General features: G+C 42.1%; 58 protein-coding genes (2 of these 58 cut by a window edge). 30 read left to right on the top strand and 28 right to left on the bottom strand.

Going from position 1 to position 57,050, the window contains the following annotated elements; all coding sequences use genetic code 11:
- Positions 1-246, bottom strand: partial view of a biopolymer transporter ExbD gene (locus WKK05_RS18760; protein WP_341524622.1) — the start only. The gene continues 465 nt to the left of window position 1, outside the view; only the first 246 of its 711 coding nucleotides appear in the window; the start codon lies at positions 244-246; the stop codon falls past the left edge of the window.
- A 59-nt stretch (positions 247-305) separates the two neighbouring features.
- Complete coding sequence (locus WKK05_RS18755) at positions 306-1,052, bottom strand: MotA/TolQ/ExbB proton channel family protein (protein ID WP_341524621.1); 747 nt, start codon at positions 1,050-1,052, stop codon at positions 306-308.
- Positions 1,053-1,322: 270 nt separating this feature from the next.
- Here WKK05_RS18755 and WKK05_RS18750 point away from each other — a divergent pair, with 270 nt between their 5' ends.
- Positions 1,323-1,637 carry a YkvA family protein gene (locus WKK05_RS18750; RefSeq protein WP_341524620.1) on the top strand — a complete coding sequence of 105 codons (315 nt, stop codon included), beginning with the start codon at positions 1,323-1,325 and terminating at the stop codon, positions 1,635-1,637.
- A gap of 341 nt (positions 1,638-1,978) precedes the next feature.
- Here the strand turns inward: WKK05_RS18750 and WKK05_RS18745 are convergent, their stop codons facing one another.
- The 3 genes from WKK05_RS18745 to glyA form a co-directional block, all read right to left on the bottom strand.
- Entirely contained in the window at positions 1,979-3,229 is a 1,251-nt protein-coding gene (locus WKK05_RS18745; RefSeq protein WP_341524619.1) for a competence/damage-inducible protein A, read from the bottom strand.
- 207 nt (positions 3,230-3,436) lie between these two features.
- Positions 3,437-4,483, bottom strand: coding sequence for an MraY family glycosyltransferase (locus tag WKK05_RS18740; protein WP_341524618.1), 1,047 nt, complete (start codon positions 4,481-4,483; stop codon positions 3,437-3,439).
- Between the two features lie 97 nt (positions 4,484-4,580).
- Entirely contained in the window at positions 4,581-5,864 is a 1,284-nt protein-coding gene (gene glyA, locus WKK05_RS18735; RefSeq protein WP_341524617.1) for a serine hydroxymethyltransferase, read from the bottom strand.
- A 567-nt stretch (positions 5,865-6,431) separates the two neighbouring features.
- Here glyA and WKK05_RS18730 point away from each other — a divergent pair.
- A complete protein-coding gene (locus WKK05_RS18730; RefSeq protein WP_341524616.1) occupies positions 6,432-6,629 on the top strand; it encodes a hypothetical protein in 198 nt (65 codons plus the stop codon).
- Between the two features lie 81 nt (positions 6,630-6,710).
- Complete coding sequence (locus tag WKK05_RS18725; protein ID WP_341524615.1) at positions 6,711-7,193, top strand: Tic20 family protein; 483 nt, start codon at positions 6,711-6,713, stop codon at positions 7,191-7,193.
- Between the two features lie 3 nt (positions 7,194-7,196).
- Here WKK05_RS18725 and WKK05_RS18720 read toward each other — a convergent pair whose 3' ends face one another.
- Entirely contained in the window at positions 7,197-7,970 is a 774-nt protein-coding gene (locus tag WKK05_RS18720; RefSeq protein WP_341524614.1) for a fumarylacetoacetate hydrolase family protein, read from the bottom strand.
- Between the two features lie 75 nt (positions 7,971-8,045).
- Positions 8,046-8,240: a hypothetical protein gene (locus WKK05_RS18715; protein WP_341524613.1), complete on the bottom strand. Its 195-nt coding sequence runs from the start codon at positions 8,238-8,240 to the stop codon at positions 8,046-8,048.
- 165 nt (positions 8,241-8,405) lie between these two features.
- Here WKK05_RS18715 and rpsF point away from each other — a divergent pair, with 165 nt between their 5' ends.
- Together rpsF and WKK05_RS18705 are read left to right on the top strand one after the other, a co-directional pair.
- On the top strand, positions 8,406-8,735 hold the full coding sequence (gene rpsF, locus WKK05_RS18710) for a 30S ribosomal protein S6 (RefSeq protein ID WP_341524612.1): 330 nt from the start codon (positions 8,406-8,408) through the stop codon (positions 8,733-8,735).
- Positions 8,736-9,069: 334 nt separating this feature from the next.
- Positions 9,070-9,630, top strand: coding sequence for an Npun_F5560 family protein (locus WKK05_RS18705; protein WP_341524611.1), 561 nt, complete (start codon positions 9,070-9,072; stop codon positions 9,628-9,630).
- Between the two features lie 448 nt (positions 9,631-10,078).
- On the opposite strand, the gene WKK05_RS18700 is transcribed toward WKK05_RS18705, so the two are convergent.
- The gene (locus WKK05_RS18700) at positions 10,079-10,432 is read right to left on the bottom strand and encodes an STAS domain-containing protein (protein ID WP_341524610.1); all 354 of its coding nucleotides are present in this window, start codon (positions 10,430-10,432) and stop codon (positions 10,079-10,081) included.
- Positions 10,433-10,913: 481 nt separating this feature from the next.
- Between WKK05_RS18700 and WKK05_RS18695 the strand changes: the two genes are divergently transcribed.
- Complete coding sequence (locus tag WKK05_RS18695) at positions 10,914-11,546, top strand: DedA family protein (protein ID WP_341524609.1); 633 nt, start codon at positions 10,914-10,916, stop codon at positions 11,544-11,546.
- Between the two features lie 253 nt (positions 11,547-11,799).
- Here WKK05_RS18695 and WKK05_RS18690 read toward each other — a convergent pair whose 3' ends face one another.
- Positions 11,800-13,002 (bottom strand): argininosuccinate synthase, encoded by a 1,203-nt coding sequence (locus tag WKK05_RS18690; RefSeq protein WP_341524608.1) that lies wholly within the window; start codon positions 13,000-13,002, stop codon positions 11,800-11,802.
- A 391-nt stretch (positions 13,003-13,393) separates the two neighbouring features.
- Between WKK05_RS18690 and WKK05_RS18685 the strand changes: the two genes are divergently transcribed.
- Positions 13,394-13,939 carry a PEP-CTERM sorting domain-containing protein gene (locus WKK05_RS18685; RefSeq protein WP_341524607.1) on the top strand — a complete coding sequence of 182 codons (546 nt, stop codon included), beginning with the start codon at positions 13,394-13,396 and terminating at the stop codon, positions 13,937-13,939.
- Positions 13,940-14,080: 141 nt separating this feature from the next.
- Here WKK05_RS18685 and WKK05_RS18680 read toward each other — a convergent pair whose 3' ends face one another.
- Positions 14,081-16,435: a PhoX family phosphatase gene (locus tag WKK05_RS18680; protein WP_341524606.1), complete on the bottom strand. Its 2,355-nt coding sequence runs from the start codon at positions 16,433-16,435 to the stop codon at positions 14,081-14,083.
- Positions 16,436-16,900: 465 nt separating this feature from the next.
- Here WKK05_RS18680 and WKK05_RS18675 point away from each other — a divergent pair, with 465 nt between their 5' ends.
- The 5 genes from WKK05_RS18675 (at position 16,901) to recG (ending at position 23,754) form a co-directional block, all read left to right on the top strand.
- Positions 16,901-17,863 (top strand): glycosyltransferase, encoded by a 963-nt coding sequence (locus WKK05_RS18675; RefSeq protein ID WP_341524605.1) that lies wholly within the window; start codon positions 16,901-16,903, stop codon positions 17,861-17,863.
- 159 nt (positions 17,864-18,022) lie between these two features.
- Positions 18,023-18,820, top strand: coding sequence for a 30S ribosomal protein S2 (gene rpsB, locus WKK05_RS18670; protein WP_341524604.1), 798 nt, complete (start codon positions 18,023-18,025; stop codon positions 18,818-18,820).
- A 307-nt stretch (positions 18,821-19,127) separates the two neighbouring features.
- Positions 19,128-20,072 (top strand): translation elongation factor Ts, encoded by a 945-nt coding sequence (gene tsf / locus WKK05_RS18665; protein WP_341524603.1) that lies wholly within the window; start codon positions 19,128-19,130, stop codon positions 20,070-20,072.
- A gap of 227 nt (positions 20,073-20,299) precedes the next feature.
- A complete protein-coding gene (locus tag WKK05_RS18660) occupies positions 20,300-21,154 on the top strand; it encodes a hypothetical protein (protein WP_341524602.1) in 855 nt (284 codons plus the stop codon).
- Positions 21,155-21,246: 92 nt separating this feature from the next.
- Positions 21,247-23,754, top strand: coding sequence for an ATP-dependent DNA helicase RecG (recG, locus tag WKK05_RS18655; protein ID WP_341524601.1), 2,508 nt, complete (start codon positions 21,247-21,249; stop codon positions 23,752-23,754).
- Positions 23,755-23,924: 170 nt separating this feature from the next.
- On the opposite strand, the gene WKK05_RS18650 is transcribed toward recG, so the two are convergent.
- Complete coding sequence (locus tag WKK05_RS18650) at positions 23,925-24,977, bottom strand: tellurite resistance TerB family protein (RefSeq protein WP_341524600.1); 1,053 nt, start codon at positions 24,975-24,977, stop codon at positions 23,925-23,927.
- 1,325 nt (positions 24,978-26,302) lie between these two features.
- On the opposite strand from WKK05_RS18650, the gene WKK05_RS18645 reads away from it, so the two are divergent.
- Together WKK05_RS18645 and WKK05_RS18640 are read left to right on the top strand one after the other, a co-directional pair.
- A complete protein-coding gene (locus tag WKK05_RS18645; protein ID WP_341524599.1) occupies positions 26,303-28,231 on the top strand; it encodes an alpha-amylase family glycosyl hydrolase in 1,929 nt (642 codons plus the stop codon).
- Positions 28,232-28,435: 204 nt separating this feature from the next.
- Positions 28,436-28,879: a DUF29 domain-containing protein gene (locus WKK05_RS18640; protein WP_341524598.1), complete on the top strand. Its 444-nt coding sequence runs from the start codon at positions 28,436-28,438 to the stop codon at positions 28,877-28,879.
- 194 nt (positions 28,880-29,073) lie between these two features.
- Here the strand turns inward: WKK05_RS18640 and WKK05_RS18635 are convergent, their stop codons facing one another.
- Complete coding sequence (locus WKK05_RS18635; protein WP_341524597.1) at positions 29,074-29,358, bottom strand: DUF2470 domain-containing protein; 285 nt, start codon at positions 29,356-29,358, stop codon at positions 29,074-29,076.
- Between the two features lie 601 nt (positions 29,359-29,959).
- Positions 29,960-30,286, bottom strand: a complete 327-nt coding sequence (sugE, locus tag WKK05_RS18630; protein ID WP_341524596.1) for a quaternary ammonium compound efflux SMR transporter SugE — start codon at positions 30,284-30,286, stop codon at positions 29,960-29,962.
- Between the two features lie 108 nt (positions 30,287-30,394).
- Between sugE and WKK05_RS18625 the strand changes: the two genes are divergently transcribed.
- The 3 genes from WKK05_RS18625 to WKK05_RS18615 all read left to right on the top strand — a co-directional run bounded on the left by WKK05_RS18625 (position 30,395) and on the right by WKK05_RS18615 (position 33,355).
- Entirely contained in the window at positions 30,395-31,234 is an 840-nt protein-coding gene (locus WKK05_RS18625) for an FAD-binding domain-containing protein (protein WP_341524595.1), read from the top strand.
- Positions 31,235-31,291: 57 nt separating this feature from the next.
- Positions 31,292-31,708 (top strand): hypothetical protein, encoded by a 417-nt coding sequence (locus WKK05_RS18620; RefSeq protein WP_341524594.1) that lies wholly within the window; start codon positions 31,292-31,294, stop codon positions 31,706-31,708.
- A 252-nt stretch (positions 31,709-31,960) separates the two neighbouring features.
- Positions 31,961-33,355, top strand: a complete 1,395-nt coding sequence (locus WKK05_RS18615; RefSeq protein WP_341524593.1) for a TldD/PmbA family protein — start codon at positions 31,961-31,963, stop codon at positions 33,353-33,355.
- 103 nt (positions 33,356-33,458) lie between these two features.
- Here WKK05_RS18615 and WKK05_RS18610 read toward each other — a convergent pair whose 3' ends face one another.
- Together WKK05_RS18610 and WKK05_RS18605 are read right to left on the bottom strand one after the other, a co-directional pair.
- On the bottom strand, positions 33,459-33,905 hold the full coding sequence (locus tag WKK05_RS18610; RefSeq protein WP_341524592.1) for a hypothetical protein: 447 nt from the start codon (positions 33,903-33,905) through the stop codon (positions 33,459-33,461).
- Positions 33,902-34,036 (bottom strand): hypothetical protein, encoded by a 135-nt coding sequence (locus WKK05_RS18605; RefSeq protein WP_341524591.1) that lies wholly within the window; start codon positions 34,034-34,036, stop codon positions 33,902-33,904. Before WKK05_RS18605 ends, WKK05_RS18610 begins: the two co-directional genes overlap by 4 nt.
- Before the next feature lie 590 nt (positions 34,037-34,626).
- Here WKK05_RS18605 and WKK05_RS18600 point away from each other — a divergent pair.
- The 3 genes from WKK05_RS18600 (at position 34,627) to WKK05_RS18590 (ending at position 37,168) form a co-directional block, all read left to right on the top strand.
- Entirely contained in the window at positions 34,627-35,331 is a 705-nt protein-coding gene (locus WKK05_RS18600; RefSeq protein WP_341524590.1) for a CAP domain-containing protein, read from the top strand.
- A 155-nt stretch (positions 35,332-35,486) separates the two neighbouring features.
- Positions 35,487-36,113 (top strand): CAP domain-containing protein, encoded by a 627-nt coding sequence (locus WKK05_RS18595; RefSeq protein WP_341524589.1) that lies wholly within the window; start codon positions 35,487-35,489, stop codon positions 36,111-36,113.
- Positions 36,114-36,313: 200 nt separating this feature from the next.
- Entirely contained in the window at positions 36,314-37,168 is an 855-nt protein-coding gene (locus WKK05_RS18590) for an alpha/beta hydrolase (protein ID WP_341524588.1), read from the top strand.
- A gap of 139 nt (positions 37,169-37,307) precedes the next feature.
- On the opposite strand, the gene WKK05_RS18585 is transcribed toward WKK05_RS18590, so the two are convergent.
- From WKK05_RS18585 to carA, 5 genes are all read right to left on the bottom strand, one after another.
- Complete coding sequence (locus WKK05_RS18585) at positions 37,308-37,610, bottom strand: DUF1816 domain-containing protein (RefSeq protein ID WP_341524587.1); 303 nt, start codon at positions 37,608-37,610, stop codon at positions 37,308-37,310.
- A gap of 84 nt (positions 37,611-37,694) precedes the next feature.
- Positions 37,695-38,675: a 23S rRNA (guanosine(2251)-2'-O)-methyltransferase RlmB gene (rlmB, locus tag WKK05_RS18580; protein ID WP_341524586.1), complete on the bottom strand. Its 981-nt coding sequence runs from the start codon at positions 38,673-38,675 to the stop codon at positions 37,695-37,697.
- 92 nt (positions 38,676-38,767) lie between these two features.
- On the bottom strand, positions 38,768-39,250 hold the full coding sequence (locus WKK05_RS18575) for a ribonuclease III domain-containing protein (RefSeq protein WP_341524585.1): 483 nt from the start codon (positions 39,248-39,250) through the stop codon (positions 38,768-38,770).
- Positions 39,251-39,787: 537 nt separating this feature from the next.
- Positions 39,788-40,159, bottom strand: coding sequence for an STAS domain-containing protein (locus WKK05_RS18570; protein WP_341531121.1), 372 nt, complete (start codon positions 40,157-40,159; stop codon positions 39,788-39,790).
- Positions 40,160-40,344: 185 nt separating this feature from the next.
- Entirely contained in the window at positions 40,345-41,511 is a 1,167-nt protein-coding gene (carA, locus tag WKK05_RS18565) for a glutamine-hydrolyzing carbamoyl-phosphate synthase small subunit (protein ID WP_341524584.1), read from the bottom strand.
- A 289-nt stretch (positions 41,512-41,800) separates the two neighbouring features.
- Here carA and WKK05_RS18560 point away from each other — a divergent pair, with 289 nt between their 5' ends.
- Positions 41,801-42,850, top strand: a complete 1,050-nt coding sequence (locus WKK05_RS18560) for a retropepsin-like aspartic protease (protein WP_341524583.1) — start codon at positions 41,801-41,803, stop codon at positions 42,848-42,850.
- Here the strand turns inward: WKK05_RS18560 and trpD are convergent.
- The 3 genes from trpD to WKK05_RS18545 form a co-directional block, all read right to left on the bottom strand.
- Positions 42,780-43,904, bottom strand: a complete 1,125-nt coding sequence (gene trpD / locus WKK05_RS18555; protein WP_341524582.1) for an anthranilate phosphoribosyltransferase — start codon at positions 43,902-43,904, stop codon at positions 42,780-42,782. The two genes, WKK05_RS18560 and trpD, sit on opposite strands and share 71 nt — an antisense overlap.
- A gap of 86 nt (positions 43,905-43,990) precedes the next feature.
- Positions 43,991-44,875 (bottom strand): DNA adenine methylase, encoded by an 885-nt coding sequence (locus WKK05_RS18550; protein ID WP_341524581.1) that lies wholly within the window; start codon positions 44,873-44,875, stop codon positions 43,991-43,993.
- 76 nt (positions 44,876-44,951) lie between these two features.
- Positions 44,952-45,599, bottom strand: coding sequence for a M23 family metallopeptidase (locus tag WKK05_RS18545; RefSeq protein ID WP_341531120.1), 648 nt, complete (start codon positions 45,597-45,599; stop codon positions 44,952-44,954).
- Positions 45,600-46,271: 672 nt separating this feature from the next.
- Between WKK05_RS18545 and WKK05_RS18540 the strand changes: the two genes are divergently transcribed.
- Positions 46,272-46,658 carry a hypothetical protein gene (locus tag WKK05_RS18540; RefSeq protein ID WP_341524580.1) on the top strand — a complete coding sequence of 129 codons (387 nt, stop codon included), beginning with the start codon at positions 46,272-46,274 and terminating at the stop codon, positions 46,656-46,658.
- A 25-nt stretch (positions 46,659-46,683) separates the two neighbouring features.
- Here the strand turns inward: WKK05_RS18540 and WKK05_RS18535 are convergent, their stop codons facing one another.
- On the bottom strand, positions 46,684-47,961 hold the full coding sequence (locus WKK05_RS18535) for a lipid-A-disaccharide synthase (protein ID WP_341524579.1): 1,278 nt from the start codon (positions 47,959-47,961) through the stop codon (positions 46,684-46,686).
- Between the two features lie 420 nt (positions 47,962-48,381).
- Here WKK05_RS18535 and WKK05_RS18530 point away from each other — a divergent pair, with 420 nt between their 5' ends.
- The 3 genes from WKK05_RS18530 (at position 48,382) to WKK05_RS18520 (ending at position 53,932) form a co-directional block, all read left to right on the top strand.
- Positions 48,382-52,368, top strand: coding sequence for a magnesium chelatase subunit H (locus tag WKK05_RS18530; RefSeq protein WP_341524578.1), 3,987 nt, complete (start codon positions 48,382-48,384; stop codon positions 52,366-52,368).
- 51 nt (positions 52,369-52,419) lie between these two features.
- Positions 52,420-52,731: a HigA family addiction module antitoxin gene (locus tag WKK05_RS18525; RefSeq protein ID WP_341524577.1), complete on the top strand. Its 312-nt coding sequence runs from the start codon at positions 52,420-52,422 to the stop codon at positions 52,729-52,731.
- 286 nt (positions 52,732-53,017) lie between these two features.
- Entirely contained in the window at positions 53,018-53,932 is a 915-nt protein-coding gene (locus tag WKK05_RS18520) for an HNH endonuclease signature motif containing protein (protein WP_341524576.1), read from the top strand.
- Positions 53,933-54,010: 78 nt separating this feature from the next.
- Here the strand turns inward: WKK05_RS18520 and WKK05_RS18515 are convergent, their stop codons facing one another.
- The gene (locus tag WKK05_RS18515; RefSeq protein ID WP_341524575.1) at positions 54,011-54,292 is read right to left on the bottom strand and encodes a hypothetical protein; all 282 of its coding nucleotides are present in this window, start codon (positions 54,290-54,292) and stop codon (positions 54,011-54,013) included.
- A gap of 169 nt (positions 54,293-54,461) precedes the next feature.
- On the opposite strand from WKK05_RS18515, the gene WKK05_RS18510 reads away from it, so the two are divergent.
- The 3 genes from WKK05_RS18510 (at position 54,462) to WKK05_RS18500 (ending at position 55,375) form a co-directional block, all read left to right on the top strand.
- Entirely contained in the window at positions 54,462-54,680 is a 219-nt protein-coding gene (locus tag WKK05_RS18510) for a hypothetical protein (RefSeq protein ID WP_242054986.1), read from the top strand.
- Positions 54,664-54,996 (top strand): type II toxin-antitoxin system PemK/MazF family toxin, encoded by a 333-nt coding sequence (locus WKK05_RS18505; RefSeq protein ID WP_341524574.1) that lies wholly within the window; start codon positions 54,664-54,666, stop codon positions 54,994-54,996. The genes WKK05_RS18510 and WKK05_RS18505 overlap by 17 nt, the downstream gene beginning before the upstream one ends.
- Positions 54,997-55,090: 94 nt before the next feature.
- A complete protein-coding gene (locus tag WKK05_RS18500; protein ID WP_341524573.1) occupies positions 55,091-55,375 on the top strand; it encodes a hypothetical protein in 285 nt (94 codons plus the stop codon).
- Here the strand turns inward: WKK05_RS18500 and WKK05_RS18495 are convergent.
- The 3 genes from WKK05_RS18495 to WKK05_RS18485 form a co-directional block, all read right to left on the bottom strand.
- Positions 55,339-55,722 carry a PIN domain-containing protein gene (locus WKK05_RS18495; RefSeq protein ID WP_341524572.1) on the bottom strand — a complete coding sequence of 128 codons (384 nt, stop codon included), beginning with the start codon at positions 55,720-55,722 and terminating at the stop codon, positions 55,339-55,341. The genes WKK05_RS18500 and WKK05_RS18495 overlap by 37 nt on opposite strands.
- Complete coding sequence (locus WKK05_RS18490; RefSeq protein WP_179063863.1) at positions 55,710-55,931, bottom strand: hypothetical protein; 222 nt, start codon at positions 55,929-55,931, stop codon at positions 55,710-55,712. The genes WKK05_RS18495 and WKK05_RS18490 overlap by 13 nt, the downstream gene beginning before the upstream one ends.
- 388 nt (positions 55,932-56,319) lie before the next feature.
- On the bottom strand, positions 56,320-56,481 hold the full coding sequence (locus WKK05_RS18485) for a hypothetical protein (protein ID WP_341524571.1): 162 nt from the start codon (positions 56,479-56,481) through the stop codon (positions 56,320-56,322).
- 15 nt (positions 56,482-56,496) lie between these two features.
- Here WKK05_RS18485 and WKK05_RS18480 point away from each other — a divergent pair, with 15 nt between their 5' ends.
- Complete coding sequence (locus WKK05_RS18480; RefSeq protein ID WP_341524570.1) at positions 56,497-56,721, top strand: addiction module protein; 225 nt, start codon at positions 56,497-56,499, stop codon at positions 56,719-56,721.
- A gap of 43 nt (positions 56,722-56,764) precedes the next feature.
- Positions 56,765-57,050: the 5' portion of a Uma2 family endonuclease gene (locus WKK05_RS18475; protein ID WP_341524569.1), read on the top strand. It continues 293 nt past the right edge of the window; the window shows 286 of its 579 coding nt (coding positions 1-286); the start codon lies at positions 56,765-56,767; its stop codon lies beyond the right edge, outside the window.

Raw genomic sequence — 57,050 nt, 5'->3', positions numbered from 1 at the left:
TATCGGCTGTTTTTCTATGTAAGTGTTGCCAAGAGCATCAATGGTGACAATTAGACTTCCACCTTGTGATGTTATCCCAGATGTCGTACTTGGACTGGCTTTGGGCAAATCAACATTAATCGCTTGTTGTCGCGTAAATTGCAAAGCCGCCAACAGAAAAAATGTCAGGATACAAAAAACAACATCAATTAAAGGAATAATTTGAACTTGAATTTCTTCAATTGGAGTATGTAAATTAACTTTCATCGTCTGACTCTAATGCCTAGTTCGAGGATTAATTTTTTGACTATTGCTGAGAATCTAAGTTAATTAGGTACATTAGGCGGTTGTGGAGGTTCAGGAAATCTGTTTTTCCCTGGCTTGCGAGGTGGAGGTGGAGTGATATTCTCTGGCAAAGATTCCCGCGCGATCGCTGATGTCCTATTGCTAAAGTCAGGTGGAGATTGGCGGTAGAGTAACTCCATTTCATTTCCTGCTTTACGGAAAATTTTAACTTGGTTGACAACAAAACCTTGAAATAAGCGGTAGAATGCCAAACTAATAATCGCAACTATTAGTCCCGTAGCTGTACTAATCAGAGATTCACCAATACCAGTGGTTACCCCAGCTGTAGATTCAGTTCCCAAATCGCCAATTCGAATTGAGCGTAGAGAATGAATTAAACCCAAAACTGTACCTAACAATCCCAGCAACGGCGCAAGGGCAATTACAGCTTCTAAAAGTTTTTCCCCTCGCCGCATCCCTGCCAATTCATCTTCGGCTGTAGACTCCAGCGCTAATCGAAAGGTTTCTGCATCGCTTTTTGGGAAGCTGAGAGGCGCATAGAGAAACCTTCCTATAGGCTGATCTGTTGCTCGTTTAGCAACTTCCGCAGCTACTTCCCAATTATCACGAGCAGCATCTAGAATGCGATTAACTATTTCCTTTTCTTGAGACAAAATTCGCAACCAGAACCACAGGCGCTCAAAAATTACACTCAAAGACAAAATCGACAGAACCAGCAGAGGCCACATTGCTGGCCCGCCCTTTTTAAATAAATCTAAAATATCCACTGTTTAAATTTCCTCCCTCCATGATTAGAGCAACTATGTCAAAGCATTTTAATTTTAGAGATTAATGCACAACCACCATACTCGTGTTACCAAATCGTAGGGTGATTATATTGTGCATTAGGTTTCCAGATAGCAGCAGACAGGATGCTTGCCATAACTTTTAATTTTTAATTTTTTGGTAGCGTCTTCCCGACTAACTAGGACGGTTATTCCCACCGGAAATTATTAGCATAATTTGTCAAAATTAAAGATAACTGGAGGTTCAAAAGTATGAAATTCTCAATCCAATCACTTTATAGTTGGTATCGCAATGTACTTCGTAATCCAAAGTACCGTTGGTGGGTGATTCTAGGAACCCTAGTATATTTGGTCAGCCCATTTGATATTCTTCCAGACTTTATACCCATTGTCGGGGAAGTTGATGACGTTTTTCTTTTGACTTTACTAGTTACTGAGGTATCTGGGTTAGTCATTGAAGGCTGGAAAGCTCGTAAGGGTAATCTGGACACTGAAGCCCCAAACACCAGCAAGAATTCTACCTCCACAGCCGATACAATCGATGTTGATGCCGTGTCTGTCAAGTAGGCTTTTAAATAAAATACAATTTAATAAACCCCCTGCCTTTGGTATCTGCTAACAACTTGCTTCCAAGGTAGGGGATATTTTTTTAGTCAAAAAAAATGATCAGTATCCTAGTCAGACAGGTTGTAGCAAATTTTTAAAATAAAGCTACAGAAAAATCGGCGTTGCTGAATTTCAGTATGAAAAGTCAAAAATTCAATCCTCAAACTCTAATTCTCTGTGTCTCTGCGCCCACCGTTCGCGCTCAGACTTTTCTGTGCATGATCCAAATTCATACTTTTACTCAGCAAAGCCGAAAAATCTGACAGATAAAATTTTTACCAACAGCTATTGATTGTTACTTGCTACCTCGTTAACAACTTGCGCCGCAAACTATCCAGGGCTGCATTTGCGCTCACATGACGAATTAGAGCGCGTCCCCGCGCTGTACCAAACTGATATTCAAAACTTTTCACTTCATCTTTTGGCCCAGCCAAACCAATGTAAACTAAACCCACAGGTTTAGTTTCCGTCCCCCCAGTTGGGCCAGCAATACCAGTGATACTCAACCCCCATGTAGTTGCAAGACGCGTTTTTACCCCTACTGCCATTTGCTCTGCTACAGTAGCACTCACCGCTCCAAATTTATCTAAATCTTCTGGGTTTACCCCTAGTAACCTAACTTTCACCGAGTTGTCATAAGAAATGACCCCACCCCAAAAGTAATCAGAACTCCCAGAAATTTCAGTTAACATTTGCCCTAGTCCGCCACCAGTGCAAGATTCTGCTACTGAAAGCGTTTCTTTCGATGCATGCAATAACTGACCGACAACAGAAGCAAGTGTGTCGTCATTGACACCATAATAATCTAGCCCAGCAATTTCTTTAATTTGTTTCTCAATAGGTAAAATCAAAGACTCTGCTGCTGCTTCTGAATTTGCTTTAGCAGAAACGCGCAATCTTACTTCTCCCTTACCTGCATAAGGCGCTACTGTGGGGTTGGGCAATTTCAAATAAGAGGAGACCTTTTCTGCCAAAGCAGATTCACCAATGCCCCAAAATCTTAAACTGCGGCTGTAAATAATTTCTTTGCCCCAACCTTGGTTTTTAAGAAAGGGGACAGCTGTTTCTTCCCACATTGGGTACATTTCACTCGGAACCCCAGGAAAAGTAAAAATCGTGATCTCAGGACGGGGTTGCCAGATGATACCGGGTGCTGTTCCAGTGGGGTTGGGTAAAATTTCTGCACCTTGGGGAATCAAGGCTTGCTTGCGGTTACTGGGAGTCATCACCCGACCACGTTGGGAGAATTTATCAGCTATATCTTCGATGATATCTGGGCGTTCTACCAAAGGGACACCGAAAAAATCGGCGATCGTTTCGCAGGTGAGGTCATCTGGTGTCGGGCCAAGACCACCAGTGAAAATAAGAATTTGCGCTCTTGAAATAGCGATTTCTATAACTTGCTTCAACCGTTCTGGATTATCCCCAACTACAGTTTGATAGTAGTGAGGAATACCTAGCTGCGCTAATTGCTTCGCCAAAAACTGAGCATTACCATTAAGAATATCTCCCAACAGCAATTCTGTACCAACACAAATAATTTCTGCACTCATGGGATTAGGGATTGGGGATTAGGGGCTGGGCATTGGGCATGGATAAGAGATAAAGGGACAAGGAGAGAAGTTTGAGCGGAGGAAGCCTTCGGTCAAACTTCTCCTGACGGAGACAAAGGCGTAGCTTGCTTCCCCATAGGGGTACGGTGGGACAAGGGAAAATAACTAATACCCAGTCCCTAGTTCCCAGTCCCCAGTACCCGATACCTAAGATTGCCGAGACAATTTCCAGACACGCCATGTAGCATAACTTAGCAACGAAGTTGCACCACAAGCGTAAGTAATGCCACTGGGTATACCAGCAATAGCTAATGCTAAACTTCCTACCCACAGTGTTAAAGAGTAAATAAATAAAACTGTCAGTCTATGAGATAAACCAGCATTTAGCAGTCGGTGATGCAGGTGGCGTTTATCAGCTGCCCAAGGCAACTTACCACGGCAAAGCCGTGCCAAAATCACTACTGACATATCTACAATTGGCACTGCCAAAATCAGATAAGGCAGTAACACGGCAGTGAAAGCCGGGATTTTTACCAGACCAATTACACCCACAGCAGCTAGGGTGAATCCCATGAAATAAGATCCGCCATCTCCCATAAAGATTTGCGCGGGGTTGAAATTATAGCGAAGAAATCCCAGGGCAGCACCAGCTAAAGCTGCGGCAATCAGGGCTGCTGCTGGTTGTCGCATAAATAGGGACACAACCAACATAACTACAGCGGCAATCCCCGATACACCAGCAGCTAATCCATCTAAACCGTCAATCCAGTTGATGGCATTAACCATCCCCACAAGCCAAACAACTGTAATCGGTAAACTGAGCCAGTCTAAGTCAACTATACCGATTGTGGGAATACTAATAAAATCTATACTTACGCCCGCTTTCCATGCACCCACTGCCACAATAACTTGCATAAGTAGGCGTGCTAGAGGGGAAAGATTTAACAAATCGTCTGCTAAACCGATCAGAAAAAAGCCTAGTCCACCTAAAGTGACACCCAAAATTTGCCATTCTTTTTCAGTCGGCAGATTTGCAAATCCGCCCAACCGCCAAACAATTATTAGGGAGATGATAGTACCAGCAAAAATAGAAACCCCTCCCAAGCGTACCATTGGGTGTTGATGGACTTTGCGATCGCCAGGCTGATCTACACGTCCACTTTTTATGCCTATATTTTTAACATCAGGCGTAGTCCAGAGAACGACTACTGCTGCGACAAGGAAGGCAATCAGATGATAAATCTGAGGAGGCATCTGTATCTTTAAATATTTGTGACTGGGGATTGGGGAGGGTGGGGCTCCCTCTGGGGATTAGGAAATCATCAAGACCCTATGCCCCATGCCCCATGCCCTATGCTAAAGCTGCTACAGGAATTTCCTGGTGAGGATATAAAGGAAAGCGATCGCACAATGCTGCGACTCTTTGCCGACAATCTTGGGCGACTACCTCTGAATCTGGGGAAAGCAGGCGATCGGCAATAATATTTCCAATCTCTGTAAATTCTGCTACTCCTAACCCTCTTGTGGTCATTGCTGGAGAGCCTAACCTGAGTCCGCTGGTCACAAATGGTGACTGCGGATCAAAGGGAACTGTATTTTTGTTAGCAGTGATATTTACGCCACTCACTAGCTGATCAGCTTGCTTACCTGTCAGACCGATAGACTGGAGGTCAACCAGCATTAAATGATTATCTGTACCATTTGATACCAGTTTTAAGCCCCGATTTTGCAGTTGATCTGCCAAGGCACGAGCATTATCAATTACTTGGGCAGAATAGGTTTTAAACTCTGGCTTGAGGGCTTCTCCAAAAGCTACTGCCTTAGCAGCAATAACGTGTTCCAATGGGCCACCCTGGCTACCAGGGAAAACAGATTTATCTAGTTTTTTACCCAATTCTGCATCGCGGGTCAAAATTAAACCACCTCTTGGCCCACGTAAGGTTTTATGGGTAGTTGTTGTCACCACATCACAGTAAGGAATGGGGTCTGGGTGAAGCCCACTGGCAACTAAACCAGCAATATGGGCAATATCTGCCAGTAAGTAAGCACCGATTTCATCAGCAATGCTGCGAAACTTTTCAAAGTCAATTACACGAGGGTAAGCCGAATAACCACAAATCAACAGCTTAGGACGCTCCCTCAGCGCCAGCTCGCGAATTTGGTCATAGTCGAGTTGTTCTGTTTGTTGGCTAACCCCATAGTGGCAAACTTGGAACCATTTACCCGAAACGTTTACAGGTGAACCGTGGGTAAGATGTCCTCCATGAGACAAATCCATCCCCATAATTTTGTCTCCTGGTTCCAGTAGGGTTAGGAACACTGCAAAATTCGCCTGTGCGCCAGAATGAGGCTGTACGTTTGCATGAGCAGCACCAAATAAGCTTTTAGCACGGTTGATTGCTTGCTGCTCTATTTTGTCTATAAATTCACAACCGCCATAGTAGCGTTTACCAGGCAATCCTTCCGCATATTTATTTGTCAGTACAGAACCTTGAGCCGCAAGTACGGCAGGGGAGGTAAAGTTTTCACTAGCAATCAACTCCAAATGATCGCGTTGACGTCTTAGCTCTTGGTTAATTAGCTCTGCAATAGTCGGATCACTGGAGGCGAGAAAGTCTGAGTTAGTCCTAGTCACTTCAACTATCCTTGTAGGAATTTGCAAAACGGTAGATTTCGGTTAGGTATAGCACCTAAGTAAAAGCCCAGGGTCTTATAGTTTAATATTTTTGACTGCTATATGGACGCGACTAATCACGGCTGTAATATTATTCACGTTTATTAGTGCTGACTTATTTATTAATTAGGACTAGCTTGAATAAAGTGTTGGTTATCATCAATTTTCACGATAACGTGAAAGCATTGAAGTAGAAGACACGGCGATGCGTAGACGCAAAGCGGCTTGTCGTCAGACATCGCTACTTGGGTTTAAGAAATTAAGTATTAGTTTTTACTAAACAATTTAATCTCCAGCATACACAACTTACAATAAATTAAGGTTCGCTTGGCAATTTTATGCTATTAGACCACATTTTTGCCAGAAAGAGCGTAAGAGGTTCCTCTTAGGCGTCCTCCGCCATCGAAAATCACCATAGTTTCCGACGTGCAGTGCGCCCTAAGAGCCTTAAGCCACTCTTCGGACTGCTACGAGGAGTGTCTTCTAAGTCAAATGTGGTTGACAATGAGGATTTACAGGAGGGATTGGATGCTAGTCATTTTAATGGACGATCAAATCCTTGCCCCTGAGCAGGTTTGCCAGACTTGTTTAATGGCTGATCGCAGTGGACAACCTCGCTGGCGAGGAGGTCAACTGCGTTGCGGACAAGCCATTCGCAAAAACACTGAACAGCAATCAGAGCAGTATGAGTGCATGATGGGCTTCCGCATTGCGTATGTAGAATAATCGGATTTGTCAGCAAGACCAAGTAACTGCGTTATCCTAAGCTCAAGTAACTATTGAAATTTAACCACAGGAGAACGCATAATGTCTTGGCGCGGGTCTACAACAACGGTTTCAGATCGGATTTTTGCTTGCTTACCCTATCTGTTGCCCTTAATTGATAGTCTAGTCTTTGGCAGCTTTTTGCTCACACAGTTTCCAGCACTGCGAGTACTGCTAGTACCGTTACAACCGATACTAATAGCGTACGGTAGCTTAGGACAAATTGGTCAACTAATTGTTTTCTTTGCCTTGTTTATGCTGGTGGTGAGAAACGAAAAAATTAATCACTTTATTCGTTTCAACACAATGCAGGCAATTCTTTTAGATATTGTTATATTTTTGTGTTCCCTACTGCTACGACTTATGACTCCAATTCCAGGTGCTGGTTTTGCAGTAGAAACAGTAGCAAACACTATTTTCCTTGGTATAGTGGCAGCAGTTGGATATTCCGTTGTCCAGTCACTGCTTGGGCGTTACGCAGAAATCCCAGCAATTTCTGATGCAGTTTATATGCAAGTGCGTTAGTGATTAACGGGCTGATACAGTGTTTTCGAGACGGCCAATACCTTCAATTTCTACACGAACGCGATCGCCCACGTGCAATGCGCTTACACCCTCCGGTGTACCCGTTAGTACTACATCTCCCGGTAGCAATGTCATCACCTGACTGATATAAGACACCAGCAAATCCGGGGGAAACACCATTTGATCAATACAGCTAGATTGTACTGGGTTTGGCTCGTCATTTAAAAAAGTCTGCAATCTGGCTCCTGGATTGAGTTCTCGCACAATCCAAGGCCCTAATGGGCAAAATGTATCAAAACCTTTGGCTCGCGTCCATTGACCATCGTGTTTTTGTAAATCCCGCGCTGTCACATCATTAGCGATGGTATAACCCCAAATTTTGGTTTGGGCTTCCTCTGGAGTACAGTCAAAAGTGCGATCGCCAATTACAATTGCTAACTCTCCCTCGTAGTCTACCCGTTGCGAATGCGGTGGATATTTAATTTCTGTCTCACACGGGATGATAGACGTAGGCGGTTTGAGAAAAATTAGTGGCTCAGAAGGCACAGTGTTTCCCAATTCAGCTGCATGATTTACATAATTCCTTCCCACCGCCACAATTTTTGAGGGAGCGCAGGGAGCCAGAATTTGGTAGTTTTCTGGTGTCAAAATTAAATCAGTAGCTTGCCCTTGCATCCAGGGTGGAGCATCTAGCACCTGCACGTTGAGAGATAGTTGTAGTAACCCGTAGTAAATCTGTCCTTCTTGATTTTGAACTCGTACATAGCGCTGCGCCATAACCTTGATGAATATCCTTTTGTCTGCAATTAACAGCTGTGACTAGGAGCAATCCTCAGTTAGCTTTTTGAGAAATCAGTTGAGCCTTGAACCAGAAAGCGATCGCCCAAGGGGCAGTGGCTCTCGCCAATCGCGTGCTACCATGTCCATCTTTGGAGAAAGCTTCGCTTTGACTAAGCTTATAGCTTGATCCATTTGCTGCTGAGCGCTAAAAGCTTGATTCTTACTTAATAGAGAGATTTGAGGATTTGCTTCCAAAATAATTCTCATTAGAGATCCAAACTTTGGCGTTTTGGCTTAATGATTCAAATTGAAAACTGGTAAGATTATAGTTCCTTGTTGCTTCAGATGTTGATTGATGCAAGTATCGTTATCACAATAGCTGTATAAATTAACATCGGCAGCCATTTTTTGTCCATAAGGAGACTGAAAATTATGACCACAGTTTACGAAACAATGTACATCCTGCGTCCTGACTTAGGTGACGAACAGGTAGAGCAAGCAGTAACCAAATATCAAAACTTGCTCCGCGAACAAGGTGCAGAAGATATCCAAATTCAAAATCGTGGTAAGCGTCGTCTCGCTTATGAGATTAAAAAGCACCGGGATGGCATCTACATTCAGTTAAACTATACTGCGCCTGCAACTGCGATCGCTCCTTTTGAACGTGCTATGCGTTTAAGCGAAGAAGTAATTCGCTACCTAACTATTAAGCAGGAAGTTACAGAGGCAAAAGCCGCCAAGGAAGAGGCTGTAAGCGTCTAAGGATGAGTGACTGGGGATTGGAGACTAGTGGCTGGGGACTAAGGACTGGGTGATTGGGCGCGAGAGATTTAATTATTGCCCATGCCTAATAACGCCACTAGCTACCCTCCTCCTGGCAAAGACTAAGGCGGTAAGCGCAGCTATTTTACTGGAACGCTTAGCTTAACAGCCAAGACTTAGGCAGAGCCGTCCAATGCAGTACCTCTTCAATGCCCAATCCTCAATCCCCAAGATTCGGTTCGGAGTGCTAAATTAAAAAATACTTGCCAAAAGCAGTACTACCGCAGTTATACCTAATAGTGGACAAGATTCTGAATCGGAGCTGTAAGCCACTGTGAGTCAATTTGATACATCCAACATCCAAGCTCTCTCTACGGAAGTATCGCAACTGCGCCAAGAGTTGCAACTTCGCGATCAATTAGTGCAACAGCTATCTCAAGAACTCTTCCGCCTGGTAAAGGGTAATGCCAATTTTATGCCCCAGCGGTCTGAGCCTGAACTTGATCTGACTCAGTTACAAGCCTTGCGAGAACAACTTCAAGCTGTAGAGCAGCAGGTGGCATTCTACCAAGAGCAAATTACGGCTCGTGATGCCGAAATTTACCAACTGCGGCAGTCAGTTCAAGAACTTACTGATCGCAGTCGGATGTTGGAGCAGGTAGTTCAAGAACTACCTCAAATTTACCGTCGTAAGTTTGAGGAGCGCATGGGCCCTGTGAGAGAAAAGGTAGTAACTTTACAACGGGAAAATCGCCAACTTCAAGCAGAACTGCAAAGTGTGAGTTACCGTTTAGCACTCAAAAACCGTAACGCCAGTCACAGCGGCATTGATTTGCCGAATTTTCCTCGCCCAGCATCCGGGCCAAGTAGCATTTCTACTCCCCAAAATGCCTAGTATGGCTGTGGAGAATTAAAAATTAAAAATTCAGAGAGCTTAATATAGTAAGCTTTTTAGTAATTTTAAATGATTGGTGTATTTACGCCGCGTTGTACTAATGTGAGCATTTTGATGAAATATTAAGGGGACAATAAATTACTACTAATTGTCCCCTATAAGCCTTATGGTGTTAGCCTCAAAATGTTAATTGCAAAATATGCTTTAACACTTACTTAAGTTGCATTAGCTAGTAGCGGTGCCTAGTAGCCAACTGATTCAACTGGCATTGGTAAGGTCTAGCCGTAAACAAATTAATTGACCTTGTCATCCTTCTATAGGCAGAATAGAGAAATAATCTGCTAGCACCAGACTAAAATCTCTGCCAATAGAAAGAAGACATTTTTTTATAGTGTAAAAAAGCAAACATTGCCTGACTTCACTATCTTTTTCTAGATGAAATAGAAAATCAGCCTGCTAGCACCAGGCTGTTATTTTTAACGGTAGAGAGAATGTCTTCGTAAGTGTCAAAAATTTCAAACACTGAATCAAGTTGAGTCAGTTCCAAAATCAACCTTACACGGGCTTGAACATTGCAAAGAACCAATCTACAACCACTCTGACGTGCCTCTTTCAATCCTGTTACTAAAGGAACTAAGCCGGAACTATCCATGAAATCGACTCCGGCTAAGTCAATTACCCAAAGCTGATGAGGCTGAGGCGCTATAGCAGCCATCTGTTCGCTTAAGGCTGTACCACCTTCTAAATCTATGCTTCCTTGGGGTTTAAACAAAATCACTTGAATTTCTTGTGTGAGAGTCATGAATTTAATTGGTAATTGGAGTACTTCATTGGAAAACGAAAAATGACATCAATACCGCTTCTCTTTCAACGGCACAAAACTGCTTTACCTAGATATTCTTAGGTTTACAGTAATGCAATTGAGATAGTTTTTTCAGTATTCATGTCGTATAATTTGTGTTAACTGTCATCAATATAGGCATAAGCGCCTATGAATTTCAGTAGCAACCGTATCTTTTACAAGATTTTTATATTTTTCCGAGATTTTTATAAATATTTTATAAAAACTGTACGTTTTTTGATTAATAAGTATAAAAGTGTGCTATTAACCGCAAAAATATCAATAGTCAATACTCAAAATTTAATAGTTACTTTAGACTAGAAACTATAGATTGTAAAATTAGGAAATTCATGAATCTGTGTAGCGGCTTGATTGACACCCCTCATAAAAACAAGCAAAGATATAAAGTAAAAGTAAAATTTTGTAAAGGCGGCGGTGCGGGATGTCTTTAGAGCTGATTTCACTAGAAAACATCCAGGAAATTGCCCAGAAATATGGCTACTGGGCAATCTTTTTGGGAATTTTGCTAGAAAATTTAGGCATTCCCCTACCTGGTGAAACCGTGACCTTAGTAGGTGGGTTTCTGGCTGGCAGTGATGAACTGAATTTCTGGCTGGTTATCGGTGATGCAATTATGGGTGCAGTAATTGGCGGCACTTGTGGCTATTGGATTGGTAAAGCTAGCGGCTGGTCTTTCTTAGTACAAGTTGGCAAGATATTTCGGATTTCCGAAGTCCGACTGCTGAATATTAAAGATCAATTTAGTCAAAATGCTGCTAAAGCGGTATTTTTAGGGCGGTTTTTTGCATTGTTGCGAGTTTTTGCTGCGCCATTAGCTGGTATAGCCGAAATGCCCTTTGGAAAATTCTTTTTATACAACTTATTAGGGGCAGTTGCTTGGGCAAGTTTAATGGTGACATTAGCTTTCTTTGCAGGCAAGATTATCTCCCTAGAACAATTAGTTACTTGGGTGAGTCAATTTGCGATCGCAGCTTTATTGATACTAGTAGCCCTAATTGTTGTACCTCTGTGGTGGGAGTCTCGCCAAGTTAAAGAAGTTAGCAGTGAGAAGTAAGGAGACAGCAAATAGGAGTCAGAAGTAGTTTCTTTTAACTTCAAACTCCTGTACAGACGCGATTACTGAGCCAGTGCATTGTGGTGAATCAGCGCTGCGGGAGGGTTTCCCGGAGCAGGCGACTGTGTTAGCGCAGCGTTAGCGACGCAGTCGCGTCACCCGAAGGGGGGTTCCCACGCCACTTGCTTTAAGCCGGGGAACCTGTCTAACGCAGCGGCTCCCCGTTGTAGTGACTGGCGTCGCGTCTGTACTCTTAACTCTTAAGTCGCTGCGACCAAACGCGAGTTGGTAGTCCCCAAACGTAGATAAAACCTTCAGCAGCTTTATGATCGAATTGGTCTTCAGCTCCGTAGGTTGCTAAATCGGGACTGTAGAGAGAATTATCGCTCCAACGCCCGACTATTGTGGCGTTGCCTTTGAATAGTTTCACTCGCACAGTTCCAGATACTTGCTCTTGTGTCTTGAGAATGAAGGCGTCTAGTGCGGCTTTGAGTGGACTGTACCACAAACCGTTGTAAACGATTTGACTGTAAGTCTCTTCAACGCCGCGCTTATAATGAGTAACATCTGCTGTTAAAGTCAAGCTTTCTAAATCTCGATGTGCTTGAATTAGCACTAACATAGCGGGTGATTCATAGATTTCCCGCGATTTGATGCCCACTAGGCGGTTTTCTATCATGTCAATCCGCCCGACGCCGTGGTTTCCTACCACCTGATTGAGTTGTTCAACTAGCTCAACTGGTTTTTTAGGTGTACCGTTGAGAGTTGTGGGAATACCTTTATTAAAACCAATTTCGATGTACTCTGGCTCGTTGGGAGTATTAGCGATCGCCTTAGTCATCTCATAAATTTCTTCTGGTGGTTCAGCTGCGGGATCTTCCAGCACACCAGCTTCTATACTACGACCGAGCAGGTTCTTGTCAATACTGTAGGGAGAAGATTTTTTTACTACTGCGGGGATGCCAAACTTTTCGCCATAGGCGATAGTTTCTTCACGGCTCATCCCCCATTCTCTTGCTGGTGCAAGTATTTTGAGATTGGGATTAAGAGCAGCACAGGAAACATCAAAGCGAACCTGATCGTTACCTTTGCCAGTGCAACCGTGAGCGATCGCATCAGCACCATATTTTTGTGCTGCTTCTACTAATATCTTGGCAATTAGTGGGCGAGCAAGGGCAGTTCCTAAAGGATAGCGATTTTCATAAAGAGCGTTGGCTTGAATTGCTCCAAAGGCGTAATCGTGAATGAAACTGTCTTTGACATCCGCCACTAAAGATTCACTTGCGCCCGATTTCAGAGCTTTTTCTCGGATTGGATCTAATTCATCTCCTTGGCCTAAATCTGCTGCTAACGTAATTACCTCTTCTACACCCCACTCATGCATCAGGTAGGGAATGCAAACTGATGTGTCCACTCCGCCAGAATATGCCAGGACAACCTTTTTGGCGCGACCCATTGATTTCTCCAGTTAGGAAAACAAAGAATGAGTCATTATTATATCTAACTAAGTCTATGTAGATTTTCTTCATGCAACAACCTATAGGTCAATTAACTACAAACTCTTACAGCACATTCTCTATAGGCTAATTTACAGTTAACTTTAATCATAGTTTCCTCACAGAGCGATCGCTTTATATATCTAACTTTTGAGCTTTCTACAAAATTTTCAAGATAGAACTTCATCTACTTCATACGCCACGAAGGATAATCTTTCTTTTAACACCCTATGTCTTATTCTCAATACAAGTTTAATGTTTTGTTTGATATTCCTTAACCTGTATACACTGCTTCAAAGATTATTTAGGTGAAATTACAGAACTATTCATCTTTTAGCTTTGGAGTATTTTATGATGAAATTAGCCATAAATCTTGGCATCGCTACTGCTGCAACTGCCATCTCTGTCGTTGTTGCTACTAAGCCAACACAAGCTGCTGTGGTTAATTACAATTTCACCGTGAATGCCATATCTGGTGAAAATCCTGGTCAGTATTACGGTTCTTTTGAGTATGACGACTCGACCTTAACCGGCATAGGTGAGGAGACTTTAGGAGTTAGCAATGGATTATCTATTTTGTTTAATTACTTAGATAAGCCTTATAGGCAGACAAATGACTTTGATTACGGCTATGGCTATCCTGTAGCCAGCTTTCAAAACGGCAACCTTTTGGGATTAAGCTATTTGGTTGAAGATGAGTTTTTAATAGCAGCTAATTCAGAGACTGCACGGAGAGGAGGAAACAAATTTTACAGCATTCTTAGTGCTGAGTTAACATCTGCAACAGAGGTAGGTATAGTAAGTTACTCTAAAGTTCCAGAACCCTTTACTTTGGGCGGTACAGCGATCGCAGGTGTTATAGGATTGTGGATGAAACGCCAGAAAAAAGTATCCTAGATGAGAGATTATAGCTGCTTTGAGGTTCCTAGTTGGCGCTTAAGCACCAACTAGGAATTTTTAATTTATTTATGTCTACCTACTTATTAAAAAAGCCTGCTTTTGCAGGCTTTTAGGTATGAAGTTTAAGCAGAAATGGCGTTAAATGAAATGATCGCGATCGATAGGTTTTTTACGACTAATGCCAATTACAGATGGAAGGGGAACACCTGTAGATTGATTGTTACCGCCATCATTCGTTGAGATATTACTTGGCCAGCTACTCCCACGAGGTACAGTCCGAGTCTGATTAAATGTCTTACCATTCAAATCTAGTAATTCTATGCTGCGGTTGAGGATTGTGCCATCGTTGATTGGACAATCTTCACCAGGATGCTGTACCGAAATAATCAACGTATCTCCCACAAAAGTTGGGCCAGTCAACTCACAACGCACTGGGCCTTGGGCAAACGGGATTACGTGTCCCGCATCGGGGCCGCTGGTAGGAATGTAAAACAGCCAATTATTACCAAAAACTCCAGTGAAATTGGAAACATTACCTTTAGCTGTGTGATCTATTGTCGTTGGGGTAGCAGCAGCACCAACGTTAAAACCGTTGTGGGTGGTGGTAGACATATCTGTGACACCCCAAACGTTACCCTGACTGTCGAACACTTGGTTATCTACATTCGCAAAACCAGCACCATCAACAGATCCGGCTTCCCCACCTTGGACAAATCTATCCCAATGGAAGGTAAGACCTGTACCATCAGAACTATCTTCAATAATCTTGTAGAGTCCGCCAGACTGCTGTGTAGCATTGACATCCGTAGTTAACTTCGCAACCTGGAAAATTCGCGAATCTGGATAACCGTCGCTTCCTGGCGCACCATCGGTATAAGAAATAAATACTTCTTTAGTGAAAGGATGCACTTCTAAATCTTCTGGACGTGCTGTGGGAGTTCCTCCAGCTAAGTTTGCTGCTAAGAATGCATCGCTGAGAATAGCACCTTGATTAGGATAGAAGTCAGATAACTTCTTATTTTGATAATCAGGCAGTGCTTTCGCTTCGTTAGTGCGATTAGCTTTGAAGCTACCACCATCTTTAGTTTCACCTGCAACGCCATTGCGTCTCGGTAGTGGTAACAGACCATCTTGTTGTGCCGAACCCAAAGCGTCAAATTCCACAGAAGAAATTACAGTTGGCGGAATTGGATTGGTGGGAGTGTTTAAAACTAAAGGTATCCATTTCCCCGTTTTGTCTGGGTTATAACGGGCAACATACAAAATACCGCTTTCCCACAAGCTGCTATTAGTTTTACTGGTTGGTGAGGAAATAGTATTTGTGCTGACAAATTTCCAGGTATGTCCACCACGTCTGTCATCACCCATGTAAACAATTAATTTCTTGCCTGCTTCAGCGCGGATGGCGACGTTCTCATGGCGGAAACGACCTAAGCAAGTGTGTTTGCGCGGGCGGAAATTTAAATTTACGGGGTCAATTTCTACAATCCAGCCGTATTTTTCTCCAACTAAACCAAAAGTCTTGCCAATAGACTCGTCCTTGTAACCTGTTTGAGTACCATCAGGATTGACTGTTTCTGTAACACTATCTTGGAAGTTTTCTTCAGCAGATAAGATAGTCCCCCAAGGAGTTGTACCACCAGAACAGTTGAAGGCAGTGCCAATAATTTTGTTACCCAATCCATCAGAACTGAGGTTAAACACTTGAATTGCAGCTGGGCCAGTACCAATTAAATAGTTTTGATCACCTATTTGGTGGCTGCGCGTTCCCCATGAAGTAATGGATTGATAGCCATCAGTCCGACCGCTATTAATTGCCAATCCTGAAAGACCGTGAAGGCGGCGATTTCTGCTATCACCTTTGACCACAACAAAACGTTTAGAAGCGTTACGGCGATCAATACGCACAATTGATCCGCCTTGGTTATATAAAAATTCTCCTTCTACTTCCAGATTTTTAGCTGAGGGTAAAGCCCAACCAATCACCTTTTCAAAAGCATCAGGGAATTTTTGCTCCTGTATATCAGAGGGAGTTGCTGGTGCTAATACAGAAAAAGGGAAACTAACATATTCGTGATTGACCCACAAATAGCCTACATCTGAGGTTCTACCAAGGGGAACAAAGCCTGTGTAATCGTTGTTGTAGCCAAAATAATCATCGTTGTTAGGAAAGACGCGATCGCCCCAACTAATAATTACATAACGTTGGTACTCTGGCGGTACTACAACATCATCAATTACTTTGTAGCTATCTAATTTAACATCCGCTGATGCATTACGTACTTGCCCCTGATCTATTGCTGTTGGCAAATAACTTTTCCACTTTTGATAAGCAGCTAAGGGATGAGGTAAACGTACTGGTGTAAAGCTCAATGAAGGTTTTTTTGCTTCTGCAATATTAGAAATACCATCTAGGATGGTGTCTTTCAATACAGCAGCACTAGCACTGCCTGCAAAAAATATTAATAGTCGTCTCCGGCTTAATGTAGACATAAAATTCTAAGGGGGTGACACGAAAAATTTAATAGAGATAAACTTTACAAAGCGAGCAGTATTTACTTACTTGAAATTCCATGCAGTTTGAATAGCAAATAATCTGTTATAAAAATGCAATGCGAGCTTATTAGTGCCGCTTTTTGCAGGAAATCCTCAAGCCGTACTAAATTTAAATAACGAAAATTAAAATTAGGTTATATATTGATTAACTCGAATTTATTAAAAATAACTTTTCGCTAATTGCATTCTGAATTCTGTCTTCTTTTTCAAGTCTCTCTAATTTCTACAAAGTTCCAATCAGCTAACTAAAGTATAAAAACAGGAATTTTTAGTTTTCATTAATTATCCAGTAGCCTTTTCATATCGTTATTGCTTTATTTTTAGTAGTTTGCCCTAGCCAAATTTAGGTAAGGAACAGTGTCTGTGCCGCAGGTGTCCTATCCTGGAGATGTGTAACGCGTTGTGGGTGGGACTGTGTTTTTCAGCGTTGTGATACCGACTTATAATCGCCAGCCGATTTTGGAAAAATGTCTCCGTGCTTTGGAGGTGCAGAAGTTGAGTACGCCAACTTCAGTGATTAATTACGAAATTGTCTTAGTGGATGATGGTTCTACTGATGGCACACTGGAGTGGTTAGCAGCACACAAAGAAAAATTTCCCCATGTGCGATGGTTTCAGCAAGACCACGCGGGCCCGGCTATGGCTCGGAATTTAGGAGTAGAACAGGCGCTGGGAGACACGATTATATTTATTGATAGCGATTTAGTGGTGCTAGAAAATTTCCTGCAAGCTCATGCAGATGCACTATTACAAGGAAACGAGAAATTAGGAAGCGATCGCTTTTTTACATACGGTGCAGTTGTTAATACTTGTAATTTCGAAAATCCAACTACCGAACCGTATAAGATAACAGATTTTTCCGCAGCTTTTTTTGCTACAGGGAATGTAGCAATTCCCAAACATTGGCTACGAAAAGCTGGACTTTTTGACACTAGATTTCAACTTTATGGCTGGGAAGATTTAGAATTAGGCGTCAGACTTAAACAATTGGGTTTACAACTTATAAAATGTCCAGCAGCTGTAGGTTATCACTGGCATCCAGCATTTAAATTAGAGCAAATTCCACGTTTGATTGACCAAGAAATTCAACGCGGACGTATGGGAGTTTTGTTTTATCAAAAGCATCCTACATGGGAAGTACGAATGATGATTCAAATGACTTGGTTACATCGCTTACTTTGGGGAATTCTTTCTCTTAATGGCACACTTAACGAAAAGACAATGGCCCCATTTTTGCAATGGCTAATTAATTTAGGCAAACCTCAATTAGCTTTAGAAGTTGCCCGAATTTTCCTGAATTGGTATAACGTCAAGGGCGTTTATGAAGCCTATGCTCAAAAGAGAGAACTGGGGGCTGGGAGATAAGGGAGAATAACTAAATTAATGCCCAATGCTCCACTTACAGTCATCAATATGCTAGCCTAGTAGAGTTAACTAATCTCGCACATTCAGGGATTCGGGTGTTTCCTAATTGGGAAATACGCCTGGATGGAGGTTTAACCCGAATAGGAGTTGAATAAGAATATGCCAGTCGTTTCATTGGCTCAAATGATGGAGTCAGGGGTTCACTTTGGGCATCAAACCCGCCGTTGGAACCCAAAAATGTCTCCTTACATTTACACTTCTCGCAACGGTGTACATATCATTGACTTGGTGCAAACTGCCCAGTTGATGGAAGATGCTTACAGCTATATGAGAACCCACGCTGAGCAAGGCAAGAAATTTCTTTTTGTTGGCACAAAGCGGCAAGCAGCTGGAATTATTGCTCAAGAAGCCAGCCGTTGTGGTTCACACTACATTAACCAGCGCTGGTTAGGTGGAATGCTAACCAACTGGGCAACCATCAAAACACGGGTAGACCGCCTAAAAGATTTGGAACGCCGGGAAGAAACTGGCGCACTAGATTTATTGCCGAAAAAAGAAGCCTCAATGCTGCGTCGGGAAATGACGAAGCTTCAGAAATACTTAGGCGGCATTAAAACAATGCGGAAAGTCCCTGATATCGTTGTGATTGTAGACCAGCGGCGGGAGTATAACGCAGTTCAAGAATGTCAAAAATTGGGAATTCCCATTGTGTCCATGTTGGATACAAACTGCGACCCGGATGTAGTAGATATTCCCATCCCAGCAAATGACGACGCTATCAGATCGATTAAGTTGATAGTAGGAAAATTGGCAGATGCCATTTATGAAGGTCGTCACGGTCAATTGGATGCAGAAGACGACTACGAAGATTACGAAGGCTCTGAGGAAGACTACGATTACGAAGAAGGCGAGTACACCAACTCGGTAATTCCCGATGAGGAAGAGGAAGAAGAATAATTAACCAAAGATTGAAGAATGGAGGCTAAAAAGCTCACACTTTATACTTCATTCTTCATACTTTGTACTTCATTACTTTTTCTTCGCCAACCCTAAGTAAGATAGAAATACTCAACACGCTTGCGTAGTGCTGAGTTCAGAGTCATGATGTGTAAGCGCTGTGCAAAGACTAAGTTTGCAGCAGAGGAAGCCTCTGCTTCAAACTTCTCCCAAAGACGTCAAGGGCAAATGGTAACTCAGCACTTTTAACTCAGCGCTGTTTTGGTGAGCGATTACAACTCGAGGTCAAGTTAGGAATTGAGGCAACATGGCGGAAATATCTGCAAAACTAGTCCAAGAGCTACGCCAAAAAACTGGCGCTGGCATGATGGACTGCAAAAAAGCGCTGAAAGAAACTGATGGCGATATAGAACAAGCCGCAGACTGGTTACGAAAAAAGGGCATCGCTTCGGCAGGTAAAAAAAGCGATCGCATTGCGGCAGAAGGTTTAGTAGACACCTACATTCAGCCAGGTGGTCAGGTAGGTGTACTTATAGAAGTCAACTGCCAAACCGATTTTGTTGCTCGTAATGATGCTTTTAAAGCTCTAGTTAAAAATCTGGCCAAGCAAGCAGCAACTGCTGATAGTGTTGAGTCTTTGTTGGCTCAACATTATATTGAAAATGAAAGCGTGACTGTAGAAGAATTCATCAAGCAAACCATTGCCACGCTGGGTGAAAACATTCAAGTTCGTCGCTTTATCAATTTTGCATTAGCAGAAAGCACATCAGGTATAGTAGACAGCTATATTCACACTGGCGGTCGAGTTGGTGTGTTAGTTGAGCTGAATTCTCAGAGTCAGTCAGCAGTTGGTAACGAAGAGTTCCAAGCTTTGGCACGGAATACCGCCATGCAAGTTGCGGCCTGCCCAAATGTCGAGTATGTCAGCGTAGACCAAATCCCCGCTGAAGTTGCTCAAAAAGAAAAAGACATTGAAATGGGGCGGGATGATTTGGCGAACAAACCAGAGAACATCAAAGAAAAAATTGTTCAGGGACGAATTGAAAAACGCCTGAAAGAATTGACTTTGCTGGATCAGCCTTACATTCGCGATCAGAGTATTTCTGTGGAAGACTTAGTAAAGCAAGTAAAAGCTAAAGTAGGCGAAGACATCCAAGTGCGTCGCTTTGTCCGCTATATACTGGGCGAAGGCATTGAAAAGCAAGAAATTAGCTTTGCTGAGGAAGTCGCTGCACAAATGGGCAGTAAGTAATATTTAGTTAGGAGTTAGGAGTTGTAACTCACAAGTCTTAACTTCTGACTTTTTTAGGACAGGTCAGGCAAACTATGCTGACCTGTATTTTATTAGCAATTAAGTAGACAGAGGTGATGGATATTCATTGATTCTCTATCAAAATCTAAAAACCTCTGGATGATTATTTTCTAAAAAATTCGTACATTTGTACCATATAATGGTTCATCTGGGCAAAACTAAAAGATATGGCAAGAGCTATTGAGCGAATTGAGCGAGATATTGCAGTGCTGGAAGAGGCGATCCGCGCGATCGCAATAGAACTACAAAGCGCTTATGCCAGTTATCTAAGCACTTTGGGGCAAGCTGCACGCAAGCAGCTGATTCTGGCAAGTTACCATCTGTGTACCCAAGGATATCCCGAAAAATTCCTGAGTTTGTCATTAAATCAGCGGCAACAATTACAACAAAACGTACGCAAGTTAGGGCAAGAGGCAGCTGAGCAGTTACTCAGTAATATTAGTAGCGAACAAGTTGAGGAAGATCAGGTAGATGAGGAAGATGAAGTAGATCAGGTAGATGAAGCGGTAACATCTTCTCTATCTCCTGTATCTGTTAGGATCTCAAATCCTCAACGTTTCGTCCCCAATTTGTCTAATCCTATAGAACTGGCAAAATGGCAACAGAACGTAGAGGAAACTAGCCAAGAAACGCTAAAAAATCTTTCGCACAATGCTAATCTGTTACTACAAAAATCTGGGATATTACCCAAAAAATTACCAGAACCGATTTTAGCAGCGGCAGCGGCAGCTGCATCAGAAGCATCTGCTGAGGTAATGCCTGGGCCGCCTAATTTATTAAACTTAGTAATTGCAATTGAAAATGATCAGCAGTCAGAAGATTCTGGGTTAACACAAATCATGGCTATTAACCTGCGGCTAGGAGAAATCGAATTTGCTGATACAACACTTTCATCTGAGCGTAAGCAGATCCGCAATATCTTAGTTCAGCTTAACAAGCTAGGACGGGAGTATCAAAAAAGACAGCGAGAAAGGTCAGTTGCTGAAGCTGAAGCTGCATGGCGTGCTAGTTGGTTTGAATAAAAGTTATGAGTTATAAGTTATGAGTTATTAATTCAAAACTTAAAATTTCCTACTTCTAACTCCTAACTCTTCACTCTTCACTCAGCTGACCAATGACTAATGACAAACCAGATTGGATAAGATTGCAGAAAGCCTTGGCAGTAGAGGCAGAACATGGTTTTACAGACTTGCTGGGTAAACAATACCGCTTCAGTGAATTTCTCAGCTTGACTTTGGGCAAATTTCCCACAGGGTTGCCCCAAACTGAACGCCGCCGCTGGCAAGGTCTTGCAGTACAGTTTGCTAATTATCCACATCTGGCATTAGAAGAAAGACAACACTTAATAGCAGAGACTCGCAGGTATCTCTATCAGCTACAGCAGGAAGATGGCGAGCAGGAGAGCATACTTCGACTGCGCTCAGTAACCGGGGGAGCAGGGGAGCAGAGGAGAATTAATCAATCCCAAATCTCAAATCCTAAATCTCCTATTGTTGCTGAGGTAAGCCGGAGGCTAGCTCCGAGAATTGACCAAAAACTTAGCGATTTGCCAGAAATAGGCTTCAAAAAAGCTGACAGTTTGGCGCGTCTTGGTTTATACACTGTGCGTGACCTACTTTTCTACTATCCCCGTGACCACATTGACTATGCACGTCAAGTAAATATCCGTGAGTTGCAAGCTGGTGAGACAGTGACAATAGTAGCTGCTGTGAAGCGTTGTAACTGCTTTACTAGCCCAAAGAATAAGAAATTATCAATTCTAGAATTGATACTCAAAGATAACAGTGGTCAAATCAAAATTAGTCGCTTTTCTGCTGGTACGCGCTTTACCAGTCGCGCTTGGCAAGAAAGTTTAAAACGCCGCTACCTAGTGGGTAGTATTGTGGCAGCCTGTGGGTTGGTGAAAGAAAGTAAATACGGCTTAACTCTGGATAATCCAGAATTAGAAGTTTTGGCAAATCCTGGAGATGCCATTGATTCGCTGACTATCGGTCGCGTAGTGCCAATTTATGCTTTAACAGAGGGAGTGGTAGCGAATTTAGTGCGACAAGCAGTAATAGCTGTTTTGCCAGCCGCGACTCACTTGAAAGATCCGCTACCAAGCGGGTTACGGCAGAAGTATAATTTGATCGAATTGAAAGATGCGATCGCTAACATCCACTTTCCCACTGATAGCGCTACTCTACAAGTCGCCCGTCGTCGCTTAGTCTTTGATGAATTTTTCTACCTACAACTTGGGTTACTGCAACGTCAACAGCAAGCAAAAGCTATTCAAACCAGTGCCATTCTTGCCCCAAAAGGTCAGTTGTTGGAAAAATTTCATGAAATATTACCTTTTCAACTCACAGGCGCACAGCAACGAGTTATCAATGATATTCTCAACGACTTACAAAAACCTGCACCAATGAATCGTCTGGTGCAAGGTGATGTTGGTTCTGGTAAAACTGTCGTCGCCGTACTGGCTATTTTGGCAGCAATTCAATCTGGCTACCAAGCGGCACTGATGGCCCCTACAGAAGTTTTGGCAGAACAGCATTACCGCAAGTTAGTTAGCTGGTTTAATCTGCTGCATTTGCCAGTAGAATTACTGACAGGCTCCACCAAAACAGCTAAACGGCGACAAATTCACGCTGAGTTAGAAACAGGTGAATTACCCCTATTAGTTGGAACTCACGCCTTGATTCAAGACCCTGTAAATTTTCGTCAACTGGGGTTAGTGGTGATTGATGAGCAGCATCGCTTTGGAGTACAACAGCGGGCGCGTTTGCAGCAAAAAGGTGAACAGCCCCATGTATTAACAATGACAGCGACACCTATTCCTCGAACGCTGGCACTCACGATACATGGTGATTTAGATGTCAGCCAAATTGATGAGTTACCACCAGGACGGCAAAAAATTCAGACAACTGTGCTATCAGGTCAGGAACGCACCCATGCCTACGACCTGATCCGCCGGGAAATTGCCCAAGGAAGACAAGTTTATGTGGTGTTACCACTGGTGGAAGAATCAGAAAAGCTGGATTTGCGATCGGCTGTAGAGGAGCATCAAAAGTTACAAGAAAGTGTTTTTCCTGACTTTCAAGTGGGACTGCTGCACGGACGCATGAGTTCAGCCGATAAAGATGAATCCATTACCAAATTCCGGGATAATCAAACGCAAATTTTGGTTTCAACCACCGTTGTTGAGGTGGGTGTAGACGTGCCGAATGCTACGGTAATGCTCATAGAAAATGCAGAGAGATTTGGCTTATCGCAACTACATCAGCTTCGGGGGCGTGTCGGTCGTGGCGCGGCTCAGTCTTATTGTCTATTGATGAGTAGTTCTAGAAGTCCTGATGCTCAGCAACGATTGAAAGTGTTGGAACAGTCCCAAGATGGCTTTTTTATCTCTGAAATGGATATGCGCTTTCGCGGCCCTGGGGAAGTACTGGGAACCCGTCAATCAGGAGTGCCAGATTTTACCTTGGCAAGTTTAGTAGAAGATGAGGAAATATTGCTTTTAGCCCGGCAAGCAGCGGAGAAAGTGATAGAGATGGATGCAACGTTAGAGCGGTGGCATTTGATGAAAGAAGAGTTGAAATATCGGTATGAACGTTTGATGGGTGGAGCGATTTTGACGTGATTAATATAAGCAGTTTCAATTAACCAGAATTTCATTGCTTGATGAAGACTAAGAATTAGGTACATAGATTACTTATAAGGGGTCTGTCGTTAAACATCGCCCCTTTATTGGAATCTATTAAGAGCGTAGATATTTATAGCATGTCGCCAAACATCGCGCAGATTTTGAAACTAAGTGAACTCTATAGTCTCAACAAACTCTAAAATATTTTCCTTAATGCTTTCGGCTTCTTCTTCTACAGAACCCGGAGTTTCACCATTAAAAAAGCTGCGTTGGCTACTAACTATGTACAAAAATTTCCCACTGATAAAAGTGAGTAGCCCTCGATACGCATCTAATCTAGTAGCAGAGCCGTTATTTTCTTGTTTGGAAATAGTTGAACCCTTGGGCATATCAACTAATATGTAGTAAGACCCTTTTAACGTATCTTGAAGATATTCGGTATGCTCTACAGAAGCATCTGGTACATTAGCAAAAATCGCTTGAGGTACGTACTTATCTACTAAAACTGATTGGAAATATTCTTCCTGTCCAACAGATTTTATTTCCTCTAGCTGATCTGGAGGGAGAGGATAATAATCAATTCTCAGTAATGTACCAAAGTCATCGGAAAATCCGACTACCCCTTCTTGACTTTGAACTTTACCACCTTGGCGGGAATCAACTGGAATGAGGACTGAAAAGTTACCTAAAGGCGACTCATACACTTGTTGCCCATAGTCTTCTACTGCGATTATTTCATCGTCATTGTCTGCATATTCTTCGTCTTCTGCTTCTTGAAAGGCTGCAATTACTTCCTTGATGATTTCTTCTGCTTCTTCATCTTCAAGTTCTAAGGCTTCTTGAAGCTTTTTGAGGTAAGGTTGTTTCTGTTTAGCGATCGCAAGTTCTTCTCCATCTAAAAGTACTATCACTCCAGCCGCAAAACCATCTAGTATTAGCTCATCTGAGAGGGCTTCTTTTGCTACATTAAACAGAGGGCCGAGTCCGTCGTCTTCTGCAATGCCCAAAAGTTTATCGACTATTTCCACAATTTCATCTTCTGAGTATTCCTCAAAAACCTCGAACTCCCAAAGGATACCTGCTAGGCTTTCTGCATCCACCTCTTCAATAGAAGAATCAGCGATCGCACTGACAACTGCAACTGCTGCAACTGCTTCTTCTGGGCTTAGTGATGCTTTTGCTGTTTTCGGTGAGTTAAAAATCTTGTCGTATTTGGTCATAATTGCTACTTCAGCTAATGGCTTTTTAGTAATAACAGATTGAAAGTGACAATTGGTAGTTTAATTGAGCGAGGCAACGAACTTACTCTGTAGAAGGCTCAACAACGCGAGGCTTACTTAATATCGTCATGTGTAATAAAACTTTGTTGAAGCGCATCGCCAGCGCTAAATAAGCTTTCTGATAATTCCTTTGCTGCATTAACTCTTGGCTTGGCCTATCTTTAATTTGAAATATACAGGAAGCGTTCAGCGGTATCTTCGTAGAAACCTGGATCGTTCCAGTAACTTTGGTGTCCTTGGACTCCCCAAGATGCCCTGATATTTCATTTCCACGTTATCTAGGTTTTCATAGTAATCCAAGTGACCGCTGATAGGATCTTTCATGTGGTAGTAATTAACCCAACTAACTTGTTCTAGTTGGCATACTACTGGGTTTTTGCTTAAGTATAGACTTTACAGTGCAAATTCTGACTCTCGCCCTAATATCTTAATCGGTCATGCATAATTACCATTTTTATAGAAAAAACTTTTGATTTAATAGTTGGTCTTGATGAGTCAGTTGTGACTGCTCATTTTGCTTTTTAGCCTTTTGTAAGAGGAAAAATGCTAGTTATTTTACGCTTGCTGAAACTAAAATACTACATATCATAAAAAATCTAATTATCAATTGTTTTAACACTTCTATAAATTCTCACCTTGCCTAGAGACAAAAAATCTTATCTTCCTGGAGGCTTAAAAATATTTATATTAATAAAATATTGACAATTTGTCAGAATTATAGTCTAAAAACAGGAAAAACTGCGATCGCCTTTGACACTTAACCTTTGAGCGATCGCCATTATAGCTGTGATTATTTATTACACAAAAAATAGTAGCTTGACATTAAGTCATTACTAATGAAATATAGTACCTAAATCTAGAGATTTTATAATTAATTTCAGCCTATTGAATTTCAAAAGCTGGGAGCTTATTACCCATTCTTTAAAATTAAGAATTCTACTTAATTATGTATAAGCTTAAGCAATTCATAGCAGAATACTTCTACCTACTAGAATATCAGCTAACTTCAGTATTTTCTGCTATTCTAGTTAGTCATTGTTAAATTATATTAATAAGCAACCATCACTCATAGCTGCTACATCCTGCTGTTTTTATCCTCTAGCTGCTGAAATATATCTATAGATAGAACAATAAACTAGCTAACGATAGATACTTACATCGCAAGAAGGATGGCATAATACCCAGGTTTGTAGTTATACATTCTACTCGGAAACGCTGTACGGATAGCTCTACAAGCTTAAATTTCATAAAATTTAAAATCTTTTATGGTAAAAACCCCTCCATCTCAGTTCTCGCCAGATCAATATACAGTTGATTCTGCACAAGCAGAAGTAGAAGCTATTATACAAACACCGCCAACAGATACTGAAATTAACCTAGAGTTTCTTTATACCAGAGATATTGAATTTCGCCAGGAAACAATTTACTTTCTTGTAGTTGATCGCTTTTATGATGGCGACCCAGATAATAGCGAAGGTGCTAACTCAGAACTGTACGATCCCACAAGACAAGATTGGGGTAAGTACTGGGGTGGTGACTTGCAAGGCGTCATTGATAAATTGGACTATCTCAAAAACATGGGAGTGACTGCTCTTTGGTTGACTCCTCTGTTCGAGCAGGTTGAAGAGTTATTTGTCGGAAATGCTGCGATACATGGCTATTGGACAAAAGACTTTAAGCGGCTGAATCCTCGCTACATTGCTAACGGAGAGAACCCTTCTTTAAACGCAACCCAAGAAGAAAGAAATACAACCTTTGATCGGTTAATTGATGAACTGCACAAGCGTAATATGAAGCTGGTGCTAGATATTGTCTGCAACCATAGTACTCCTGATACCAGCGGTAGTAAGGGTGAATTGTATGACGATGGCGTGAAAATTGCTGACTTCAACGATGATGTCAACAACTGGTATCACCACTATGGCGAAGTGCAAAATTGGGAAGACGATTGGCAAGTGCAGAACTGTGAACTAGCTGGTCTAGCAACCTTTAATGAAAATAATATTGAATATCGTGAATATATTAAGTCAGCAATTAAACAATGGCTAGACCGGGGTGTGGATGCACTACGAGTAGATACTGTCAAGCATATGCCCATATGGTTTTGGCAAGAATTCACTGGCGATATGAGCAATCACAAACCAGATGTATTTATTTTTGGTGAATGGATTTACAGTAATCCTAGCGACGATCGCTCTGTAGAATTTGCTAACAACTCAGGCATGACACTTCTAGACTTTGGGTTGTGTGTGGCGATTCGAGCTGCACTGGCGCAAGGTTCAGAAAATGGATTCCACACAATTCAATATATTTTTGACCAAGATCATCGTTACAGTGGGGCAACAGAATTAGTTACCTTCATCGATAACCATGATATGTCTCGCTTCCAATCGCTGAACCCCGATCCAGCGATGCTCAAGGTTGCGATCGCCTTAATCATGACATCTCGTGGCATTCCCTGCATATACTACGGCACAGAACAGTATCTGCACAACGACAGCGATGGCGGTAACGACCCATATAACCGCCCGATGATGGAAAATTGGGATACTGAGAGTGAAGTTTATCGCACCATCAGGCTTTTGTCTGGCTTACGGCGGCTGAATCCAGCCGTATCGATGGGTAGCCACTGGGCAAAATATCTGACACCTGACGTTTATTGTTACGTGCGCCGCTATCGTGACTCTTTATGCTTCGTGGCTCTAAACCGGGGAGGAGAAGTTACTCTACCAGAAGTGGAAACAGAACTACCCGATGGCGAACATACTTGTGTAATAACTCGCAATAAGTATGAGGTCAAAGACGGTAAGATTTCTGATTTAGTACTAGAAGAACGGGGCGTGATAGTTTTCAGCCACGTTGGGGAACGGGTTAAAGCAGAGACAATTGTGCGTGTACAACTCAATGGCGTGCAAACCAAACCTGGTGAAACCATTGTAGTTACCGGGAATTGTCCAGAGTTGGGTAACTGGGATATCAGCAAGGCATATCCTTTAGAGTACATCAACACCAATACTTGGTTTGCAGAGATTCCTTTTAATGAAAGTACTGGTAATTTGATCAGTTACAAATACGCTATGTGGCGCGAAGGGCAATCGCCTCTGCGCGAAAACACTGTACCTCGTCGTTGGGTAATTGCTAAAGAAGGCACAGTTAAATGGCGTGATACATGGGCATCGGGACGGGAATCATAAGCTGCTAAGAATTCATCAATGTGAAGCATGAAGGTTGTAAATATTACTCTTTCATGCTTCATTTATTATTTGTGAATTTATATAATATGGAAATAGCGGCATAACATAAACACATTGCTGCATCAGCGTGGTAAAAGATAAGGGATTACTTTCTCCATTGGGCGAAAATATAGAAAATGTTGCTCAAAGCAGAGGAGGCAACCGTTGATAAGTAAAGCAACGCTCTACAAAAGCGACTTTCTGCTATGGACGCAGCAACAGGCTGAGTATCTGAAGAAAGGATGCTGGGCTGAGTTAGACGTGGAACATTTGGTAGAGGAACTTGAAGCTTTGGGTCGAAGTGAACAAAAGCAACTTGGAAGTTACTTACAAGTACTTTTAATGCACTTACTCAAATGCCAATATCAACCAGAGCGAAAAACCAAAAGTTGGGTTAACACAATCTCAAACTGCCGAGACCAAATTCAGGATTGCTTAGAAGATACTCCCAGTTTGCAACGCTTTATTGAAGACTTGGAGTGGATACAGAAATATTATCGGCGTTCCCGTCGAGATGCAGCTAAGGAAACCCAAAAGCCAATCGAAACTTTTCCTATTGACTGTCCTTTTTCTATCCGACAGGTTCTTGATCCTGACTTTCTAGTTTAGGAGATATAGTTGTCGCCAGGTAGTTTAGGACATCAACTGAACATAAAACCCGGATACCAAAAGACTTTCAACCCTATTCCCTGCTATACTGCGTCAAGTTTGATTTGATAAGTTTATAGTTAGCGCTGTCTTCCCTAAAGCACCAACTACGGACAGCATATACTCCTAGTTTATTGCAGCACAAGCCTTGATTTCTACTTTGCCTTAACTCGTGCCTGCTTCACCATTGCAATCAAAGTTTGATGAGCATCTTCAGCATCTGCTAAAACATGATCAAACTGAATGCGAACTGGTACAGCTTCTCCATTGACTTGTGCTGTTAAATCCATACCCTCAGAATCAATTGAGAGCATTTCTGCTAACGTGGCATCTGTGACACCGCCAAAAGCTTGAGCATAAAGAACTACAGCTTCAGCATGATCTTCATTCATGTGATTGCAAATGCGCGAGCTAATTTCAGCAGAGAAATGTTCAGACATTGTGAGCTTAGAATTGTGAGCTTAGAAATGAGCAATACAGTAACTGCCTAAATTTTAGGCTAACCAGGATGAAATTGAAAATAAACAATAAATTTATTTATACACGAAACATTTGCACCTATTGTTTGTGAAAGCGCTAAGCGCTAACAAGCCAGCGTATTTAAGCAGATTCCCTTCATTCAAGCAACTGGTCTTGTTGAGTTAGAAGTTAAAACAATTATTATTGTTCTCCTTGTTGCTTTTTCATACTTGGTGATATGCGAAGTTCATAAGGCTGCATTGCGAATGCATCATTCGGTTATGCCATTACATGACTTGGTTATGCCATTGCATCGCTTGGTTATGCCATTGCATCGCTCGGTTATGCCATTGCATCGCTTGGTTATGCCATTGCATCGCTCGGTTATGCCATTGCATCGCTCGGTTATGCCATTACATCGCTTGGTTATGCCATTACATTGCTTGGTTATGCCATTACATCTCTTGGTTTGAAAAAAGGTGTAAGGAATATTCCTTTTCTATATATAGTAGTGAGATTTTTTATTGGGACTGGCTTAAAAGTGCTGAGTCCTAAGTTATCATTCTCTATCTGTTCCTTGCCTTAGTGTGAAGATGAAGAGACAAACCTAAGCCCCGCTACGCCTGCCAGAATTAAGCCAATGCAGATAAAGCGCTTCATTTCAGCAGGTTCTCCAAACAAAACTACACCTAGCACAGCAGTACCAACAGCTCCTATACCAGTCCAAACGGCATAAGCAGTACCTACTGGCAGAGTGCGGAGTGCTATTGACAAGAAAGCAAAACTCAATATCATACAAGCAACAGTAGCGATGCTTATACCAATCTTGCTAAACCCCTGTGAATACTTAAGACCAATTGCCCATCCAATTTCAAGTAAACCAGCAATAAAAAGATAAATCCATGCCATAGTTTTCTCTCCTGCACATTGAAATATGCGCCTAACACACCCTACAGTAACTTTATTTTTACTTTATAAATACTCTGTCAAATGCAATTATCGTATAAGGAACAAAATATGCTAAATGAATTTGTTAACCGCAATGAGTTAATAGCCTACCTTCGGGAACAATTTCCAGATGCAGCAGAGCGTGATGACAATATCGGTGAAATTATCGGGGGACGTAAAGCTGCTGAACAAGCATTACAAAAAATAGACCCATTAGATTACAGTAAAACACGAAACTTTTTAACAGGTGCAGTCACGCGACTTTCGCCTTACATTCGTTATGGTGTTTTGAGCTTGCGAGAAATTCGGGATTATGTGCTTAACCATGTAGAAAATTCAGAAGATGCCACTAAACTAATTAACGAGTTAGCTTGGCGAGACTACTGGCAACGGTTATATGTGAAGCTAGGTGACAGCATTTGGCAAGACCAAGAGGAATACAAAACGGGTTATACCGCAAGACAATACGCGACTGATTTACCAAAAGATATTAAAGAAGGCATTACAGGACGAGTTTGCATCGACAGCTTTAGCAATGACTTACGCAAAACTGGCTACTTGCACAATCACGCCCGGATGTGGTTAGCAGCATATATTATTCATTGGCGACGTACTCGTTGGCAAATGGGAGCCAAATGGTTTCTGGAACATCTTTTAGATGGAGATCCAGCTAGTAATAATATGTCATGGCAATGGGTTGCTAGTACTTTTAGCCATAAGCCTTATTTCTTCAATCGCGAAAACTTAGAACGCTATACGAAAGGCGTCTATTGCCAGCAATGTCCCCTTTACGGTAATTGCGATTTTGAAGGCAGTTATGAAGAATTAGAACAACAACTTTTTCCCAATGGAGAATTTAATAAACAATCAAACAGTCAAAGTTGGCAGCGTAGTAAGAAGCGACGCTAAACAATTAAAAATTTATATAGTCAGCTAAACTATCAATAAACCACAATTTAAAATACTATGAATAAACCAATTGTTTGGGTACATGGTGACTGTCTTAGTCCATACAACCCCGCATTACAAGAATACCCAGATGCTCCAGCAATCTGGGTTTGGGACGATGCTTTGCTTAAGGAATGGCAACTGAGCCTTAAACGCCTTACTTTTATTTACGAATGTCTGCTAGAGTTACCCGTTGTGATTCGTCGTGGAGATGTAGCACAAGAAATTTTAGCCTTCGCTAAAGAACATGATGCCAAGCTAGTTGTGACAGTTGATAGTCCTAGCCCACGATTTGAGAATATCTGTGAAGAAATTGAGCGCTATTTGAACTTAGAGATATTTGAAGTGGAACCATTTTTTGAGTATGACGGATATATCGACTTGAAGCGCTTCTCGCGCTATTGGAAAGTTGCAGAAAAATATGTTTTTGAATAATTGAAGAAGAATGCAGAATGCAGAATTCAGAACACATTAATTAAACCTGTTTATTTAGCAAAAATCAGAATGCAGAATTCAGGACACATTAATTAAACCTGTTTATTTATCCATTAGCCACACTCCAATTCAATTTGGAATTCTGACTGCAAAATTCTTGTTAAATTAGCGTAACTTGGTGTCAGTTAACTTTATCGTATACTAGCAAAATTCCCTAAAATAAAAGTAGTTACTCTTGGTCACTACCCCGAAATGCCGACTACACTTGCTGACGCACAAAATTTGCTTTCTGACCTCATCACTCGCTACTCATCCCGTGTAGATTATTTGATGATTCGCCTTGAAGAAGCAGAAGGGACTGATATCTTGTTGCGTGGCGACAAGGTAGAAACCTTAAGCGAAGGCATCTCAATTGGTGGACATATTCGTGCTTGCTATAAAGGTGGTTGGGGTTTAAGTTGCTTTAACCAGCTTTCGACAATTAAAGAGCGGATTGAAGAAGCGATCGCAGCCGCCCGGATGGTTGGTGATGAAGAAACTTTACTCGCTCCTATTGACCCAGTGCAAGCAATATGTGAACTACCTCTGACAGGCACTGACCCCCGAAAAATTTCGCTTTCTCAGAAAAAACAATTGTGCGCTCGTTATACTGAGTTGCTCAAAAGCATTGATGCCCGGATAACCACCACTTCTGTACGTTATGGTGACAGCGCCCAAAGAATTATTCTTGCTACCTCAGAAGGTACGCTAATTGATCAATCTTGGGTGGACATGGAAATGCGCTTTGCTGCCACCGCTAGAAATGGCGAAACTGTACAAACTGGACGAGAAACTACAGGCTCTCGTAAAGCCTATGAAGATTTAACTAATTTAGACGAACAAGTCAAGGGTGCAGCTCAAAGAGCTGTTGCAGCCTTATCTTTACCATCAGTCAAAGGTAATACTTACACTGTAGTCATTGACCCCATTCTCACCGGGTTATTTGTTCACGAAGCTTTTGGACATCTTTCGGAAGCTGATATGGCTTACGAAAATCCCGATTTGTTGGAAGTCATGACCATCGGGCGGCGTTTTGGCCCAGAAGAACTACAAATTTTTGATGGTGCTGCCCCAGAGGGACATCGTGGTAGCTATTTTTATGACGACGAAGGCACACCTGCGACTACTACCCAATTAATAAAAGATGGTGTTTTAGTTGGACGTTTACATTCGCGCGAAACTGCTGGCAAATTAGAAGAAGCGCCTACAGGTAATGCCCGCTGTCTTAATTATCACTTTAATCCTATTGTGAGGATGACAAATACCTGGATTGAACGGGGTAAAACACCTGTTGATGACTTGTTTACGGGTGTCAAAGAAGGAGTATATGCCCGTAATTGGTTGGGTGGCATGACGAATGGAGAAATGTTCACCTTTAGTGCCGGGGAAGCATGGATGATTAGAAATGGCAAAATTGCTGAACCAGTGCGGGATGTAACGCTTTCAGGTAATGTATTCCAAACCTTAGCCGATATTGAGGCAATAGGTGATGACTTTTACTGGGATGAATCTGGCGGTTGCGGTAAGGGAGGACAAAACGGGTTGCCTGTAGGTTGTGGTGGCCCCAGCTTGCGAATTCGAGATGTAGTAGTAGGCGGAGAAAGTTAAAAAATTCAAAACAGCAGAGACGTTGCAATGCAACGTCTCTACAATGGTCTATCCGTCACTAGTATTAATTACGAATTACGAATTACGAATTACGAATTACGAATTAGTATGACTGCCTTCTAGTTAACAATTTAAATAATCCAGCGGTTCCCACACCCCAAGCACCATTAACTAATAGACCTGTAATTATTCCCACAAGTTGCCAACCACCAGCGGGAGGCTGACCTTTAAGTGGTGCAACAATAAACCAAGCTACTAATGTTGGGGCGATCGCACCAAATATTAACGCTGCTAACCAATAGCTTTTTTCTTGCCGAAAGCGAGGGGCGATCGCTACTAGCCAAATCAAACCCCAAATCCCTCCCCAAAAAGCACTTGACAAGATTTGAGGAATTCCTAACGGCTGCGTCGGTATCGTCGAATAAGGTGCGCGAGGTGCAAAATTAATCGTGTGCAGCAGCGCCAACATCCCTTGGTGAAACAGCAAAACAGAAACAAAGCCTGCAATAAATGCTAAGGCGAATCGAGACAGAGCAGCTTTTTGAGTCATTGCTTATACCAATCTGTACTAAGAATCACTTCAATTCGGATTTGAGGTATTAGTCCCCACTCAATACGTTTCGGATAAGCAGGGGGAGAATTGGAGGAAATATTGAAGACATTTTTTAATTCTTCTTCCATTTCTTCCCCTGCCCCTCTACTCCCCCCGCCTGCCTCAACCAAAAAGTTACTTAACCGAAAGGTATTGAGTCCTCACTATATAAATCAGAACTTACGTACCCAGAGCGGAGTATGAAGACTGAGTGTAGTGAGGATTTTTGATTTTTTACCACAACCTAAACCCTTAATTTTTCATATTCACTGCCTAAGTTCTAAAAATTATCTTCGTGTATTTTCAACCCTTTTTTTAAATTGAGTTCGATTAATGTCTTTTTCCCACCTCTCGATATCACAAAGAAAGGTTTGGGGAAATGTCAAAATTACGCACCTCAAACTCACTTTTTTTTGAAGGTCATGTGTACTTAGTTAAAAACCGATCTTTACGTTACTAGGTTCTTGAAACTACAGTAAGTATATAAGTGAATTAATTAAAACAACCAAGATAGTAGAGAAATTACAGGTTCGCCTGTGCTTTATATGACTATAAATGTCACCAGTAAAAGTTCGGAAACTTCTAAAGATTTTTCTTAGCGTTGAAAATTCCGATTTCTTCAATCCTGCGGTGCATCTAATTCACTAAATAAAACCCTAGAAAAAATGTGAGGTAATTAATGCGTCGTATTGGATTTTGGCTATTTTTACCAGTTAGTTTAATAGTTGGCTGCTCTAATCAACTATTGCAATCTCGTCCATCCGTAGCACAATCTATTCCGCCTGTAGTCCAAACAACTAGTCCGACTTTGTTAGCAAAAGCAAGTTACCTTTCACCGTTAGAACAACAGGTGATTAATGAAATGAACCAAGTGCGGGCAAATCCTAAAGCATACATTCCTATTATTGAAAACTATAGAAAACTTTTTCAGAGTAAGCGAGTCAAAATTTCTGAAAATAGTTATTTAATAACTCAAGAAGGTGTGAAAGCAGTTGATGAAGCGATCGCATTTCTCAAATCAGCCCGTCCTGTAGGAGTTTTGAGTGCATCTAAGGGGATGTCTCAAGGTGCTCAAGATCATGTTAAAGACCAAGGCCCAAAAGGTGTTACAGGTCACAATGGGAGCGATGGTAGCAGCCCTTTTACTCGGATTAATCGCTATGGTAAATGGCAAACGACCGCAGGTGAAAATATCAGTTATGGGCCAAACACTGCCCAAGATATTGTTATGCAATTAATTATTGATGATGGTGTAAGCGATCGCGGTCATAGAAAAAATATCTTTAATAACAGTTTTAAAGTTGCTGGCGTTGCTTATGGAACTCACAAAGTATACAAAACAATATGCGTGATTGATTACGCCGGAGCATATAAAGAAAAATAATACAGTTTGAAAAAATGTAACAAATAGACCATTGTAGTAGAGACGTTGTATTACAACGTCTCTACATATTTTTCTATTCATCCGAAATCTTCTATTCATTATCTGAATTTAATATATATTTTTTCTCCTAACTTATGAGGTTATTCAAGAATCGGATGCGATTTGAAAAACTTTTTCCCGAAGAAATTCCGCAAAAAAGTTCTAGTGAATTAGCACGGGAGTATACCCTTTCACCGTTAGAACAACAGGTGATTGATGAAATGAATCAAGTGCGGGCAAATCCTAAAGCATATCTACCTATTATTGAAAACTATAGAAAACTTTTTCAGGGTAAGCGAGTCAAAATTTCTGAAAATAGTTATTTAATAACTCAAGAAGGTGTGAAAGCAGTTGATGAAGCGATCGCATTTCTTAAATCAGCGCGTGCTGTGGGTGCATTAACTGTATCTCAAGGGATGTCTTTAGGCGCAAGAGATCACGTCAAAGACCAAGGGCGAACAGGTGCTACAGGTCATGATGGTAGCGATACTAGTAGCCCCTTTACTCGCATTAATCGCTATGGTAATTGGCAAATTACCGCAGGTGAAAACATCAGCTACGGTTCCCATACAGCGCAAGATATTATCATGCAGTTAATTATTGATGATGGCGTACCGTCGCGCGGTCATCGTCAAAACATCTTTAACCCTGCTTTTAAAATCACAGGGGTTGCTTTTGGTGTTCACGCTACATACAGACAGATGTGCGTGATTACTTACGCTGGAGGTTATATAGAAAAGTAGGAAAAGATTGCTGGAAAGCCTTGCAACTAACCATGTGACACAATTAGAAGAATCATGGCGTTGCTAAATTTGAATATGAATAATTTTCTCCGTGTCTTCTCTGCGTTCGCGCAGCGTGTCGCAGACAGACGCTACGCAAAAGCGCCTCTGCGTGATACTATTTCACAAAATCTCTTGTTCGGTAGACAGGAGAACAAGTAATGGGCGATCGCTATAGGAATAGCACTACTGATGCTAAAGGTCTTAATGTCTACATCCAAGGTCAAGGATTCCCCATATTAGCTTTACATGGTCATCCTGGTTCTGGTCGTAGTCTTTCTGTTTTCACTAATCATTTATCAAAACGCTGCAAAACTTTTGCCCCTGATTTACGTGGCTACGGCAAAAGTCGTTTCAACAGTAATTTTAATATGGCTGACCATTTGACCGACTTAGAAGCTCTGCTAGACCGCTTTGAAATTGAAAAGTGTCTAGTATTGGGATGGTCTCTTGGGGGCATTCTGGCAATGGAACTAGCTTTAAGCTTACCAGAGCGTGTGACTGGGCTGGTTTTGGTGGCAACAGCAGCAAGACCTCGCGGAAGTCATCCTCCGATCACTTTGCAGGATAATTTGTATACTGGTGTTGCTGCCTTATTGAATTATCTAAAACCTAGTTGGCAGTGGAATATTGAAACTTTTGCCAAGCGATCGCTCTTTCGCTACCTAATTCAACAACATACGCCAACAGCGTATGAATATATTGCCCAGGAAGCAGTTCCAGCCTATCTAAAAACTTCTCCTGCGGCTACTCGCGCCCTCTACAGTGCAATTCAAGCCGGATACAACCGACTTCAAGACCTAGAGCAAATTAAATGCCCTAGTCTTGTGCTTGCCGGTGATCAAGACCGCCACATCACAGCGGATTCCAGCCTAGAAACTGCTCAACACCTCCAAAATTGTCAGTGGCAATTCTACCCCAATACCGCCCATCTTTTCCCTTGGGAAGTTCCCCAGCAGGTACTGAGTGATATTGACCGTTGGCTGGAAGAACATCCGCAAGTAATTGGTAGTTAATAGTCAAATAGTCCAAAGTCTAAAGTCAAGAGTTCAAGTATTGATTTTGATCCTTGACCCTTGTACAGACGCGTAGACGCTCGAAGAGCGGCTTCTCGTGAGAGTATAATCGCGTCTCTACTCTTAAATGTTGCCTAAGTTAAATTTGACCGCCAAAGGCAGGCTGGGCTTTGCGGTCAAACCTTTCCCCCAAGTCATCAGAAATCGTCAAATTAGAAGGTTTGCAGCGCTTGACACTCACCACAATTCCTTGCGCTCCTTCAAATTCTAAATCTTCTACATAGCCTTTACTTGCGAATGCTGCATCAGAAGAAGTGAGAAATGGCCCGAAGAAGTATGTGCAACGGGGATTCTGCGTCACAATCTCTACCCACCAAGCCAATCCAAAGTTGTCGAATATATTAATCAACCCTTCTTTGAGGTTATGCCAAATGGTTTTCATAGTTTTCGCTGTTTTATAAACGTCGTACAGGGTGTCAAACAGTATGCTACTTATTTATCTTTTACATTTCTTTATACTCTTTTACTAAGCTTTTTTTAAAGAGATTTTTTGTAATTTATCTAAATAATGCGTATTTAGTGATCGCTGGCGATAAATTTCATAAAGCGCCATACCCGCGGCTACTGAGGCATTCAGGCTGGGAGTCTTGCCTTGAAGGGGGATTGATACTAAGACATCGCAGGAGCGTTGAGTCAACATACCCAGACCTTCGCCTTCAGAACCAACTACTAAAACGATTGGCCCACTAAAACTAACTGTATGCAATGGTTCGCTACCGGTTGCAGCAGTGCCGTAAATCCAAAAGCCTGCTTCTTTCAATTGTTCCAAAGCGCGGCTGAGATTAACTACTCTAGCCACAGAAAAGCTTTCTAAAGCACCTGCTGCCACTTTCACAACAGTAGAAGTGATTCCGGATGCTCTTCTTTGAGGAATCACCAACCCTTGAGCGCCTATTGCTTCAGCAGTGCGAATAATTGCTCCCAAGTTATGGGGATCAGTAATCCCGTCAGCCACTATAATTACGGGATCAGTTACAGATTTTGCCTGTTCAATTAGCTCTGATAATTCGATGTATTCGTAAGGTGTACTTTGTGCTGCGACACCTTGGTGATTTGCCCCATCGGTGATTTGATCTAAGCGCTTGGGTTCAACTTCGTCAATAACTGTGCCATGATCTTTGGCTTGGAGGATCAGATGGTGAAAACTGGGATCGTAGCGTAAACGGGGAGTAATCCAGATGCGGTTGAGACTACGCTGATTTTTCAACGCACTCAATACTGGATGGCGACCGTAGATCAGATCGTTATCTTCTGTCTCTTGGGGAGATGGAGATGGAGATGGATGGGAGAAATTACGATGTTGACGCGAACCGCCAGGCATGGGTTTAGCATCTATTTTTCGGGGATTGCGAACAGGATCAGCAATAATACGCTTACCCTTTGTTTTTATGGGTTGCCCACGGTTCTGTTCGCTAGAAGAATTGATTTTTTTTGGGTGATTCGCCATGTGATTTTTAGATATAGCTGGTGAATAGGCATCCCGATTAGCTCAATCTACTGAACTTACTTTACTGATTTGGTTATTGTCAGGTTGAGTTCTCATTCTTTCTCTAGATTGAGTATTTGCAACAGTTCAGTTAGGCGTTGGTAATCGGTGAGATATAGGTAGCCAATTAAGGTTTCTAAACTTGTTGCTTGTTGATAAATTCCTGGATCTACACGCTTCGGGCGTCCTGTGGCTGCGTTTCGACCCCGGCGGACAATTTCTAATTCGGTGTTCCTCAAATGAGGAGTCAGCGATCGCAAGTGTAGCGCTTGGGTTTCTGCTCTTACCTGTTCCACTACCAGTCGATGGTATTTTTCTGGTCGCTGTAGTGGTAGTAGATAAAACATCCTAACATAAAGTTCATAAATTGCATCCCCCAAATAAGCTAAAGCCGCGGGAGAAATTTGTTGCAGTTGTGACAGGGAAATCTGTTGTGGTAATTGTGCTGTGGCTGCTAAGAGCGCTTGACTCCAAGACAAATTCTCTTCCGGAGCTTCATCTTGCCCATCTAATAGCTCTTCGTCCTTTGACTTCACTAATAAATCATTCCTTGACTCACTACATTATTTCAAGGCATTCTTTGCAAAGATTGATTTTTTTAAAGTATGCCATGCTAGTATACCTAGCATAAACAACACTATCAAAATTACTTAGATAATTTTATTTTTTTGAGGAAAAGTTGGCATTTTAGCTTACCCTGAGTTTAGATGATAATTAACTAATGTTTGCGCTAGTTCTTGTAGTGTGTGCTTAAAATAGGGTAAAATCTTGACAACTAAACGCCTATTCAACTTGGATACATTGCCATACTAGGTTGGTAAAAGTAATCTCCAGGTGTAAGGTATTAAGTAAAATATAGCTGTCAAATTAATCTGCAAGCTTTTTGTTAATTTATCACACCTCTATCGGCTAGGTGTCTATAGTAATTATCTAGATAACTTTCTTTAGAAATAATAGTTCAACTGGCTGTTTGCCTCTCCCACAAGGAGAGAGGTTTTCTCGCCAGAAGTTTTAAAAGTTAAGCTATCAAGATACAACCTTGGATAGCTGAATTCAACTCTCAGGTCAAGCAATCAAGACAACTTGGCGTTTTCTAGAGCCGCTTCAACTGATAGTTGCAGGGAGAGAAACTTCTCTAAGCGAACAAGCTTGACCGTTTGAGTGACGCGAGCATTCGTGACAATTTGGAAGGTACCATCGGCATTTTGAGCTTGCTTGGCTAGCTGCACCAAAGCACCCAAGCCGGAACTATCAACAAAATCAATTTGTGAGAGATCCAGAATAATGTGCTTTGGCCCCTCTTCAATTTTACTGCCTAGCACCTTACGAAATGTCGGCTCAGAAAAGGCGTCTAACAAGCCTGTGAGGCGGAATAGCTGACAGTTATCCCGGACTTCGCGAGTACCTCTCAGGCTCACGGTTAGATTCAGTGGCTCAGCAATAATTCCCTCCTCATGAGTTAAAGTGAACGCTCAAGTATAGATGTTTTTTGAGCAAGTTGTCTACAATCTGCTGGAGTAAGGCGAGCGGGGGCAGGGAGCAGAGGGGCAAGGGAGCAGGGGAGAAGAAATTTGCCTAGTCCCCAGTCCCCAGTCCCCAGTTCCCAGTCCCCATGCCCCATACCCCATTTTTACCTTACTTCTGCTGTTGCAGCTTTGCGTGCTGCTCGCATTGTTTCGACAAATTGCTCAAACAAGTAATCAGCATCGTGAGGGCCTGGGCTGGCTTCTGGGTGGTATTGTACGGAGAACACAGGTAGAGATTTATGACGTACTCCAGCAACAGTGCGATCGTTTAAATTCAGGTGGCTGATTTCTACGACTGCTTCCGGTAAGGAATCTGGGTCAATAGCAAAACTGTGGTTTTGACTGGTAATCTCTATCCGTTTTTGCAACCCAGCAGGCTGATTTAAACCCCGATGACCGAATTTGAGTTTAAAGGTTTCTGCACCCAAGGCATGACCCAAAATTTGGTGTCCCATACAAATACCAAAGATGGGTTTTTCACTCAGCAGCAACGCTTTAGCTGTTTCTATCCCTTCGGTGACCGCAGCCGGGTCGCCGGGGCCATTGGAAAGAAATATACCATCTGGATTGTACTTGAGGATTTCTTCTGGAGTTGTATCAGCAGGAACAACAATTACTTGACAACCATAACTTGCTAAACGTCGCAATATATTGCGTTTGACGCCAAAGTCAAGAGCGACAACTGTAAACGATTCTTTGGGATTGTCCGCAGCCTCTAGGTTGAATTCCCACGCGGGGATTGTGGGATCTGACCATTCGTATACCGTTGGCGTAGTGACTTCACGAACCAAATTTAATCCTGCCATGCTGGGAGCTGCCTGTACTTGCTCTAGCAACTCTGCCTCATCCAGAATGGATGTAGAAATCCCACCGTTCATGGCTCCAGACATCCGAATTTTGCGGGTGAGGGCGCGGGTATCGATGCCATAAATACCTGGTATTTGGTTCTGTTTGAGGTAATCAGGTAAAGATTGTGTAGATCGCCAGTTACTCGGTTGGTAACAAATATTGCGAGCGATCGCACCTCGCACCTGTGGTCGAACTGATTCCTCGTCTTCACTATTGACGCCAGTATTACCCAATTCAGGATAGGTAAAAATGACAATCTGACCGCAGTAACTAGGATCGGTCAGTACTTCTTGATATCCGGTCATGCCAGTATTAAACACCACTTCCCCGATCGCGGTTCCTGTAGCACCAAAAGACCAACCGCGATAAGTGGTGCCATCTGCCAGGACAAGTAAAGCTGGTATTGCATCAGATAGGGGCATAAGCGATAGATTGGGATTGGGGACTGAGGATTGGGGATTGGGGATTGGGGTATTGGGAATTGGGGATTGGGTAATTTAGCTATTTTTTCCCTACTCCCTATCCCTTTTTATTCCCTAGTCCCCAGTCACTAATACCGCAGTCACCCATTATCCCACAAGTTAGTGATTGAGACTTTTCAGGAGAATTAATTAAAAATTAAAAATTAAACATCCACAATCTTTAACAAGCGATTTGATTAACTAAGAGTAGATTTGGAGAAGCTTGGGCAGTTTAAGATTAGAGTTAACTATGCTTCAGCCCTTTTTATCCCGTGCAGTCCTAATTTTTCTGTCAAGTGCTTTAGCGGTTTTGACTGTTGCCTGTAATGAAGGCAAACAAAACACCGCAAATGCTGACAATGAGCAACCCACACCCATCGGCGGTCTGGCGGCGGTACAGCCCACTGCCAAACCAACAATACCACCAGCTAGACCAGAAGTATTGCCACTAGAGCCGTCGGAAATTGAACCAAGTTTTTTTGAACTGGCGCTAGACAAAGCTGCTAGTGCTGTGACTATCAGTCAATCTGCTCAATCAAGAGAAGATTGGGATCTGGTAGCGAGTCAGTTCCAGGAGGCGATCGCGCTGATGCAAAACGTGCGGCGGCAAAGCCCGAACTTTGCGATCGCTCAAACAAAAATCAGAGAATACCAGCGCCAAATTAAATATGCCCAACTAAAATCCACTCCTACCCCCTCACAACCAGTTATCGAACCCCAGAAGATAGTTGTCGTTCCGCAAACAGCAACTACACCAAAGTACGCTCCGCCCTTGTATCCTCCTCTACGACGAAAACTGTCAGCACCTGAGCCTGCTTTGCCCTCATCAGCCCTACTTAGCCAAGAGCAAGAAGTGTTTACAGCCCCAATCAAAAGGCGAGTGGGTGGAACACCAATTATTGAAGTTACTTTCAATGGATACAGGCAGTTTGAAATGATTGTGGATACAGGAGCCAGTGGCACAGTTATTACCCAACAGATAGCGAACGCTTTGGGAGTAATACCGGTGGGGAAAGCTAAGGCAAATACGGCAAGTTCCAAAGCTGTGGAATTTCCTGTGGGCTATATTCAGTCAATGGAAGCTGGTGGGATAAAAGTGAATAGAGTACCAGTAGCGATCGCTGGCGTTGATCTCGAAACTGGACTGCTCGGACACGACTTTTTTGGTAACTATGATGTCACCATTAAACGTAATGTCGTGGAATTTCGCCCCCAATCACGCAGCGAAATTAATCCCGCAGAAACTCGACTAACTCCTCCAACTTCGACCAAGCCGCGCCACTTTGTAGAATTTCCTTAGCAATACTGATGCCTTGGGCGTGGTCTAATAAAGCGATCGTACCCGCTACTTGCAACGCTAATGAGGCATTTAACGCCACTGCATCTAGTTGCGCCTGAGTTCCCTTACCTTGCAAAACCGCTTTGAGAATCGCCGCATTTTCTTGGACATCTCCACCCCGAAGCGCACCTATGGGAGCAGGTGTTATATCCAATTCTTGGGGATTTACACTAGTTAACTGTACCTCACCCTCAGATAACACCGCTAAGTCAGTTACATCTCCTAACCCTGCTTCATCGAGTTTTTCTCGCCCATGCACAACAATTGCCTTTTGCTTGCCTAAATTTTGTAATGCATGAGCAACCGTAGCTAAAAGCTTTGGGGTAAATAGCCCCACCACCTGCCCAGTTGGACGCAAAGGATTCACTAATGGCCCTAGTAAATTAAATACCGTCCGTATCTTCAGAGTTCGTCGCAATGGGGCAACTGCTTTAAGTGCTGGATGCCAACCAGAGGCAAACAAGAAGGTGATCCCGACTTCTGGTAGTGCTGCTTGTACTTTTTCGCTAGACGCACTGAGGTTGATGCCTAAAGCCTCCAAGACATCAGCACTTCCTGTAAGACTTGATGCCGAACGATTGCCATGTTTAGCGACGGGGACGCCATAGGCCGCGGCAACGAAAGCAACCGCTGTGGAAATATTAAAGGTTGATGACCCATCGCCGCCAGTGCCACAGGTATCTATTACAGGAGGTGATTGGGGATTAAGAATTGGGGATTGGGAAGAGTTAGATTTCCCAGTCCCCAGTCCCCATTGCCCTTTATCCCCAGTCCCCAGTTTTGATTGAGATTGCAATACTTCAGCCATCCCAGTTAATTCTTCAGCAGAAACGCCTTTAAAGTTCAATGCTGTTAAAATAGCCCCCGACAATTCTGGAGGAACAGACTCAGTTAACCACCCTTGCATCAATTCAGCAGCTTGAGTTCGGGACAATGATTCACCATCAATTAATTGTTGCAGTAGGATGCACCAGTTAGCGGCAGATTCTGGAGCAGAGATTAGGGAATTCGTCATAGAATTAGGTTTGTCGGTTGTTAGATGTAGCTCAGTTGAAGGGTATGCGAGCTATCCTACCGAAAAATGCAAAGTAACAGCAAAGTTTAGGTTAAAACATCAAGGCTCAACTGGATTGGGCTAGCAACGTACTGATCGTTTAATTTTTTATCTAAATCTCGTTTAATTTCATAGTTAGCAATAAATAGTTCTTTTCCTTTTGCAGCACTATTCTGCTTATAGTTATTCATGCCATACTGCAATTCCCACTCTGAAATATTGACCAATTTAAAATTTTCTCTAATTTGCGGCGAGTTGTCGTAAGTAATTAGCCAAAGATGATCACAGTGCTTTAAAAGTTCAGGAAATCTCTGATGGTCAAAATATGTATGTAAATCGCCATTTCTGCCATATAGTTTTGATTTAGTTGCACTAAAATATGGTGGGTCTAAAAATATAAATACATCTTTTGCATCTGTATTTAGTAGATGACTGTAATCTAAATTAGTGATTTTGATATTTCCCGACAAAATATATTCTAACTTTTCTAAACGGTCTATTGATGTATCAGTAAATCGTTTATGAAAAGCTTCATTTGAAAAACCACCTGATTCTACTGTTCCAGAAAATGTAATTCTATTGAGAACAAAAAAGCGAACTGCTCTTTCAAAATCAGATAAACTGTTTATATCCACACTTGTCAATTCTGAAAATAGTAATTTGCCATCAGTATATTTATATTTAATGCTGCGAATTTCTGAAACTAGCCGAACTAAATCAGATTGAGCAAACTTCCAGAATAGAAATAGCTCACGATTTAAATCGTTAATCCAAATCTTCAAATCAGGAAATTTTTGCTTTAAATAAATAAATACAGAGCCACCACCCACAAAAGGTTCTCGAAATTCTGAAAAACTCTCGGGTAAGTATTCAGCTATTTGAGTTATTGCTTTTGATTTACCACCAGGATAACGAAGTGGGCTTTTAAGCATAATTTTGTCAAAATTCAGAAATATTTTGAAATTATATTACTAATAAGTAGATAGGCATAAATATTACTTAACCTAATTAGTAACCAGAATCACGAGTAGATTTTGATTCTTTAATTATTACTTGTGACTGTTGCGAATTAACTCTTGCTGTTCCGCTTCTGGCAAGTTGCTGCTGAGAAAACATTTCCCGTAAAACGAGTGCAGGATCTACATAGTTATTAGCATACTTAAGTCCCCAGTGGAGATGTGGCCCAGTGGTACGTCCAGTCATCCCTACTCTGCCAATTCTGGCTCCAGTAGGTATTTGCTGACCTTCCCAAATTTGAATTCCACCTGCACTATCAATCAGATAGCGACCATTTTCTGTGGTTTCAACATATCCTTCCATATGGCAATAAGTGTGCTGCCATTCTCCTGATTTAATTACTATATAAGTGCCGCAGGCGTCGCGATCGCTAACTTTAACTACTGTACCAGCCCACCAGTTGCGAATGTAACTACCTTGTGGAGCAGCCATGTCTAAGCCACCATGAAATTCCCAATTCACCCCACCAGTAGCAGACACACGATAGCCAAAGCCAGATGTATAAGATTGAAAGTTTTCTACAGGGAAAGATGCTGCTAACCAGCTATTAGTTCTCGCTGCTTTTTTTGGTCGCGCTTTTTTAACTTTAGTAGGTTCTGGCTTAGGCGATGAAGCTGCTATCCAACTGTTAACCTCCACTACCTTTTTTTGCTGCACTTCTTTAGCTTTAATACTTTCTGGCTTAGGTGATGAATAATTTGCTAACTTACTATCACCAACATTTGCTTTCTCTGGCTGCACTTCTTTAGCTCTAATTATTCTTGGTTTAGGCGATAGAGGAATTAAATTTACAACACCAAATCCTAATATTAATAGAGTGGCTCCGCAAATGATTATATTTTTTTGCTCTTTAATCATTCTTTTGATTCCTCAAACCATTAATATAAATATGCATAAAATGTTTTATTTTTTCCGGAAAAGATAGTTTTAAATCTCTGCTATAAATTTAAAACTATTATAAGAAATAATTTGACTGTCAACAAAAATTGTTGCGTTTTAGCGCTAAAGCACAACTACTAATGTTTCAAATCAAACTTGACAGAATAGTAGTCATAAATAATAGAAGTAGTAAATATATTTAACTAGTGTTACCTGATACTAAGTAGAAAATAATATGCATTTAATCTACAAAAAAATGTCAAAATAATACATTTACGAACTAATTTCGTTAGTCAAATGAAGTAAGTTTACCCAAGTGATAGTTGCTAAACTGTCAAAATGTTGCTATTTTTTATGCTAAAAATTGCTGAAAAGGTCAATTGAGCATTGATAAAAAAGTCAAGTTGACTATTTGCAGGACGCACCCAAGCCATGCTAACTGAAATTTTACCTTTCCGCGTTGAGTTAGACACGATCGCGATCGCTGGAGCGAGTTTGTGGTCTTTGGCAATATATCTAGCTTTTTCCCCAGCCAGTGAATGGGTAATTGAGCAACTAAACCGCTGGTTTAATTTTGCGGAGCGATCGCTTTACACCAGCCAATCAGAATTTGAAAAGACTCGTCGAGCTAGAGAATCGCAAAATGCTTTCTACGCCTCATTATTTAGCATTGTGCCTTTCTTGATAATTGGCGCTTTCTGTAACTGGGGTATAGAAATTAGTTTAGGTCGCGGCTGGGCAGTCAGCACTGGCATACTTGCCTCTATTGGTTCTGGTATTTATGAACTGGGGCGACGAGATGGGCAATCTTCAGATTAGTTATTGGGTATGGGGTATTGGGCATTTATTTCTCCCCTACTCTCCCACTCTCCCACTTTCCGATTTCCTCGCACACAATCTGTGCTATCTTTTGCGCGGCTCCACCTTCACCACGAACGCTGCGTAACTTGGTTCGCATCTCCTCCAGTTTTTCTGGATTAGCTAAAAAGTCCAAAACTATTTCCGCCACTTCTTGCGGCTGGAGTTTGCCTACAAGTTCTGGCACAATCTCTTCTTTTGCCCAGATATTCGGCCATGCTAATAAACCTTTACGTCTTAAAAAAAACCAATTAATCATTTTGGCAAAGGTAGTACCTACACCTGGCAAATTTGCCAGTAACCCAGGTAAACCATCCCAAGAACGCATGGCATCGAGTTGTTGTGTTGGGAGTAATACAACCATTGGCACAGCTAAAGCACCGAGTTCAGCAGTGTTCGCTCCTACTGTAGTCAGGCAAATGCAACATTGGGATAATAAACCATAAGCAGGAGTCTCTTGCCATAGCTCTACAGTTAAGCCCGTTGCTGTTTTAAGGACGGAATACTCTGATTCGATTAAGACTGCTGGCGAACTACCAAAGATATTGACAAAAGGGTTTTTTTGGGGATCAGCAAAACTAGCTAGAGTTTGTAAATCTAAAGTCGGGGCGACAGGAATCGCAAATTTTGTTTGAGGTCTTTTTGCGTGAATAAATTCAGCAATAGCTAAATTTAGGGGTACTCCTTGCGTTAATTTTGCCGCTTTCGATCCAGGCAAAATACCAATAAGTTCAGTAGAAACGCGATTAATCGCGTCTGCACAAGTAAAAAGTTCGTCGCGTGCTTCTAGCATCAAATCTCCCACAATAGTCAATTTGTGGGCATATTTCTGCGGAACACGGGCAGCGACTTCAGGCTTCATTACTGCAAAGCGGTCAATCCATTTATGCCAACGTGCTTCCCATTCGGCGTAAACAATTGTGCAATACCCTAGTTTTTTGCCAATGACTACAGGGAAAATTTGGTCACCACCAAGGAAAATTACTACACCGCGACTTCTCCAGTCCCAATTTTCAAATGTTTTTCCCCGAAGCAAAAATTGCCAAAAATGCTCTGCTCCCTGAACCCTGTCTACTTCTGGATAAGACTGAGCGATCGCAACTTCTTTGCCACTAGCATTTGGACAAGGAGATAATACTACAGAAATTCTTACCACAGAACGGTCATCACCCAACTGTTGCCGCAATGCCTTAACAACTGGACGCACCCATGTCGTAACCTCTCCAGGCCCATTCGAGAGAATCAAAATATCAAATTTTGTCATTTGTCATTTGTCATTGGTCATTTGTCATTGGTGAAAACTAATTAGTTCCCCAGTCCTGAATCCCCAGTCCCCAATCCCCAGCCCCTAGTCCTTGGTCATTTGTCATTTGTCACTGGTGAAAACTAATTAGTTCCCCAGTCCCGAATCCCCAGCCCCCAGTCCCTAGTCCCCATTCCCCAAATATTAATTTTTCGTTACATAAACTGGAGTAATCACTATGATTACTTGTCAATATAAGTTAAAAAATATTTCATTTTATATATCGATTTGTGTCAGAAAGAGGATAAAATCCTCACTGTGTAAGCGTTTTCTGATAAAAAACTCTTATTGCCGAATATTTTCAGAGAAGAAGTCAGCAGTGGCGGTTGAGCCGCTAATAACTTCCCCCAGAGAACACGGATCAAAGGAGCCTAAGACAGCATGTTCACCCACGTCAAGTCCACCATTAGACATATTGCGCCTGATAACCTGCGCGGACGTAATTTAATTAAGGTGGTCTATGTCGTGCTTGAGTCTCAGTACCAGAGTGCATTGTCGCAAGCGGTTCGCACGATTAACTCGAACAATCCCAACCTGGCGATTGAAATCAGCGGCTACTTGATTGAAGAACTCCGCGACCCAGAGAACTACGAGGAGTTCAAACGGGATATGGAGAGTGCCAACATCTTCATCGCCTCTCTGATTTTTATCGAAGACTTAGCACAGAAAGTAGTAACAGCAGTCGAACCACACCGCGATCGCTTAGATGTTGCCGTGGTCTTTCCTTCCATGCCAGAGGTAATGCGCCTGAACAAAATGGGCAGTTTTTCCTTGGCACAGTTGGGACAGTCCAAGAGTGCGATCGCCCAATTCATGCGGAAACGTAAAGAAAAATCCGGTGCAGGATTCCAAGATGGGATGCTGAAGCTTTTGCGAACATTGCCGCAAGTGCTGAAGTTCCTACCAATGGACAAGGCACAGGATGCCCGAAATTTCATGCTCAGCTTTCAGTATTGGCTAGGAGGTTCTCCAGAAAATCTGGAAAACTTCTTGCTGATGCTAGCTGATAAATACATATTTAAAGGCTTAGAGAAACAAAATTTTGCACCTTCCACATATCAACAGCCGGTGGTTTATCCCGATTTGGGGATTTGGCATCCATTAGCTGCCAGTATGTTTGAGGATGTAAGAGAATACCTCAACTGGTATACAGCTCGTAAAGATATCTCTAGCGATCTCAAAGATCCTTTAGCTCCCTGTGTGGGGTTAGTATTACAACGCACTCACCTAGTTACCGGCGATGATGCCCATTATGTGGCAATGGTGCAGGAGTTGGAAGCACTAGGGGCAAGAGTAATTCCTGTTTTTGCTGGTGGTTTGGACTTTTCCAAGCCTGTGGATGCTTACTTCTATGAACCGACGACTAACACGCCGTTGGTAGATGCAGTTATATCGTTGACTGGTTTTGCCTTGGTGGGTGGCCCCGCCAGACAAGATCATCCCAAAGCAATTGATTCACTCAAACGCCTAAATCGTCCTTACATGGTAGCGTTGCCCTTAATTTTCCAAACCACAGAAGAGTGGATGGATAGTGATTTAGGGTTACATCCGATTCAAGTCGCTTTGCAAATTGCAATTCCGGAATTGGATGGGGCAATTGAGCCAATAATTTTATCAGGGAGAGATGGCACAACCGGTAAAGCGATCGCACTACGCGATCGGGTTGAAGCGGTAGCCGAACGCGCCTTAAGATGGGCTAACCTCCGCCGCAAGCCGAAGCTTGATAAAAAAGTCGCCATCACCGTTTTCAGCTTCCCGCCAGATAAAGGCAACGTCGGAACCGCCGCTTACTTGGATGTATTCGGCTCAATTTACGAGGTGATGAAAGCCCTTAAAAATAACGGTTACGACTTACCAGAATTGCCAGAATCAGCCGAAGCGTTGATGCAAGAAGTCATCCATGACGCCCAAGCGCAGTACAACAGCCCAGAACTCAACATTGCTTACAAAATGTCGGTTCCTGAGTATGAGGCGCTGACCCCATATTCTCAACGTTTAGAAGAAAACTGGGGGCCACCTCCTGGACATCTCAACAGCGACGGGCAGAACTTGCTGATTTATGGTAAGCAATTTGGTAACGTTTTCATCGGTGTGCAACCAACATTTGGTTACGAAGGTGACCCGATGCGGCTGTTGTTCTCCCGTTCAGCTAGTCCTCACCACGGTTTTGCTGCCTACTACACTTACCTAGAGCAAGTTTGGAAAGCTGATGCCGTGCTGCACTTTGGTACTCACGGTTCCTTAGAATTCATGCCCGGTAAACAGATGGGGATGTCTGGTGATTGTTATCCAGATAACTTGATTGGCTCAATTCCTAACCTGTATTACTACGCAGCGAATAATCCGAGTGAAGCGACAATTGCCAAACGTCGGAGTTATGCCGAAACAATTTCCTACTTGACACCGCCGGCAGAAAATGCTGGTTTGTATAAAGGTTTGAAGGAACTCAGCGAGTTAATTGCTTCTTACCAAACCTTGAAAGACAGTGGACGCGGCATTCCCATTGTTAATAGCATTATGGATAAATGCCGGATTGTGAATCTGGATAAGGATATTAACCTGCCAGAAACCGATGCCAAGGAAATGTCTGCCGAAGAGCGGGATAATATTGTTGGCAACGTCTACCGCAAGTTGATGGAAATCGAGTCGCGGTTGTTGCCTTGTGGATTGCACGTGATTGGTAAACCGCCAAGTGCAGAAGAAGCGATCGCAACTCTCGTCAACATTGCTAGTCTAGATCGTCAGGAAGAAGGCATTCAAGGCTTACCCGGAATTATCGCTAACAGCATTGGACGCAACATTGACGATATTTACCAAAGTAACGACAGAGGCATTTTACAAGATGTCCAGTTATTGCAAGATATTACTTTGGCAACCCGTGCAGCAGTTACCGCCCTTGTTCAAGAGCAAATTGACGCCGAAGGGCGAGTTTCTCTAGTTTCTCGGCTCAACTTCTTCAACATGGGCAAAAAAGAACCTTGGGTAGAAGCATTGCATAAAGCAGGCTATCCCAAAGTTGATACCACAGCTTTAAAACCCCTGTTTGAGTACTTAGAATTCTGCTTGCAGCAAGTTTGTGCTGACAACGAACTGGGAGCATTACTTAAAGGGTTAGAAGGCGAGTACATCCTACCTGGGCCTGGTGGTGATCCCATCCGCAACCCGGATGTATTGCCCACTGGTAAGAATATCCATGCTTTAGATCCGCAATCCATCCCTACAACAGCAGCAGTACAATCAGCCAAAATTGTTGTAGATAGGCTTTTGGCACGTAACAAGGCAGAAAACGATGGAAAATGGCCAGAAACAATCGCCTGCGTCCTCTGGGGAACCGATAACATCAAAACTTACGGTGAATCCCTAGCGCAAATCATGTGGATGGTGGGCGTGCGTCCAGTTCCCGATGCCTTGGGACGGGTGAACAAGTTGGAATTGATATCCTTAGAAGAGTTGGGACGCCCCAGAATTGATGTGGTAATCAACTGTTCTGGTGTATTCCGCGACTTGTTCATCAACCAAATGAACCTGCTAGATCAAGGCGTGAAAATGGCAGCTGAGGCAGATGAACCCTTAGAAATGAACTTTGTTCGCAAACACGCTTTGCAACAAGCTGAAGAAATGGGGATTAATCTTCGTCAAGCAGCGACGCGCGTTTTCTCCAATGCTTCTGGTTCTTATTCGTCAAATATCAACTTGGCGGTAGAAAACAGCACTTGGGATAGCGAAGCCGAGTTGCAGGAAATGTATCTCAACCGGAAATCCTTCTCCTTCAATTCCGATAACCCTGGAATGATGGACGAATCCCGCCAGATTTTTGAAAGCACATTGAAAACTGCTGATGCAACCTTCCAAAATTTGGATTCTTCCGAGATTAGCTTAACGGACGTTTCTCATTACTTTGATTCAGATCCCACTAAGCTTGTGGCAAGTCTGCGGGGTGATGGTAAAAAACCAGCATCTTATATTGCAGATACAACCACAGCTAACGCCCAAGTACGGACATTATCAGAAACCGTGCGCTTAGATGCGCGTACCAAATTATTAAATCCCAAATGGTACGAGGGGATGCTGTCTCACGGTTACGAAGGTGTGCGCGAACTCTCCAAGCGGTTGGTGAATACAACAGGTTGGAGTGCGACAGCCGGCGCTGTGGATAACTGGATTTATGAGGATACTAATGAAACCTTCATTAAAGATGAAGAAATGCAGAAACGCTTGCTGAACCTCAACCCCCATTCTTTCCGCAAGATTGTATCAACTTTGTTGGAAGTGAATGGACGCGGTTATTGGGAGACTAGCGAGGAGAATTTAGATCGTCTGCGCGAGTTGTACCAAGAAGTTGAAGACCGGATTGAAGGGATAGACTAGGATTACATGGGCAGGCTTTATGCCTGCCTTAATAATGAGATAAGGTTAATTATGGATAATTGGCAAGATATTACTGATGATATATTAGTAAGACCAATACATCCTGGTGAAGTAATTGTAGATATTTTAGATTATTTAGATATTGATACCGCAAATTTTGCAGAAAATTTAGGAGTATCTAATCAAACAATTCAGGAAATTATTAATGGTCAAAGAGCAATTACAGTAGATATAGCAATACGTCTTGGTAAAGCTTTAGGAAATGGCCCAAGACTTTGGCTCAATCTTCAGCAAAAAGTTGATCTTTGGGATGCTTTGCAAAGCCATAAAGAAGAATATGAGCAAGTCATGACATTGGTTTAGAAGAAATAAAATTATATTAACTTTATTGGAAGTGAATGGACGCGGTTATTGGGAGACTAGCGAGGAGAATTTAGATTGCCTGCGCGAGTTGTACAAGAAGTTGAAGACCAGATTGAAGGGATTGAGTAAGTTTAATACATAACTAATAAGGTAGGAGGCACGGGGTAATACCGTGCCTTCTGCATTAATCTAACTTTTCACTGTATGTAGAAGAAGAAAACAAATTAGCAAATATAATAGTGTACATCTGTCAACAAATCTTTAATACTTGTTGTGGAGGTTACAGTTGCCTAAAAGAAAGCATCCTTCAATAGAGCAAAGAGAACGTTTGCTTACGAAGAATCTATATAGGTGTTGTGTCTGTAAAAGAGGGAGTGTCGGTCTTCATTTGCATCATATTGATGAAGATTCTTCTAATACCGTTGACGATAATCTCGCTGTTTTGTGTGTTCAGGATCATGATTTGCATCACAGACCTGATGCCTATGACCGTGTAAAGCATGCCGAATTAGGTGGGGAGAAGATCAAAGAATTTAAAAGTTCCTGGGAAAGCTTTGTCACAGAAGCTAGGCAAGATAAACCAAAGATTATTGCTACTATTAGCGCATATGGAAATTATGAACATATCCATGCAGCTCAATTAGTTATGCAGTGGTTTGACGAGAAGATTGAGTATGAGAGAATATTTCATCTTCTTGAGGGTGATTACGAGTATTGGGCAGAAGAAATTATTCGTGAAGTTCATGATTTTGGAAAAAATATTAAAGTAGCTATTATTAATGAGCCGCTTCCAGTTGAACGTTGTCCATGTTGTGGTAAGGGATTTAGTAGAACAGTTAAAGAAGGGATTGCTGTAAAAATGACAGAGCCAAACTGGTCTACTGACTCAACTTGTTCGATATACATCAATCCAAAACAATCATCATTGGCACTCATCATTTCTTTTAGAGATGAAGTAATATACCAAAGCAATCTTCATCTGTGTCAAGGCAAATATCTTCACTACTCAGGCGATTTTTATGACGAGCGTCTTGAGGTCAAAAAACGTCCAAGTGTTAGAACACAACCTACAAAGATTATGCAAAAAGTGGTAGACACTTGGCAACCAAGTAAAATATTTATTGGAACTGGAGATTACAATAAACCATTGTTGATAAATGATTTCGAGTTGCCTCTTTGTTGGGAGAAGCGCACAAGCTAACCCTGCATTGTGTCTACATAGAGCAATCGCACTCACTCTTCCATAATAAGCGATGTCTAACGACAAGCTGCTACGCGTCTACGCTTTATTTTTGAACTTTTCTGCAAGGCGATCGCTCTTGCTCTTCCCCAACAGACAATTGCCTTGTTTTTGAGGTTGCTTAATTTTGAAGATATCTGGTGAATTGATTAACATACGAAGTGTGATCGCATTATTTTTGAGGTTTTCTGCAAAGCGATCGCTCATTCTTAGACAACAGGCGAGCGCTTTGTTTTTGAAGTTTTCTGCAAGGCGATCGCACTCACTCTTCCACAATAGGTGATCGCTTAGTTTTTGAGGTTTTCTGTAAAGCGATCGCACTCACTCTTCCACAATAGGCGATCGCTTAGTTTTTGAGGTTTTCTACAATGTGATCGCACTCACGCTTCCACAAGAGCGATCGCTTTGTTTTTGAAGTTTTCTACAAGGCGTAGGCGTAGCCCGTCGTAGACATCGCTCCTCATCAACTATCGAAGCATAAAATTAAAGCATGACTATTCATAAAACAGATATGCTAAAAACGCTTTGGGCTACTGTTCGGGAAGGAAAAATCGAATTGCTGGAGTCAGAGGAATTACCGGAAGGGACAAGAGTGTTAGTGACGCTGCTTCCTGATGATGAAACTGAATTTTGGCTTCAAACCAGTCAAACATCACTCTCATCAGTTTGGGATAACGCTGAGGATGATGTCTATGCCGAACTACTCTAAAAATGACATCATTTTGGTTCAGTATCCCTTTTCAGATTTGTCCAGTTCAAAAGTTAGACCTGCTGTTGTTGTTAGTGCGCCACACGTTTCTCAAGACATCCTAATTACACCCTTGACGAGCAAAACTGGAGCATTGCTAGAAGGTGAGTTTATCTTGTCTGAATGGGCAGCAGCAGGGCTAAACGTGGCTACAGCAGTCAAGAGAGGTTTATACACAGTGCATAAAAGCTTAGTTGTAAAAGCGATCGGCAAGTTAACTGATGCTGATACTGAACTGTTAGAGCAATCTTTGCGGTGTTGGTTGGGGTTGTCATAGTATTGGCAACTTCGCAAAATTGAGAATTGAATGCCTAAACAAAGCGTACGCGTAGCCCGTCGTAGACATTGCACTCACTCTTCCACAACAAGCGATGTCTAACAAACAGCAAGCCGCTACGGGTCTAGGCTTTGTTTTTGAGGTTTTCTGCAAGGCGAGGCCGAATAGCCCATCGTTGACATCGCTCACTTTTCCATGCAGGCAATGTCTAACGGCAAGCCGCTACACGTCTACGCCTAAAATGGCATCATACAATCAGCGATCGCAACAGACAAAAAGACTCAAACTATCAGTTGATCCAACACTAACACTGTTAACGCTGGTAAAGACGGCAACCGCGCATCATTTGTCAAGAAAAATGATGCACCTCCACGAATAGCAGTAGCTTTTCTGTTTAGCATCTGGGGTTCTTAAGTTATAATTTGCCCTTAATTGTGCTGCATTTTCAGCGATGTCGGGAAAAACCTCGATAGCTGTTAAACCTTGGGAATTAAATAGAATTTCACGATATTGTTGAGCTAATGCTGTGTTTCCTTGTCGCAAGGGATAGACTAACACTTCCGTGATAGTCAAAGCTGATGTTACAACGCTAAAATCACCATGAAACATCGCTTGAAAAAAAGCATCTGTAACATCCAAATAATTAGGATTTTCTTCAATAAAGTAAATTAGTGGAGCAGTATCCAAACCTACAATTTGCCCCTGTAGCTGGACTAGCCATTCCATGAATCACGTTCCTGATTAATGTATTCTTGAGCATCAATGCCATTCCAAATTTCTTTACCTAATCCACGTAATTCGAGGATGCTATGCTTTTGCTTAGGTATCATCGTCACCTGTTGACGAATTAAGCTTGACAATTCTTCAATTAAGCGTATTTGCTCTTCAGGAGTTAAGCTTTGAGCTTGCAATAGTACTTCTTGATAATTAGACATAAAATATACACTGCCACTTCTCTGGACTTTAATTCAAATATACACAGACAGACTGCGTTTCTTTATTTTATAAATAAACGTAGACAGACTTGATATCTGCTTGTTTATCAGAATAACCATTGCGATCGCTCACCCCTCCACAACAAGTGATCACCGTGTTTCTGAGGTTTTCTGCAAGGCGATACCTACGGTGAGCTTCGCTAACGCACTCACTCTTCTACAACAAATTATCGCTTAATTTTTGAGGTTTTCTGCAAGGTGATACCTACGGTGAGCTTCGCTAACGCACTCACTCTTCTACAACAAATTATCGCTTAATTTTTGAGGTTTTCTGCAAGGCGATCGCTCACTCTTTGACAACAGGTGATCGCTTAGTTTTTGAGGTTTTCTACAAGGCGATCGCACTCACTCTTCCACAATAGGCGATCGCTTTGTTTTTGAGTTTTTCTGTAAAGCGATCACTCTGTTGGGCATCAAGGCAGATGTAGCGTTTGATTTGATGGACAAAATCTTGTCCGCTATATTTAATGTGTACCAGTTGCTTCCTCACTCCAAGTTAATCAGCATGGATATCACAGCTACTTTGAACGAAATTGCAACTCTTAGTGTTGAAGATAGAATCCGTATTGTGCAGGCAATTTGGGATAGCATCGCAGCAGAGCAAGTTTACCCTGATTTCACAGATGCACAAAAGCAAGAGCTTGATTATCGAACTGCTGACTATGATTCAAATTCAGATAATGTGCTGACTTGGAAGAAAATCAAAGCATCAATTAAAGGGCGGCAATAAATTAGTTTAAATTTTATAGGAATATTCAAGTTTAAATTTTTCTATGGATGCATTAACTATCAACTTTGCTCCTGTTCTTCAAATAACAGATGAGCAATTATTCGAGTTATGTCAGATAAATGAATTAACCAGATTTGAGCGTAATGCTGATGGTGCATTGCTCCTAATGCCTCTAGTGGGAGGTTTAACCAGCAACCGCAATGCTAATTTAACTGCTCAACTTGGAGTGTGGAATCGTGATGAGTCACTAGGTATAGCTTTTGGTTCTTCGGTTGGGTTTATTTTATCAAATGGAGCAGTTCGTTCTCCTAATGCATCTTGGTTAAAAC

Origin of the sequence: Nostoc sp. UHCC 0302 (assembly GCF_038096175.1) — a bacterium.
GTDB lineage: Bacteria > Cyanobacteriota > Cyanobacteriia > Cyanobacteriales > Nostocaceae > UHCC-0302.
This window is presented reverse-complemented; position numbering and strand designations above follow the sequence as displayed.

What these genes read in the sequence shown, in the direction of transcription:
- WKK05_RS18750 (WP_341524620.1), top strand. Translation starts at nt 1,323, where the DNA reads ATGAAATTCTCAATCCAATCACTTTATAGTTGGTATCGCAATGTACTT.
- WKK05_RS18745 (WP_341524619.1), bottom strand. Translation starts at nt 3,229, where the DNA reads ATGAGTGCAGAAATTATTTGTGTTGGTACAGAATTGCTGTTGGGAGAT.
- WKK05_RS18740 (WP_341524618.1), bottom strand. Translation starts at nt 4,483, where the DNA reads ATGCCTCCTCAGATTTATCATCTGATTGCCTTCCTTGTCGCAGCAGTA.
- WKK05_RS18730 (WP_341524616.1), top strand. Translation starts at nt 6,432, where the DNA reads ATGCTAGTCATTTTAATGGACGATCAAATCCTTGCCCCTGAGCAGGTT.
- WKK05_RS18725 (WP_341524615.1), top strand. Translation starts at nt 6,711, where the DNA reads ATGTCTTGGCGCGGGTCTACAACAACGGTTTCAGATCGGATTTTTGCT.
- WKK05_RS18720 (WP_341524614.1), bottom strand. Translation starts at nt 7,970, where the DNA reads ATGGCGCAGCGCTATGTACGAGTTCAAAATCAAGAAGGACAGATTTAC.
- WKK05_RS18715 (WP_341524613.1), bottom strand. Translation starts at nt 8,240, where the DNA reads ATGAGAATTATTTTGGAAGCAAATCCTCAAATCTCTCTATTAAGTAAG.
- rpsF (WP_341524612.1), top strand. Translation starts at nt 8,406, where the DNA reads ATGACCACAGTTTACGAAACAATGTACATCCTGCGTCCTGACTTAGGT.
- WKK05_RS18700 (WP_341524610.1), bottom strand. Translation starts at nt 10,432, where the DNA reads ATGACTCTCACACAAGAAATTCAAGTGATTTTGTTTAAACCCCAAGGA.
- WKK05_RS18695 (WP_341524609.1), top strand. Translation starts at nt 10,914, where the DNA reads ATGTCTTTAGAGCTGATTTCACTAGAAAACATCCAGGAAATTGCCCAG.
- WKK05_RS18690 (WP_341524608.1), bottom strand. Translation starts at nt 13,002, where the DNA reads ATGGGTCGCGCCAAAAAGGTTGTCCTGGCATATTCTGGCGGAGTGGAC.
- WKK05_RS18685 (WP_341524607.1), top strand. Translation starts at nt 13,394, where the DNA reads ATGATGAAATTAGCCATAAATCTTGGCATCGCTACTGCTGCAACTGCC.
- WKK05_RS18680 (WP_341524606.1), bottom strand. Translation starts at nt 16,435, where the DNA reads ATGTCTACATTAAGCCGGAGACGACTATTAATATTTTTTGCAGGCAGT.
- rpsB (WP_341524604.1), top strand. Translation starts at nt 18,023, where the DNA reads ATGCCAGTCGTTTCATTGGCTCAAATGATGGAGTCAGGGGTTCACTTT.
- tsf (WP_341524603.1), top strand. Translation starts at nt 19,128, where the DNA reads ATGGCGGAAATATCTGCAAAACTAGTCCAAGAGCTACGCCAAAAAACT.
- WKK05_RS18660 (WP_341524602.1), top strand. Translation starts at nt 20,300, where the DNA reads ATGGCAAGAGCTATTGAGCGAATTGAGCGAGATATTGCAGTGCTGGAA.
- recG (WP_341524601.1), top strand. Translation starts at nt 21,247, where the DNA reads ATGACTAATGACAAACCAGATTGGATAAGATTGCAGAAAGCCTTGGCA.
- WKK05_RS18650 (WP_341524600.1), bottom strand. Translation starts at nt 24,977, where the DNA reads ATGACCAAATACGACAAGATTTTTAACTCACCGAAAACAGCAAAAGCA.
- WKK05_RS18645 (WP_341524599.1), top strand. Translation starts at nt 26,303, where the DNA reads ATGGTAAAAACCCCTCCATCTCAGTTCTCGCCAGATCAATATACAGTT.
- WKK05_RS18635 (WP_341524597.1), bottom strand. Translation starts at nt 29,358, where the DNA reads ATGTCTGAACATTTCTCTGCTGAAATTAGCTCGCGCATTTGCAATCAC.
- sugE (WP_341524596.1), bottom strand. Translation starts at nt 30,286, where the DNA reads ATGGCATGGATTTATCTTTTTATTGCTGGTTTACTTGAAATTGGATGG.
- WKK05_RS18625 (WP_341524595.1), top strand. Translation starts at nt 30,395, where the DNA reads ATGCTAAATGAATTTGTTAACCGCAATGAGTTAATAGCCTACCTTCGG.
- WKK05_RS18620 (WP_341524594.1), top strand. Translation starts at nt 31,292, where the DNA reads ATGAATAAACCAATTGTTTGGGTACATGGTGACTGTCTTAGTCCATAC.
- WKK05_RS18615 (WP_341524593.1), top strand. Translation starts at nt 31,961, where the DNA reads ATGCCGACTACACTTGCTGACGCACAAAATTTGCTTTCTGACCTCATC.
- WKK05_RS18610 (WP_341524592.1), bottom strand. Translation starts at nt 33,905, where the DNA reads ATGACTCAAAAAGCTGCTCTGTCTCGATTCGCCTTAGCATTTATTGCA.
- WKK05_RS18605 (WP_341524591.1), bottom strand. Translation starts at nt 34,036, where the DNA reads ATGGAAGAAGAATTAAAAAATGTCTTCAATATTTCCTCCAATTCTCCC.
- WKK05_RS18600 (WP_341524590.1), top strand. Translation starts at nt 34,627, where the DNA reads ATGCGTCGTATTGGATTTTGGCTATTTTTACCAGTTAGTTTAATAGTT.
- WKK05_RS18595 (WP_341524589.1), top strand. Translation starts at nt 35,487, where the DNA reads ATGCGATTTGAAAAACTTTTTCCCGAAGAAATTCCGCAAAAAAGTTCT.
- WKK05_RS18590 (WP_341524588.1), top strand. Translation starts at nt 36,314, where the DNA reads ATGGGCGATCGCTATAGGAATAGCACTACTGATGCTAAAGGTCTTAAT.
- WKK05_RS18585 (WP_341524587.1), bottom strand. Translation starts at nt 37,610, where the DNA reads ATGAAAACCATTTGGCATAACCTCAAAGAAGGGTTGATTAATATATTC.
- rlmB (WP_341524586.1), bottom strand. Translation starts at nt 38,675, where the DNA reads ATGGCGAATCACCCAAAAAAAATCAATTCTTCTAGCGAACAGAACCGT.
- carA (WP_341524584.1), bottom strand. Translation starts at nt 41,511, where the DNA reads ATGCCCCTATCTGATGCAATACCAGCTTTACTTGTCCTGGCAGATGGC.
- WKK05_RS18560 (WP_341524583.1), top strand. Translation starts at nt 41,801, where the DNA reads ATGCTTCAGCCCTTTTTATCCCGTGCAGTCCTAATTTTTCTGTCAAGT.
- trpD (WP_341524582.1), bottom strand. Translation starts at nt 43,904, where the DNA reads ATGACGAATTCCCTAATCTCTGCTCCAGAATCTGCCGCTAACTGGTGC.
- WKK05_RS18550 (WP_341524581.1), bottom strand. Translation starts at nt 44,875, where the DNA reads ATGCTTAAAAGCCCACTTCGTTATCCTGGTGGTAAATCAAAAGCAATA.
- WKK05_RS18540 (WP_341524580.1), top strand. Translation starts at nt 46,272, where the DNA reads ATGCTAACTGAAATTTTACCTTTCCGCGTTGAGTTAGACACGATCGCG.
- WKK05_RS18535 (WP_341524579.1), bottom strand. Translation starts at nt 47,961, where the DNA reads ATGACAAAATTTGATATTTTGATTCTCTCGAATGGGCCTGGAGAGGTT.
- WKK05_RS18530 (WP_341524578.1), top strand. Translation starts at nt 48,382, where the DNA reads ATGTTCACCCACGTCAAGTCCACCATTAGACATATTGCGCCTGATAAC.
- WKK05_RS18525 (WP_341524577.1), top strand. Translation starts at nt 52,420, where the DNA reads ATGGATAATTGGCAAGATATTACTGATGATATATTAGTAAGACCAATA.
- WKK05_RS18510 (WP_242054986.1), top strand. Translation starts at nt 54,462, where the DNA reads ATGACTATTCATAAAACAGATATGCTAAAAACGCTTTGGGCTACTGTT.
- WKK05_RS18505 (WP_341524574.1), top strand. Translation starts at nt 54,664, where the DNA reads ATGCCGAACTACTCTAAAAATGACATCATTTTGGTTCAGTATCCCTTT.
- WKK05_RS18500 (WP_341524573.1), top strand. Translation starts at nt 55,091, where the DNA reads ATGTCTAACAAACAGCAAGCCGCTACGGGTCTAGGCTTTGTTTTTGAG.
- WKK05_RS18495 (WP_341524572.1), bottom strand. Translation starts at nt 55,722, where the DNA reads ATGGAATGGCTAGTCCAGCTACAGGGGCAAATTGTAGGTTTGGATACT.
- WKK05_RS18490 (WP_179063863.1), bottom strand. Translation starts at nt 55,931, where the DNA reads ATGTCTAATTATCAAGAAGTACTATTGCAAGCTCAAAGCTTAACTCCT.
- WKK05_RS18480 (WP_341524570.1), top strand. Translation starts at nt 56,497, where the DNA reads ATGGATATCACAGCTACTTTGAACGAAATTGCAACTCTTAGTGTTGAA.